This window comes from Ferrimicrobium sp. (assembly GCA_022690815.1).
Classification (GTDB): Bacteria; Actinomycetota; Acidimicrobiia; order Acidimicrobiales; family Acidimicrobiaceae; genus Ferrimicrobium.
Window position 1 is genome coordinate 57672 of the sequence record JALCZJ010000005.1, and the last position, 57671, is coordinate 115342.

The window sequence follows — 57671 nt, forward strand, 5'->3', positions numbered from 1 at the left end:
CCCAACAGTTGCGGGCGCGTACACGTGCTCAAGTGCCCGTCCTGCTGCGACAGCGGCGCATCCCACCAGCACGGCGAGTGATCGGAACCGGTATCTCCCTCGGTGTCGCCCTCCTCGGTTGGCGCCTGCTTGACCGTCGGCGTGGCAAAAGCGAGTCTCGTCGCGGCCTCTCACGTCGTCTGCGCCGTTCATTCGAGCACTTGGGTCCCACCTATATCAAGTTGGGTCAAATCATCTCATCAGGCGAAGGAATCTTTCCTGTAGAACTGGTGGACGAGTTCCGGCTCTTGCGCGATAGCGTTCCAGCCGAAGATTTTACCGTGGTACAAAACACCATCGAGGAAGACCTCGGCGGACCGCTCGAAAACTTCTTTGCGACATTCGACAAAAAGCCAGTTGCCGCCGCCTCAATCGCTCAGGTCTATTTTGCGACCCTTCTGACCGGAGAGCCCGTCGCTGTCAAGGTCCAACGGTCCCAAGTCAGTGATCTTGTTCGCCGTGATCTGGCGGCGATGAGCTGGATTACTCCCCACCTCATCGGTCGCATTCCGGTCGCTGCGCTCGCAAACCCACCCGCCCTTGTTGAGCTCTTTGCCGAGACCATCGTCGAAGAACTTGACTTCCGTCTTGAGGCTGCCAACATGCTTGACATCGCCGGCGTCCTAGCGGCCACCGATCAGCGCAGCATCATCGTCCCTCGGCCCCACCCAAACCTGGTGACCAGACGGGTACTCGTAATGGAACGACTACGTGGCTTTAAATGGGACGACGCTATCGGCATGCGCAAAGCAGGGATCGATACAACCGCCGTCGTGCGGGCCGCACTCGTCTCATTCCTCGAAGGGGCGATGCTCCACGGAGTGTTCCATGGTGATCTCCATGGCGGTAATCTCCTAGTTGGTGACGATGGCAAGGTCGTACTGCTCGATTACGGCATCACCGGAAGACTCTCCGAAGCCAAGCGCCTTGGATTCCTGCGACTACTCATGGGGGGCTCGATGAATGATCTTCAGTCCCAAATTCAGGCCTTGATCGATCTCGGGGCGCTACCCACCGACACTGACATTCAAGCGGTCATCGACGATCTTGGACTCGAAGAGCCGGCCAAGGATCCCACCCAAATGCGACCCGAGGAGATGATTGCCGAAATCCAAGAGCTGACCAAAGCCTTGCTGGGATACGGTGCCCGCTTGCCGAAGGAGTTGATGTTGTTTGTCAAGAACATGATCTTCGTCGACTCGTCACTCGCAACGCTCGCGCCAGAGATCGACCTCTTCGCTGAGATCACCTATCTCGCTTCGTACTTCATGACCCGCTACGGCGCCCAGATCTCGGCCGACATTGGAATGCAAGTCTCCCCCACTGCCATCGATCTCGGTGGACTCAAAGCGAGTCTAGGCGTCGATGCCGAACTCGAACATCTGAGCTATCGGGAGCTCAAGGAGCGGCGCGAGCTGATCCGCCGACGTATGGAACAGAGCCAGGGCCGTCGGGGCTAGCCCTGCGAGCCCCCCGGCAGCTCGTCATGGCCGCCGAACTCCTTGCGTAGAGCAGAAAGGACCCGATCCCCGTAGGCGCCAGAGCCTTGCGAGGCAAAGCGCGAAAACAGCGATGCCGCGATCGTCGGCGCAGGAATACCTTCATCGATTGCGGCATTAACCGTCCAGCGCCCCTCCCCTGAGTCCGACACCCGGCCCTTGAAAGCCTCAAGGGATGCGTCCCGGTGGAGCGCATCGGCAGCAAGGTCGAGCAACCATGAGGCCACCACACTGCCGCGCCTCCAGAGTTCAGCAACCTCCGCAACCGGGATTTCGTATTGATAGGCGCTTGGATCATGCAACGGTGCGACCTCAGCACTCGCGTCCTGGACCCGACTGCCGATATCTGCGGCCTCAAGGATTGCCAGGCCTTCGGCCAGAGAAGCCATCATGCCGTACTCGATACCGTTGTGTACCATTTTGACAAAATGTCCCGCACCGTGATTACCACAGTAGAGATAGCCTTGCTCGGACGGTCGGAGTGCAACCGAGTCGTCCGTCCTCGGAGTGGTACCGACACCCGGTGCGAGGACCGCAAAGATAGGCTCAAGGCGATCAAACACCTCGCGCTCGCCTCCCACCATCAGACAGTAGCCGCGCTCGCGGCCCCAAACACCTCCGCTGGTACCAGCATCCATGTGATGGATACCTTGGTCTTTGAGTTTGGCAGCATGCACCTGGTCATCGCGATAAAAACCGTTCCCACCATCGATGACGACATCATCTGGTTCTAGCACGGCTGCGAGCTCATCCAGAACCTGCTCAGTGACGCCTGCCGGGACCATGAGCCAGACGGCGCGGGGTGCCGAGAGCCTCTCGACAAATTCCTTGAGGGTCTCGGCACAGACGAGTCCCTCGTCGGTCGCCGTCTTTCTTGCCTTAGCTGAGGCATCAAATCCAATCACGTCGACATCCCCAGCACGCAGGCGCAAACCCATATTCAAGCCCATCCGACCAAGCCCTACGATTCCAAGCTGCACACCGTCCTCCTTCAACGTTTGGTGTCTAGCCTACTCCAAGATCGCTCAGGCATCACAACGGCTGCCGTCAGGTCTTAGGCCGCCACTCGGTCCACCCCGCGACACGTCCGGGCCGCCAAAAACTGACCGAGCCCGTAACAGACACAAACCATAAACCTTACGGTGGTTAACGCCCGCCGAGAATCCAAGCGCGAATAGCATCGCCGTCCGCATCGAGGTCTGGAGGGAGATGGCGATAGGTCGGCGGCGTCTGAGACAAGGTGATGGGATTGCGGATCATCTCAAGCTCGTCTGCACCCCCGCCCAGTCGGACGGTGGGCTCAAGACCAACCTTTCGGGCGAGTTCGATCCCTTCGGCGACGGTTGCGATTGGAGCACATGGGACACGGGCAGCCATTAACAACTCGAACCACTCGTCGGATGTCTTCGTCAAGAGCCGTTGGCTCAAGAGTGGACCAAGGATCATTCGGTTGGCCGTGCGCAAGTCATTATGGCGAAATCTCTCGTCATCAGCCAGCTCTGGAACCCCAAGGACTTCGGTCAGCTTACGAAACTGGCCATCGTTCGCGGCGATCACGATCAGCTCTCCATCCTGCGTTGGGAAGGGATCGTACGGGTAAAGGCTTGGGTGTGCATTGCCCATCCGGAACGGCACAACGCCCCCCATCGTCACCGCCGCGGTGTGATTGACCAATCCCGACAAGGCCGAAGCCAGCAAGCTCACCTCAACTTTTTGACCCTCACCGGATAGGGTGCGTTGATGCAGCGCCGCCAAGATCCCCATTGATAGATGCAAGCCAGCAATGATATCCATGACCGAAATGCCTGCCCGATACGCGGGCCCATCTGGCTCGCCGGTCAAGCTCATCAAACCGGACATGGCTTGGATCATGAGATCGTAACCCACCATCTCGGCACCAGGGGATCGCGTCCCAAAGCCTGAGATAGAAGCGTAGATCAGTCCCCGATTCTGGACACGCAGTTCATCGTAACCAAGCCCAAAGCCGGCGATTTGCCCAGGTTTGAAGTTCTCGACCATGATATCGGCCGCAAGCGCGAGCCTCTTGGCTACCTCCAGGTCAGCAGGGTTACGGAGGTCCAAAACGATCGAGCGCTTGTTGCGATTGATCCCCAAGTAGTACGTTGAGACTCCATCACGAACTGGGGGCTTCCAAGTGCGGGTATCATCACCAGCTGGGCCTTCTACCTTAATCACGGTGGCACCAAGATCACCAAGCAACATCGTCGCGTATGGACCAGCCAAAATCCGCGAGAAGTCAGCCACCAACAAACCCGACAACGGGCCCTGGGAAGCGGCACGCTCATCGGCTATCGAGTCGTTCGCTGGGTCATTCACGACCAGTATCCTATACCGCCTCGCATCGACGCCACAAGGCCACCACACACCAACTGGTAGCTACTCGCCACCAAGGCCTTTGCGATAGCAGTACTATCCTTCAATGCGGCCGCGATTACCTAACGGCTGCGAGAAAACTGAGGCCTTCACGATCTAGCTCCCTCCGGGACTCGGCATGCAAACCGTGCAAAATACGCGACGCCCCAACGTTCACAGGCCAAGCTTGCCAAGGGGTATCGACAACGTCACGTTTCGTTGCGCGCGTCAGTCACCGGCTGGCGGTCCATCTGCAATCGCACCATGATCAGGGTTCCACCCCATGGCGCAACGGCTCACGCCGTCGTTCGAATGCCGGTACGACCTGGCACTTGTATCAGGACGCTGCCGTGTCTTCTCCACCACGGTGGAGACCGCTGGCGGCCAGACGATAAGCCCCTGGTCGTGGCGACTCTTCCCGTACACGCCCGTCCGCCAGCGCACAGTACAACGTACTGGCCCCCAACGGTGTGGCAATCGAACGATATGAGACACGAACGGAGTGACCCATCGCGCAAGCCACGTCAGCTGCTCACCACAAGGCCACAACATGGACCTCGGAATGATCACTTGACAACGAGGTGCGAACTAAGAACCCGAACTATGTTCTGCACGCCGTATTCGACTCATACCTCGTCGCAGTTGCAACACGCGAGCCAAACTCAAAACGAACACCAGTAACCCACCAAGAATGACGCCAAAGAGAATCGCAATCCCCACAGGCATGTGCGTCGTAGCGCCAGGAAAATGAATAGTTACCGTCGCCAGATTCTGAAGAATGAAAACCAGAATTGCAATCAACACAATAAGTCCAACAACAGAACCAATCCAAACCCTCGATGTACGGGTTGACCGTGGATCGTGCCCATGCCGGACCAAATTATCCAACTCTCCGGACGGTGCTACCTCACTCTCGCGACGCTCTTCGCTCACTGGATCGGGTTCCCCAATACCTTGCGGATAGTCTTCGCTACTGTGCTCCATGGACTTCAGCCTAACCAGTTCCGACCAACAAAACGCCCACACAGCCAGGCCGTGAGAAATGCGGCGGCTCTGCCCTGCTGGCCGGTGCACGAACCCCAAATGACACTTAGCAACACGAGCAACGACCTATCGGCTTCTCTTTCTGGTCAATAGCAACACGACGTTGCGAGTCAGTACCGTCGCCTCGAGAAACTCATTTGGTATCAGTATCGATACCCTAGTGTGCAAGCACTGGCATCACAACCCTCCTAGTGTGACGCTGCTAAGGTGACTCTCTTGGCCACACTCAGGGTCTGCGATCTCGTGCAGATACACCGCAGAGATATGAAGTCAGTACGAACATAAGCGAGCAACGAGCTAAGAATTGCGAACCAAGTCATGGGTGCGGCGCTCCTCCCAAGGAGTGCCAAGTTCACCAAGGGATGGTAACTCCAAGATCGAACACCTCCGACGGGCCGGGTTCTCGCCATTACCACGAGGGTTACTGCGCACCATTGCCTGCGCTAGCTCATGCGAACCTGTCGCCCTAGTACCCTTATCCAAAGCGCGGTGCCTACAGTGTGCAACAGCACGAACCCTCACTGCATCATGCTTAACCGAAGCCCATAGTCTTGATCACCCGGCTCCTGTATAGCCCAAGGGGTCAAGGCACCGACTCATCTGCATCGACGCGTGTGCAAGAATCGTTCGCCCAAGGGCATGCCCGTCCGATGGACTCTTAACCCCCGCAAGCAACAGGTACCCCAAGAGCGAACGATGGTATCCGTTCACCGGCTACGCCACGACGATAGTGTGTTTTAGGGCCAATACGGTGGAGTACGCTGGGACAGAACCCCCAGAAACAGAGATGTCGAGGCGTCCAGCAGCCCTGAGCTCCATGGCAACCAAGCTGGCCAACTATATCTGGCGCACCAGCTCGATACCCCGCCGTGCGAAGACCTCACCTGAGTGCCTGATCTTTGGCAATACAACCATCTGCTGGGGTGCCCATGCAATGGGGGAACGACAATTCAGGGCACGACGGCGGGTGGCCCCAGCACCCGCCGTCAGCATGAGCGACCTAGTTCAAAGGCACAATCCGCCACCCACCACGCCAGTTGCCTATCGCATCTCAACCGGCCGATGCCGTAACGGCTAGAACTCGCAATATACAAACAACACGTAGCCAATGCTCAAGGGAGTGTCCTCCTACGCATGAAGCGCTGCAGCGAGAAGCCGAGCTGTGAAACGTGCCCTCTTGGTGACCTTGTTTAGGCGAGACTATCTTTGCTATCAACTGATCTCACTGTTCCGGCAGGAGTGTTGTGCACCTGCTCTTTGGTCACATCATGACGGCGGCCACTGCTCAAGGCCACCACGATGCGAAGAAGCAGCGTTACGATTCCAACGATCAGCAAAATGAGACCAACCTCTGGGATTGAAAACCCAGTTATGCTCGCCGTGACGGCATATTTCAGTATCGCACCGATGGCAGCCAGCACGATCCCAAAAACGATAATTCCAGTGCCAAATGAACGGTTCCAAATTCTGCACCTCTGCTGGTAACCTATGCCTGTTTATTGTTGATAAGCCGAAGAGCAAATATTCTTTATCAAGTTCTTCCTGCCGTCACACAAGAACAATCCCAAGAAGCCCGGCGTAACGCACAACGAGCACCCGGACACAGGAGATCATCCACCTACCTGCTGATCTGTGATAACGTTAACCACTCCCTTTGCCACTGAGGATACCTTGGTCGCAGCACCCTAGCACCTTTCGAATAGCTAGCACCACACAACAATTTCCATTCGTTGCAGCTATATCCTTGCTTCAATATCTCTGCTAAAGAGGCTCCGTTCGTCGCAGCTTACACATGCGGATAACAGTCACTGTAACGTTGACGTCTCAGGGCGACATTGCGGAACGACGCGAGCGCATTATGTCCTGGGTTGGAGCGTGTTGGACACCCTTATTCGTCACCAACCCTGTCGCAGGGCTATCCGGGGCCCACCAGTTGGGCTACGATGTCCAAACTCGGCGGGTACATCACTGCTCTATCAGATGTAGCCTGCGACCCAAGACTTCTCAATCGCCGTTGTACCACGGTCGTTGTAGTCCATCGCAGACTAATGCATCGAAAGCTGCACCACTGTGTCGCTACTTGGTCGAGCTCGAGCCATACTCACCAGGGCTACCCAATGCCACAGGTTATGCTGGCACACAACCCATGATCACAACAATGTCCCGAAACTATCCCCTGGCATTAGGCGTCATCGAGAGCGGATCGCAGCTCATCAAGGAAGGCTGCCAGCGCATCAGGTGACTCACCATCGAGCAGGCGGCGCATCAGCGCGGAGCCAACCACAACGCCATCAGCACCAGCTCCAACCACCGAGCGAGCTTGTGCACCATTGGAGATGCCGATACCGATGAGCACCGGCAGGGAGGTTCGCGGGCGGATCCTCGCTGCGATCGCCGTGGCGGTTGCAGCCAACTCCACTTGCTCGCCGGTAACCGCCATGCGTCCAACTCCATAGACAAACCCCTCTGCCACCGATAGGATCTCGTCGATCCGTTCGTCAGAAGTTGCAGGCGATATGAGCTGGACGGTTTCAAGATTCTCTCTGGCCGCCAACTCTCGCCAGCGGGCTCCCTCCTCGAACGGCAGATCAGGGATAATGACCCCATCGACACCAGAGCGTCGTAGTTCCCCTATTGCACGATCGTCACCCATATGATGAAAGATGTTGTAGTAGGTCATTACGACGATAGGGACACCAAAGCTCTGCTGGCGCAGCTCGGACAAGACCGAAAGGGGCGTCGCGCCACGGGCAAGCGCAGTCTCGCCTGCACGTTGAATCACCGGACCATCCATACTTGGGTCTGAAAACGGAATCCCAATCTCGACGGCGTCAGCCCCCCGTTCGACAACCAGCTCCACAAGCGACAACCAGTCAGCCTCCACTCCGGCCATGATATAGGGGACCAACAGCCGGCGACCCCGAGTTCGAAGATCTTGGAGCGTCCTCTCAAGCATACGACTCTCCTTCCAGGAAGCCCAGACGTTCGGCGATGGTCTCGGCGTCCTTATCGCCACGGCCTGATAGAGTGAGAACGACGGAAGTTCCGGCGATCTCCTCACGATGCTGAACGAGCCAAGCGACGGCGTGCGCGGATTCGAGCGCGCAGATAATCCCTTCCAGCCTCGCCAGTAAACGCACGGCATCGAGCACTTGGTCATCGTTGACCTGATCATAACGAGCGCGCCCAATGGTATGGAGATAGGCGTGCTCTGGTCCGACCCCCGGGTAGTCGAGTCCTGCCGAGATCGAACTCGCCTCATTCACCTGGCCAAACTCGTCTTGAAGGAAATAGGACTCCATGCCATGGACAATGCCTCCAACCCCTCGTCCAATGGCCGCACCCCCTTCGGGTTCGACCCCAACCAGACGTGCCGAGGTGTCGACAAAGCCCGCGAACGTCCCCGCTGCATTCGAGCCTCCACCGACACAGGCTACGACCCAATCGGGAGTAGAACCAGTGGCAACAAGATATTGGCTACGGGCCTCGTCTCCAATGACACGCTGAAACTCGCGCACCATCCACGGATACGGATGGGGCCCCATGACGCTGCCGATGCAATAGTGGGTGTCCTCCAACGCGGCCACCCAACTACGCATCGCCTCGTTGACCGCATCCTTTAACGTGCGAGAACCCGACTTCACCGGCTCCACCTCGGCACCAAGCAGCCGCATCCGAAAGACATTCAACGACTGACGCTTCACGTCAACTTCCCCCATGTAGACCTTGGCATCCAGCCCAAGCAGGGCAGCCGCGGTCGCCGTCGCTACACCGTGCTGGCCAGCACCGGTCTCGGCGATGAGGCGAGTTTTCCCCATCCGACGTGCCAACAACGCTTGGCCAATCACGTTGTTGATCTTGTGGGAACCTGTGTGGGCAAGATCTTCACGCTTCAGCCAAATCTGAGCACCAAGGTGCTCCGAGAGACGCTCCGCGAGGTAAAGACGTGTGGGGCGCCCAGCGTAACTCTCCAAGGTGGAGGTGTACTGGGCACGAAACAACGGGTCTGTCCAAGCCTCGCGGAACGCTACTTCGAGTTCAAGGACCGCAGGCATGAGCGACTCGGGTACGTATCGCCCGCCGAACCCACCGAATCTCCCCGTCGCATCCGGGCTTCCCATCACACTCGTCACTGCTTGACTCCTCTACTCATTTCAACTAATCAACTTGATCAGTACCACTTCCAGTGTGACCATCGCAGGGTGCGCCTCATGCCCGCTGTCACCACCAAAGCGTAACGCCTCAGCGGTATCCTCCGTTGGCAACCTCCAAAGCCTCGCCTTTATTGCCAACTCCGCACCGCGTCGATGAACGCACGCATCTTCCTTGGGTCCTTGCGTCCTGGTGCCTGCTCAACCCCACTGGATACGTCTACCCCATCGGGTCGAACCTCTTGCATGGCGAGCCTAACGTTGTCGACCCGCAGACCTCCCGCCAGAATCAACCGTGGCCCCTCAGCATGCACGACCAAATCAGGGTCCCGAGCACCAACACCTATCGCCGGGCGTGCTATTGCAGCTGGCGGCGTTGTAGTCACCGTCAGCGCTCGGTCCCTTAAACTTACAGCCCGACTCAGGTCGCCGCAAGCATCGCTGCCCGGCGTTGATGCTGGCTTCGCCTGCTCGAACCGATGTCGCAACACACCCCAGTCTGGAGGCACCCCTGACCCGGGTTGTGGCCCATCACCAAGGATTGCCCAGACGTCCGGGTAGCGAGCAACGAGGTCGACAAATGTTTCACCGATCGGTATCGCTTTGATCACCAGGGGTATCTTTTGGCACAAAGAGTCGACCTCGGCCGGGGATTCATTGCCGTGCAGCTGCGCGCCGCTCAAACCCAGAGAGGTAACGATCCTCGCTACCCGATCAACGGTTTCGTCGACAAAGACGCCGAAGGTTTGGATCGATTCCGGTAACCCATCGAGGATCTGCGCCACCTGTTCGACACTCACCTGCCGTCGCGATTGTGCAAACACAAACCCGATAGCATCGGCGCCGAGGGACAAAGCGCTGCGTGCATCTTCGACGTTGGTGATACCGCAGATCTTGATGAAAACCTCGTTCGGCATTAAAAACCTAATCCATGACTTGCGTAATGCCTCATGGAGCCACAAGCGTCACCCACCACGGAGTGCTCGCAACATAGCAACACGATCCCTGGCACGCATGAGGGTTTCTCCGACCAAGATCGCGTCGTATCCTCCAGCTGCCAACGCACGCGCATCCGCTGGACCTTGCACCCCAGATTCAGCAACCACCGGAAACTCGTTGCCAAGCTCCTTGCGATATGCGAGTGCTCGCGCAGGATCAACCTCAAAGGTGACGAGATCTCGCTGGTTAATGCCGATGGCCCCGCGAAAACCGAGTCCGGCAAGATCTACCTCGACGATTTCGTGAGGATCATGCACCTCAAGCAAGATCTCAAGTCCAATCGTTGCGCTAAAGACAATCAGACGCTCGAGAGCGTCACGCGACATGGCAGATGCTATCAACAGTGCCGCTGAAGCACCATGCAACCGAGCGTCGCACAGATCACGCTCACTGAGTAAAAAGTCCTTACGGAGCACCGGCACATCGACCGCGGTGGCAACGCTCATGAGATCGTCAAGACTGCCGCCAAAATGGGGGGTATCGGTCAACACCGAGATCGCTGCTGCTCCACCTTGTTCGTACTCGTACGCGATATCCGCCGGAACCACCTCTGCCTCGATCATGGATCCTCGAACGGGGGAACGCCGCTTGACCTCAGCGATAACCCCCAGGCCGGTAGCACACAACGCCGCCGAAAAGCTCGCGACCTCGGGCACCGAATCACAGGCCGACCGTAGTTGGTCAAGGGAACGGTGATCGTCCATGCAGCGCTGTCGGTGCAGGGCAAGGATCGAATCAAGATAGGTGGCCATAGTCCCAGGCTACCCGCCACCGTACCGAGATTTTCGGTCTAAGAGCGAAGTTTCTTTGCAATACTTGTACTATGCAAGCGAATCTCCGATACAATGGACGTATGGCAATACTCGAGAGTTGTGTCGACAGGCTCAGCCTCAGCGACAAATTCAGCCTCAGCGACAAATTCAGCCTCAGCCAAATGAAGCCGTCCGAGATGAAGTTCAGCCAAACGAAGAGGAGCCAACACAAACTGGGCCTGTCGGAGCTGGAGGGATGCCAATGGGTGACGCAGCGTACCTCGGTATCTGACGGTAACGCCGTCCAATTGTCTAGCCACAATGGTGGGCCGCTACCGGCCATCTTGGCAAAGAGACAGATTAGGGAGCAACGAAGGCAAGATACAGACTTGGATTGGAGCGAGTGCACGTGTTAGGAGACCAGCAGACTCAGGTTAAGCAGTCCTTACGGGAGCGGTCGTTCAGGATCACCGAACACCCTCGCTATAAGTGGATCGTACTCTCAAACACCACCCTCGGAATCCTGATGGCAACCATCAACTCGTCCATTGTGTTGATCTCGCTACCGGAGATCTTTAACGGTATCAAGCTGAACCCACTCGCTCCCGCAAACACCTCGTATTTCCTCTGGGTGCTCATGGGGTACTTGGTCGTCACCGCCGTTATGGTCGTGAGCTTCGGTCGCCTCGGAGATATGTACGGCCGAGCACGCATGTACAACATGGGTTTTGCCACGTTCACAATTTTTTCGATCCTCCTCTCAATCACCTGGATGCACGGCGGTGGTGGTGCGCTCTGGCTCATCGGCATGCGGCTTGGTCAGGGTCTTGGTGGCGCCTTATTGATGGCGAACTCGGCAGCGCTGTTAACTGATGCCTTCCCCTCCAATCAACGTGGGCTTGCACTCGGAATCAACAACGTCGCCGCTATCGCCGGCTCGTTTCTGGGACTCATCATGGGCGGACTGCTAGCTCCAATATCGTGGCGCGCCGTCTTCTTGGTCTCGGTACCCTTTGGCATGATTGGCACCGTGTGGGCCTACATCATGCTTCACGATCTCGGCAAGAAGGTCAAGGCTCACATCGATGTTCTTGGAAACCTCGTCTTCGCAGTCGGTCTCATATCGATTCTGGTCGGGATCACCTATGGTCTGCAACCGTATGGTGGGTCAACCATGGGCTGGACCAACCCAGGGGTGCTCGCGGCGTTGATTGGCGGCGTCCTCACGCTCATCAGCTTCGTCGCCATCGAGCTAAAGCGAGCTGAACCGATGATGAATGTTCGTCTCTTTAAAATCCGTCCCTATACCGCCGGAAACCTCGCGAGCCTCCTGGCATCGCTCGGTCGAGGTGGCATGATGTTCATCCTCATCATCTGGCTTCAGGGTATCTGGTTGCCCGAGCATGGCTATTCGTACTCCTCAACGCCCCTTTGGGCTGGTATCTATCTTGTCCCACTCACCATCGGCTTTCTCGCCGCTGGTCCGGTCTCTGGCTATCTCTCCGATCGCTTCGGCGCACGTCCCTTCGCAACCGGTGGCATGGTCGTAGCAGCCCTCTCGTTCATCCTCTTGATCTACCTCCCCGTGGACTTCTCCTACCCACTCTTTGCCGCCCTTCTGTTGCTTAATGGGCTTGCCATGGGTCTGTTTGCCTCGCCGAACCGAGCAGGCATCATGAACAGCCTGCCGGTCAACGAACGTGGCGTTGGCGCAGGCATGGCAGCCACCTTCCAGAACTCGGCGATGGTGCTTTCGATCGGCGTCTTCTTTACCCTGATGATCTTTGGGCTCCAGGCGTACCTCCCGCACGCACTTTTGACCGGCTTGACGCACCAGCACGTACCGTTCAACGTCGCCAAGGGTATCTCCGTGCTACCTCCGGTCAGCCTCCTATTCGCAGCGTTCCTCGGCTACAACCCAGTCTCCAAGCTCATCGGATCGTCGGTGCTCTCGAAGCTACCGACCTCCAACGCCCGCTACCTCACTGGCCGCTACTATTTCCCGCACCTGATCTCGCATCCGTTCGGCCATGGATTGGCTGAGGCCTTCGTCTTCGCCGCCCTGGCCTGCCTGGTTGCCGCCGTCGCATCCTGGTTGCGAGGTGGCAAATACACCGCTAGTGACATCGACCCAACGTCGCCAAGTGACGAGGAGTTCGAGCGCGAACTCGGTGAGTTGCGTGATGGACCAGCATCGATCGCGGCCAGACCTGGAACCAACCCTACGGTGCCAACCTCAAGTCGCGCCCAAGGTTTGCCTCCGACCGACCCACCGATACCTTCCGATTGATGTTCTCGCGAAGAGATACCCGGTCGGCGTTGCCTGTGACCCTGTTGACGCTGTCATCATGTTGAACGCCACCTCCTTGAACACAGGGACAGCACGCGACAACCCGAACCGCGAGATTAGGTAACTGGCTATGCTCGGTTCCGTGCGAGAGAACGCGACGGCCCCAGCTCCTGCCATGCCCCTTAACACAACCCTTGGGCATCCAACAACGCCTGTAGATCCGTTACGTGCCGTAGTGCTCGTGGTCGAAGACGATCCCTCGATCGCTGAACTCCTCTGCGCCTACCTTAAAGGGGCCTCCTTTGACCCTGTGGTTGCAACCTCGGGAGAAACGGCGCTTGCTCGCTATGGTGAGACTCAACCTATCGCCGTCATCTTGGATCTCAACCTCCCTGGGGACCTCGACGGCCTCGATGTCTGCCGCGCGCTACGGACGCGCTCCGATGTTCCGATTGTGATGCTGTCCGCGCGCGACCAGGAGCTCGATCGGATCTTCGGCCTCGAAATCGGAGCCGATGACTACGTCACGAAACCGTTCTCTCCGCGTGAACTCATCGCCAGGCTGAATGCGATTCTACGTCGTACAACGACACTTACGCCCGGCACCGCCAGAGTCGAAACCCTCGGCCCGATCACCTGGGATCAACGCCGTCGCAGCGCAACGCTCGACGATACGATCATCGCGTTAACAAATCGGGAGTTTGACCTCCTAGGGTTCCTCTTGATGCATCGTGGGGTCGCGCTGTCGCGACGAGAACTTCTCGATGGTGTCTGGGGTCCCGAATGGTACGGAGATGATCGCACCGTCGATGTTCACATCCGCCAACTGCGCCGCAAGTTCGCTGAGGCGCTCCCGATCTCAACGGTTTGGGGGGTCGGCTATCGCTTGGCGTAAACAACCTAGCATCCGCCGAACGGTCCGAACCGGCCTACTGGCTACCGCCATCGTTACCGTTCTCATCGGCGGTGCAGGAACGATTGCGATCAGCAGAGAGGTTGCTGTCCACCAGACGCAAGCTTTTCTGCTCCGCTCTGCGACGGCCCTCGCCATTCTCTTTGCGCGCGCAAATGACCGGTTTGTTCATCCCTTCCTCGCCTCGGCTGGCGTCGGGCGGTTGCGGCTGATCCCACTCTCGCGGCGGGGCACAACCCTTGTCCACCTTCCCGAGCCATTGACTGCAAGCTCAATCGATCGAGGGCTCCTGCTCTCAGGCCATTATCAGTCCGGGGTCATTCACAACGAGGTCTTCGTGGCCTATCCCGTCCAGGCGCAGCTTGGCTTCCATGGGTCTGTGGCTAGTGTGCATCCCTCGCTCTTCGCTCTGGTGATCACTCGCCCACTCCCTTCCATTGAGGGTCCGGTGATCTTTGTCATCACCGCCGTCTTCATCACCGCCTTCGTTGCCCTACTGCTCTCAGACCGTTACACCGCCCACATCGCTCGCACCTTGGATCGCCTTGTCGATCGATCCAAGCGGGTTGCAGCTGGCCATCTCGACGATGTTGTATCCGATACACCACCGGTGGAGGAAGAGCTTGCCAATCTTGATGACGCCATCTCGTCCATGATCACATCATTGCGTGCCGCCAACGAGGTGGAGTCGACCTACATCCTGGCCATCTCCCACGACCTGCGCACCCCACTCACGTCAATTCGCGGCTTCGCTGAAGCCATCATCGACGAGGCCGTCACCTCGCCGGTGGAGGCGGCGGGGACGATCCAGCGCGAAGCCCAACGCGTTGAGCGCCTCATCAACGATCTCATCGCTCTGGCACGCTTGCGGGCGAGCGACTATACGCTAACCAACCAACGCATCGACCTCAACGAGCTCATCAGCCATCTCGTCGAAGCCGTCTCTCCCACCGCCGAACGTCATGGACTTGCGCTCACGAGTTCCTTGCCCTCTACCCCCACAACTATCGAAATCGACCCGGAACGACTCTTGCAACTCCTCGGCAATCTCCTCGACAACGCCCTCAAATACGCACAACGGACGGTCGCCGTACGCCTGATTACAACCACGAGCGAGGCCACGATCATCGTCACCGATGACGGAGACGGCATACCCCCCTCCCATCAAGCACAGCTCTTCGCCCAACAGCTGAACCCAACGCCAGGCCGTGACGGCACCGTCGGCAGTGGCCTAGGACTCCTGATCGTCGGTCGGCTTGCAGCCCTCATGGGATTGACTATCAAGGTTGAGTCAGCCATCGCTCCCATGAATGGAACCACTTTTCGCATCATGATTCCACGGACCAATGACCGAACACAGCCACCACGCACTCAATCGACACCGGCCATCGTCCCGCGTGCTCCTTCGTAGCCGGTGTCGGCGGCGCTGACGAGTGCTCGCTGGCACCGGTCAAGCTCGCTCATCAAGAGTTCAAAGGCTTCAGAGACGACCAGTCCCTCATGATGGAGTCTCCGGTGCAGAGCCACCAGTGACGAGGCCGCGCCAAACATTCGCTTTAAGTAATCATCGACAGGACAATCGGCCGCCTCGACCCAGGCTCTTCCATGTTGGCGGACCTCATGCCACGCGTAGGTGAGCGCGCCCAGGAGCGAGTGAAGGCTGTCAGTAGTCAACAGCTCAGTGGAGATCGTGCCAAAATCCCTCGAAAACTGGTTAAGCCACGGCTGCACCTCCTCGACAGGCATCGGCCTCGCAATGGCAAAACCCTGCGCATAATCCGCCTCTAAAATCCGGGCAGCCTCCAGCAGTTCGAGACGCTCCACTCCCTCAAAGACGACGCTACGCCGGGCGTCATGCGCGGCTTGAACCAACCCACCAACAACTCCGAGGGCGGTAAGTGGATGGCTCCAGAGGCCCTGCACCAAGGAACGGTCGAGCTTGATCTGAGCGAAGGGGAACTCCACCAAACGGCCGAGATTCGAATATCCGGAGCCAAGATCATCGATCGCGAACAGCACACCCGTGCGCCCAAAGTCATAGACCACCGCGAGCTCCTTGTCACCCAGGTGCTCGCTCTCGAGCAACTCAAGCATCAACCACGAGAGATCTCCCTCGCAACGCTGGCGCGCCGTATCCAAGAGATCACGCAGGTGGGCATCGAGCAAGACCGAACCAGGCAGATTGATCGAACAGCCAAAGCTCAACTCATGGTCATGGCTCTGCTGGCGCAACTCCAACACGCGCGCCAACGAATCGCTAAAGAGTTGCCTCAGTTCTCGTTCACCGAAGGCAGGCAGGAACTGGCCAGGTTGGGCGAGCCGATCATCACCAACCTCCAGTCTGGCGAGCACCTCAAAGCGGGTGGGCCGACCAACCTTGAGGTCCAGGAGTGGCTGATAGTGCTCGCGCAATCCTCCTTCTGCCAGCGCACGGCGATAGCGTTGGGCCAATGGTCCAGCCATAGAACCAACATTCGTTCGATAATGCCGCCAACCATCCTGCAAACGCTCCTGTAGCGCGGAGATAAACTCTTGAGAGGTTCTCCCTTGAAACTGATGGGTGTAGGCACCGAGAATGGTACACAGTCCAATCGCCTCCGCACCGACCATCACGGGAATAATCGCCAACGATCGAAAGCCAAGCCGGCGGATGACGGCTGACCATGGCTCATAACGCGGCGAGCTCAACACATCGTCAACCATTATCGTTGTATAGGATTCCCACGCGAGGACACCATCGCCCGGACCTTGGTCGACCCCAGGGTTTACAATTGCACGCGCCTCAGCGCTTGCACGAAACCACTCGGAAAACTGCGGGGCTACCTTGCCACCAAGGTAACGGAGCCCATCGTCGCCACCTTGGTCAGCCTCCGTGAAGAGCACGCCACAGATTCCTGGCAACGCTGCGACCCGATCCAAGCTCTCACCAAGATAGTCAAGCCAACAGTCATTGGTGGCAAGTGGTGCTCCCACCGCAGCTGCCAAGTAGTTTTCCCGAACGCCGGCCATCGCCTCTCGCTCTCGCTCGAGGACCCAGGCGAAGCGCTTGCGGACCAACTCCACAAGCAACCGCCGATCGTGTGCCGGTACGCTTGGCCCGATGGCATCATTGAGAAAGGCAGTCATCACCAGCGATGTCGTCAGCTCCAGAACTTCGCGCTGAGCACTCGCCACCGTGAGCTCGGCCCCGATGCTCGTGACTTGCTCGCCGAGCGCGGAGGCGGTTGCCTGGCCGTCAAGCACCGCAACAAGTAACCCATGATGAAGCTGTACCCAATCAGCGCCGTCGCCATTGACCGGGACGACGGCCTCGGAATCGAACTTTGCCCTCAATTGGATAGCAATGATGTCGGCCAACGTCGGCCAGAGTGCTCGATATCGACTCAAAAGGGTGGCATTGGGCACCGACCAAGGATCATCGTCGATCGGCTCTGTCACCTCGACATCTTTGCGGCGTAGCCACCAGCGCGATCGTGTCAACTTCATCGACTTGACGTGATAGAGGGCCCGGTCAGCCTCTCGTAGCAGACTCTCGAGTGTGGTCGCATCATCCGGGAACAGAGCCACCCCCATGCTGGCACCGACGAGAATAGTCTGCCCCTCCGCAACGTTAAGTGGTGTGCTGAGACTCTGGTCAACCAACTGGATACAGGCATCAAGGTCGACATTCTCAAGGGAGAACATGAGAATAAACTCATCTCCTCCAACTCGTGCAACGGCATGAGCGTCTCCAAGGCGCTCTTGCAGTCGGGATCCCAGCCCAATCAGGAGTTCATCCCCAACCCCATGACCCCAGGTATCGTTCACCAGTTTGAAATTGTCCAAATCAAGAATTGCGACGGCAAATTCTCTTGGCCGCTCCCCACCACGGGCTAACGCCGCCTCTGCTCGGCTCTCAAGTGCCTGGCGCGACAGGGTACCGGTCAGTGAGTCATGATCGACCTGATAGGCGAGGCGCTCTGTCACCTCGTGATTCGCGCTCACGTCGCGAACGAGCGCGACGATGTGTGAGACATAGCCTTGTGCGTTCTCACTTACCGGCGAAAGGAGCAATGCACCCCAGAACGCATCCCCAACCGTGAACCGAAGCTCGCTCTCGAACCGATCCTGAGCTCCAAGCCGACACGCCCCTAAGAACGCGGTGATCTGGGCAGCATCGTTTGGGCTGTCAGCGAGTGCTTCAAGGTTTATATCGACGGGATGTCCGGCTGTATCCATGCCTAGGAGTCGATACCACGAGCCGTTTGCCCACTGCAGCATCCCGTCGATCCCGAAGAGCGCAATCCCCGCATCAGTGGTCTCAACCGCCGCCTCGATGAGACGACGTCGCGCCACCATCGCGGAACGATCCACGGCCAAGTCGAGAACGCTCAAGTCAAGGTGTTCCAGTACCGCCACGCCGAGCGAATGAGGGCGTTCGACCATGAGTCGGCCGAGACCAGCATCGACACTTCCGAACCGAGCCATCAGCACGCTTGAATCGACGTTCTCGCCGTTGGCCCGGTACCAACGACCATCTGGGTCGCTTAGGTCACCGACGGTTGCCTCGCCACAATCCAGTACGGCTTCTCCCCGATCGTCGATTGACCAGGAGACGCCATCAGGTCCGACAAAACTGGCGGTGACATTGTTGGCGCCTGTGACCGTCTTGAGCAACGAAGCGACGTCGATCATCAGCGCGGCGAGGTCACTGTGGTGCAAAACCAACTCCGTCAATGCCCTGCCATTCTCCGCCACCATCGCAACCATGCGATTGGACGCCTGTCGTTGCTCCGAGAGGGCGAGAAGTTGAATGCCGATCAGTCCGAGCCCCACTCCGAACAGCCAAATCAATGTCAACACCCACAAAGGAGCCGTCGAACCTCGGGCGATTGCGGCATCGAGGGCTTTGGAGGTCACGCCAGCGATCACGGAGACCCGAGGAATCGTGGACCCAACAACCGAGAGTGGAATATAGGATCGCGGCAGATCGGCGATCTGAGCACCATGAGCATTGATCGCGATCGTTGGGCCGCCGACTTGAGTCATAAAAACCGTGGAACTATCGCGAACGGCGACTGGATCACTCACTTGGGCCATGCCAAGTACATTGCCGATAACAACATGGTTGGTCCCCGCTACCTGCACCTGGATCGCCTCATCGAGTTTGCCATGGTGCACACGCAGGTTGCCCATCACGACTCCAGAGTGATCGACAGCGCCCTTCGCCTCGTAAAGACCGCTGCCGATAGCAGCACCGTAGTGCCAGAACACTCGTTGGCTTGGCGTCGTGAGCTCGAGGCCCATCAACCCTGACGTCGAATGGGCGAACGCAACGAAGATCTTCCCAAGATCCGCTTGATCCAGCGATCCCGGCGGTGATCGAAAGGCGAGATAGCCGACGAAGCGAAGCTGAGCAATCACCTGATTGAGATCACGGGACAGGTGTACTGTCACGTTGGTAGTCCTGGCTGTAGCCGCAACCGAATCCTCGTTACGCACCGATTGCCCTACCCGCGCCTCAATCCATAGGCCAGCACAAATCGACCCCAGGGTCCAGAGCCCGACGAGCATGATACGTGCCCAACGCCACTTGCGCCCAACGACGGCTGTCTTGGCTCTCACTTGTAGGACGCTCACGAGCTCACCACCTACGTGGGTCCAACACGCTCATGAGGACCCTTCCCGGCTTTGCACCACCGTGAGTGCGTAGGCCACAAATTCAACAAGTGGTGCAACAGCGTGCATCCTCGACCACACTCTCACACGGGTGGTATCGGCATCATCACCATCGACTTGACCCCATACCAGTCCCAATACGTTGCTCCAAGCACACAGGCTAGACTGACCTCGGATGCAACCACACGATCACCAGCGCATAGACAGCGATAATGAGCGCATGATCGCGCAGGCCGAGAGCCCCATACGTGACCAAGACATCGTCCAGGGCTCTCGTGTCGTCGTACCATTGGCCTCACTGATCGTATCCGGGGCCGATACCATCAAGTTTCTCCAAGGGCAACTCACCAACGATCTCAATCAGGTCGATGTCCATAATCCGTTGATCGCCGCAATTTGCACCCCAGAGGGCAAGCTGGTCACGATCGTACGCTTTGAGATCCTTGATCCTGAACGAGTGCGTCTCATCACCTACCGTGAGCATCTCACAGCACTGCTCGAGCGCCTCACTCGCTTCAAACTGCGAGTCAAGATTAGCTTCGAAGTCGAAGAGCAAGCCTGGGCAGTCATCGACGACGACAGCACCTCTCCTCTCTGGCCCCTCGATGCCCCACTGATCACCACTTTAGAACTCTCAGCGACACAAAATCTCCCATCATCGGAGAGCTTCACCCAGCGACGCCTCGCCCATGTTGCCATCCACCTCCCAACCGACGCGCCCGGCGAGCTGCTCGTCGCGAGCGTGCCAACGCTAGTTGCTCGCGGGGTCAGCTTTACCAAGGGCTGTTACGTTGGTCAAGAGCTGGTTGCCCGAACCGACTCAAGGGGGGCCAAACCGCCCATCAGCCTCTTTGTTGCTCGCTTCCGTACAAAAGACGCGAGCCCCTGGGCCACTCTATCGACACCAGCACAGCTTACGACAGACTCCGGTGCCGAGGCTGGTGAGATCCGGGCCCTCCTAGTCCAAGAAGGCGCCGTGGTTCTTGGTGGCTGGGTCAAACGCCGCTGGTACGAGACCACCGGTCTCAGGGCTGGCTCGCTGACACTGCCGGCACCGCTGCTGACGTAAACCCGCGAGCAACCAGCACTGCTTTGGCGACCGCAGCGGCCTTGGCGACCGTCTCGGCTGCCTCTGTAGACCCGACTGAGTCGGCGACGATACCCGCACCAGCCTGCAGGTGAGCGACGCCCTTTGGGTCGACGACGACCGTTCGAATCGCAATCGCGAAGTCGAGACTGCCATGGGCGCTGAAGTACCCGACAACCCCACCGTACACACCCCGACGGGTCGTCTCAAGTTCATCGATGATCTGCATGGCTCGAACCTTGGGTGCACCGCTCAAGGTTCCCGCCGGCAGCGTCGCCTTTAACAGGGCGACATGACTTACCTCGGGACGCAGTCTCCCGACGACCTCGCTGGTGAGGTGGATCACCTTCGCGAACAGTTCAGGCATCATAAGCGTGGCCACTGAAACCGATCCAAATTCGCTAACCTTGCCCACGTCATTGCGCGCCAGATCGACCAGCATGATGTGTTCAGCCTGCTCCTTGGCATCGTGCTGTAGCTCGGTGATGAACTCTTGATCCTGGTCGTCATCTCGTCCCCTCGGTCGGGTACCGGCGATTGGGCGCACCATCACCGAGCCCGCTCGATCGGCGGTCACCAACGCCTCGGGAGAGCTCCCAATCACCGCGATGTCACGAGACTGCAGTAGGTACATGTAGGGACTGGGGTTGGTAACTCTTAGGGCCCGGTAGAGCGAGAGGGTGTCGGTCCCAAGTTCAAAGTCGAAGCGGCGCGAGAGAACGACTTGGAAAATGTCACCTGCCAGGATGTATTCCTTGGCTCGCTCTACCATCGCCACGTAGCGGCTGGTTTGGGTATCATCGAGCAACTGACGCTCATCGCCATCGGTCATTACGATGGGCGTTGGCTTAAGCCGCAAGTGAATAGAGGAAAAATCGGCGACGAGTTGCGCAAGGGAGCGCCGAGCCTCAGCGTACTGGTCGTGGAGATCGACCGTGTGATCAACTAGCGTGTTGACAATCAGCGTCACGGTCTGGGACCAGTGGTCGAAGACCACGAGTTCACCGACCAGTGACAACATCACGTCCGGCAGCCCAAGATCATCCGTGACCGTCGCCGGGATTGAGGGTTCGATATCGCGAACCACATCATAACCAAGGTAACCGAGCAGGCCGCCGGCGAATGGAATCGGATCCGCTGGTTCCATCGAGAGCGCAGGGTGCAAGCGCTCCAAGTAGTCAAAGATACCCTCGCCAGCGAGCGGTAGCAGCGGCAAGGTGCCCTGGACCTCGATCGCGTTATCGTACACGACGATGCGACCGATCGGTGCCCGACCAACGAGTGAGAACCGTGACCATCTCCCGATCTGATCGACCGACTCGAAGATGAAGCCATCACCATCGACGCCGACAAGTTCGCAAAAGGCTGCTATGGGCGTGACGGCATCGGCAAGCAGGGTCTCCGTCATTGCCACCAAGCTATGACCCACCGCGCGCCGTGCGAACTCCTCAAAGGTCATGATTACTCCTCCGATTGTGCGAGGGAATGGGTAAAACAGCTATAGGTACCGGTGTGGCAGGCTCCCCCACCTCGCTGGTTGACCCGAATCAGCAGCGTGTCCTGATCGCAGTCGGTGACGATCGAGACAACCTTCTGGGTGTTGCCAGAGGTGGCCCCTTTGTGCCAGTACTCTTGGCGCGAGCGTGAATAAAACCACGTCTCGCCGTCTCGTATCATCCGAGACAGCGCCTCAGCATCGACATAGGCCAACATCAAGACCTGGTCTGCCTCATCGACCACGATGGCCGGCATGAGGCCCCGATCGTCGTAGTGCAACGCCTGAACAAGCGACTGATTGATGTCGTTCATCGACCTTTTCCACCCCTCGCATCGTCAGCTATGAGACTGTTCGTTCGTTGCAAACTACCAACATTGCTTTGCCCCATAGCGAGTCGAATCCACTGCTCGTAGCCACAGTCTGTGCGGCTTGACTTCACCTTCACTGCTTGAGCCTCTTTCGTCGCAACTATAAGTACAGACCGGTACCCGAATCGATCCGATCCGATGCCACAGCGTGAATGTCACGCTCGCGCAAGATCAGATACGTCTCCCCCTGGATCTCTGCCTCGAAGCGGTCCTCGGGTGAGAACAACACCAGGTCACCCTGTTTGATACTACGCACCGCGGGCCCAATGGCCACGACCTCCGTCCAGGCGAGCCGCTTCGCAACCTGCGCTGTCGCCGGGATCAAGATACCAGAGCGTGCGGTGCGTTCGCCCTCCATGGTAGGAACCTGCACCAACAGTCGATCGGCAAGCATCGTGATCGCTTGCTTCTTTAGTCCAAGTTCGCTCATTGCGACCACTCCTCATTCATAACTTCACGGAACACATTGTCCGCAATCCAAGCCTCATCGTTGGCCTCTTGACGAACCACGACGCCTTCACGAGCCAGATACGACTTTACCTGGCCGATCGTGAGCGTCTGGAAATGAAACACACTGGCTGCGAGCAACCCCTGCACCCCAAGTTGCGCTCCAGCGAGAAAATCCTCCAGTTTTCCCACACCACCAGAGGCGATGATGGGCACATCGGTTTGGGCCAATACCTGCGCATAGAGCAACGGATCATAACCGCCAAGGCTTCCATCACGATCCATCGAGGTTACGAGCAGCTCGCCTGCGCCCTCAACCTGCACCCGCTCAAGCCACTGAGCAAGAGCGATCCCAGTGGGTCGAGTTCCACCATGGGTGACCACCTCATAATCGCCATCATGTCGGCGCACGTCGATAGCGACCACGACACATTGATTACCATAAACATCAGAAATTTCTCGAATGAGGCGTGGGTTCTTGACAGCTGCCGAGTTGAGGGAGACCTTATCAGCTCCGACACGAAGCAGGCGGCTGGCCCCATCGAGTGAGTCGACACCACCACCGACGGTAAACGGGATCATGATATTGCTCGCAACCTGTGCCGCAAGCTCAACCAGTGGATCACGCTGGTCCGTGGTTGCGCTGATATCGAGAAAGACCAACTCGTCAGCGCCAGCATTGCTGTAGAACTCACCAAGAGCCACCGGATCGCCGGCGTCGCGCAGTTGTGCAAACGACACCCCTTTGACCACTCGGCCCCCGCTTACATCGAGACAGGGAATCACCCTTACTTGCTGCATGCCGCGAGCCCTTCATCGACGGTCAGTGAGCCCCGATAGAGAGCGGTACCAACGATCGCACCATCGACATATCCTGGTCCAGCCTCAATGGCGGTAAGCGCCGCGAGATCGTCGACATTTCGAATGCCACCCGAGGCGATGAGGGCAATGGGGTAGGTGGCGATGAGTCGTTGATAGAGCACGAGGTCGGGTCCACCCGCCATTCCATCACGAGCGACTGGCGTGATCAGCTGGGTTACAAAGCCCTCCCCAGCAAAGTGTTTGACCGCCTCGTCAAGAAGGTACGGACTGGCTTGGCGCCACGCATCACTTACTACCCTTGGTTCGTCGTCGATAATCCGAAAATCCAAGGAGATGACGAGGCGAGCGCGCTCCTGCTCCTCCATCTCATCAATCCAGCTATGTGCACCAAGTGCCCCGGTTCCAACGATCACACGGGTCGCGCCACGGGCGAACAGTTCAAGCGCTCTCCCACGATCACGGATTCCGCCACCCACCTGAACCATCACGCCTCGTTTGGTTGCACGGCCGACACAGCTGGCGATCAGTGCGCGATTCGCGAGATCATTCGGGTCCCGTGCAGCGTTGAGATCGACGAGGTGGAGCGCACTGATGCCCTGATCGAGTAGACGATCGATCACCTCTTCGGCCGGACCGAATTGGGTCGCGTGCGCATAGTCGCCTTGGGTGAGTCGAACGGCTTGGCCATCGAGCAGATCGATTGCGGGGAGAAACTTCATCGTGAGTGCTCCTCGCTCCCTGGAGACCAACGAAGAGCGCCTGCCAAGAGCTTTAACCCACTGACCCCGGACTTCTCTGGATGAAATTGAACGCCCAACAGGGCACCCTTGGCAACCGCCGCTACGTACCGCCCACCGTAGTCCTCCCATGCGATCGCGTCAGCGGACTCCATCGCTGCGTAGGAGTGAACGAAGTAACTCCAGGTTCCATCCTCGATCAGTGCAAAGGCTGGGTGAGCATCACCCGCAACGTGCAGCCGATTCCACTGCATTTCGGGCAGTCGTTGTCCCGGGCGCATCCGTGAAACACGGCCAGCGAGCACGCCAAGTCCGCTCTGATCGGACTCCTCAGATCCTTCAAACAACAACTGCATGCCCACACAGATGCCAAGCAACCACCGATCAGCGCGTATCCTCTCAAGAATTGGCTCCTCGAAGCCGGTACTTCGCAGTCGGGTCACACAGGCACCGAAGTGTCCGACACCTGGCAAGATCGCGTGCTCATAGTCACCCAGGCGCTTTGGATCGGTGATCAAGTCGGGTCGATAACCGAGGCGCTTGATCGCGTTGGATAGCGACCCCAAATTGCCGATACCGTAGTCGATAATCGCCACCGCTTGCGAGGCCTCACGTTGGTTATGACTCGTCGACACACAAACACCCTGTCAACGCACGGACCACGTGTGGCCCCCTACCGAATTCGCCCACCAAGAGTACTCCGTAAGGATCCAACCAAGGCGTAGCACCGCCTCGTGAGTGTCCCATGGGCACCACACCGATGGCCGACGTGTTGCCATAGCAGGTCAGCATCCTGGCCGACCAGTCGACGTGGTTGGCCGAGGTTTGACAGTATCGGCGAACGACTCGTTGCCGGCGTCTATCGGAGTCGTTGATATCACCAACCGATCGAAGACCTTAACCATCGAGAAGCCCCTTGGAGCTGACCACCGAATGCGAGACGATCCGGGTAGCATCGTTGAGCCCGCGAGCCAGGCCTTTAAAAGCCGCCTCGATCTGGTGGTGCGTATTGCCTTCGGTAAGTGATCGAATATGGAGCGTCAGCCCTCCAAGGCGTGCGAAAGCGGTGAAAAACTCCTCAACATGCTCGATGTACACGGGAGGAGATCCCAAGGCAACACTACGGTTGCCTTTCAATCCAACCCACGCCATCCCCCGGCCGGAGATATCGAGAACCACCTGAACGAGCGATTCGTCAAGAGGAATCACCCGATCGGCGAAACGTTCTACGCCCACACGGTCTCCAAGTGCCATGCGCAGTGCCGTCCCTAACGCAATGCCGGTATCCTCCACGAGATGATGAGCATCCACCATCCAATCCCCCGTCGCCTCGACGTTAAGGCCAAACCGCCCATGAACGCCGATTTGTTCAAGCATGTGTGACAAGAACGGTACCGGCGTCGAGATCTCAACGGGCCCTCCGTCAAGATCGATCGCCACTTGGAGCTGACTCTCCTTGGTCATACGTTCGTAGGTACCCACTCGAACCATCAGATCTCACTCTCTAAAACTTCACGAAACGCAGCCATCGCTCGAGCATTCTCTGTTGGCGTTCCAATAGTGATCCGCAATGCGTTGTCAACCCCTGGCCAACTGCTGGCATCGCGTACAAGGACTGAATGCTCCAAGAGTCGCCCCCATACGGTGTGTGCATCATGGGGCCCCATATCCACCAAGATGAAATTGGTAGCCGACGGATAGGGCCTGAGGCCGAGCTCCAAGAACTGTGTGGTCATCGCCTCACGCTCGCTTATCACCAGCGCGACGACGTCGGTCAACTCCCGGTACCAGTCAAGAGCGGTCAGCGCCACGAGCTGCGAGAGCGCAGAGAGGTGGTAGGGCAATGCCGTCTTATAGAGTGCCTCAATGATCTCGGGGTCACCGACGCAGTAGCCAAGGCGCAGACCAGCCAGGGACAACGCCTTCGAAAACGTTCGCACGACGACCACGTTTGGCCCGCTCCATTCAGGAATTTGGCGGGCATCAAAGTCGTGGTAGGCCCGGTCCACGATGAAGAGTTGTTCGGGTCGATCCACAGGGAGGCTCCGCAACTGTGCTGGTTCTACCAGTCCAGTCGGGTTATTCGGGTCACAGATCACGACAATCGGGACATCCACATCGATCGCTTCGGCCTCGATCTGACCGTCGGCTCCACGCCGACCGAGTTGGTGCTCGGTTCGTGTCGTCGCCGCGATCTGGGCGTACATTCCATAGGTCGGGGGTGCCAGCCAGACACGTCGATTCGGCCCACCATAGGCCAGGAAGAGCGACTGCAGCACCTCATTGGAGCCATTTCCGACAAAGACACTGTCAAAACCGACCCCGTGGAGTGCACCTAAGCGTCTCCTAAGCTCCACCGCTTGGCGATCAGGATATCGATTGAGTGATGAGGATGCAAGACGATCTCTGACCGCTTGGAGAAATCCAGCCGGAGGAGCGATCGGTGACTCGTTGGTGTTGAGCCGGACCTCGACGTCGAGTTGGGGTGAGTGGTAGCCTTGCGCGAGCACGCCGGCGAGCGAGGGTGTCAACACGATGGCCGTCGCCGCATCGTCACTGACTCTCCATGTGCAACCAAGCCCTCGACCTTTGCGAACTCCTCGACCGCCCAACCGAGGTCTTCAATTGCAGTGGGTCCCACGATGACGGTGTGCTGACGCCGGAGAAAGTCCTCAAGGCCAAGCCCGCTGGCAAATCGGGCGGTGCCATAGGTCGGTAACACATGAGAAGGGCCGGCGACGTAGTCACCGAATGCCGCCGTCGCATCGGAGCCGACGAAGACGACGCCAGCATTGCGAACGTGGTGAGCATCGGCCTCCCCATCGCGATACAATAGCTCGAGATGCTCTGGGGCGATGAGGTTGGCGAGCTCGATGGCCTGATCTCGATTCGCAACTAAGGCGGCGTATCCGTTGTTGACCAGCGTTGACCTAATGGCATCCAAGCGCGGTGCCGACGCGACATACTCGAAAAGCGCGGTATCTACCTTAGAAAGATAGTCTTCATCCCACGTTACAAGCCACGCAAGTCCGTTGGGGCCATGCTCTGCCTGTACCGCCAAGTCGATGGCAACATGGCGCGGGTCGACGGATGCATCGGCTACCACCAGCACCTCAGATGGACCGGCAAAGGAGGATCCGATGCCGGCATCGAGTGCAACTTGGGCCTTGGCAAGAGCCACATAGAGATTGCCCGGCCCAACAATCGTATCGACGGCGGCAATAGTCTCAGTGCCATAGGCCAGCGCTGCGATCGCCTGGGCACCACCAACCGGATAGACCGACGCCACCCCGGCCACGAAGCTCGCCGCCAACGTCGCGTCATCTACCCCACCCCCGGATGACGGTGGCGTCGCAACCACGATGCGCCCAACGCCTGCCACACTGGCTAGCGTCGCGGTGTGCAGGACCGTCGAAGGGTAGCGGGCCACGCCTCCGGGAACATAGCAGCCTGCCGAAGCGACGGGAACGTTTCGTCGGATAACGGTGATTCCATCACTGCTCACCTTCGATGACGTAGGCAACTCAGCCTCGTAGACCTCATGGATGCGCCGATGCGCGACATTGAGAGCCTGGGCTAGGCGAGGGTCAATCGCATGGTAGGCAGCCTCCATCGCATCACGATCGAAGGCCAAGGAGGTAAGGTCGGCCCCGTCATAGCGCTTGGTGAGCGATCGAAGCGCCGCATCTCCGTGCGTGCGAACCTCGTCGATGATCGAACGAACACGATCAATCGTCTCACCAGTCGGGGCGGCTGGTCGTGGGATATCACTGAGTCTGAGCCCATGATGACCCCGAAGGTCTAGCATACGCAAGGCCTTCATCTGTCGTAGTAGCGTCTGCTTCGTCAATGTTTCACGTTCCCCTGGTCTTTGGTTACCGACTCCCAAAAAAGAGCGCCTCGCTCACGAGCTTGCCACCTAGGGGCACCATCATGTATTCGACATGATGGCCCCGCAGGGTCATGCAAGGAGGTTAACTCTCTAGAGAAGGAATATCTAAAAAAGGTCATCGCACAACCTACGGCGAGGCGTTGGCCAGCGCGGATGACATCATACTGGTTCGTTGCGTCACTTGTATTGGCCTCTCTTGGCTAGCGCGCGGACCGAGTCCGGGACCCCAATCTCAGGGCGCAAGCTAGGAGCACCCAAAATAAGTCCTTGTGTTTGCCGTGCAAGCACTACGCCTGCCCACGCATCACCATCGAGATCCTCGGGTGCATCGTCTGGCCACCCGTCGGAGATCTTGAGGGACCACTCTTCGATTGGCAACGAGAGCACCATCGTCTGGGCTAGCTCCCGATCAGTCGGCACGCGAATCTCCGTGCTCCTGCCGGGAATGAGCTTGTCGGTGATGACCGTCAGCGCCCACCGCTTGTGTTCGTCATCAACCAACGCTGGCACCCCAAACAGGACTCCAGATCGGTACCGGATACTCGATGAGAAGCTCGAGCGAGCGACGATGACACCATCGAACCCGGTGACAGCGACCGAGATGCCAGCTCCCTTCTTGGCCCTTCGCATCCACCCAGATGCCACCGAGCCATGCAAAAGAAGTTGATCTTGCGCGCGTGCTATCAGCGTCGGAAGGACGAGTGGGCCGTGATCGGTTGTGATCCCGACGTGTCCAATCATCTCACTATCAAGGAGAAGATCGAGAGCGCTCCGATCGTCGGAGCCACGCTGGGCTTCTCTCGTGAGTCGCGTTCGCTCCATCCGTCGAGTCTACCAGCCCACTCCTGGTTTCTTTACGCCAGATAACCGGTTGGTACGCACTTGGATAATCCGCATGGCCAACGCACAACTTTTTGATGATGTCGGCGAGAGCCGATGGCGCAGGCGACGCCAACTGTTCATCGACGTCGCGGTTGCGTCGCCGAGTTCGAAGTTCGTACCATGGGGTGCAAGCCCCATGAGCCGGTTGTTGGCGAACACGATGGTTCGCTCATTTCGGGAACGATCGCCAATCTGGACAACGCTGGTAGGGTCATGACCGCTAGCTCTGATCGTGTTATTACAGATGGCAATAGCCTGGTAACGACCCCCAACGACAACGACGCTGGCCTGAGCTGTCCCACCACGGGCAAAATGCTCTGAAAGATTGGTGAAGTCATTTTTGGCTATCAGGACGTGAGTAATCATCGAGTGCGGGCCAAAGGCATCGATATAGAGTGCATCAAAGGCATGACCAGCGTCGGGTGATGGTCCAAGCCAGCGAAACGGTGATGGGCCGTAACTCGGAGCACCATTTGAGGTGCCGGGACTATCAAAAACTGTGTTGTCGGTTACCCAAAGCTGTGAGGTGCGCTTCCCCGCATTCTCCACATCAAGGCTGATACCCTGGTTGGTGTCGATGATCCGGTTGTCCCGAATCCAAAGCTCCTGCGCCCCATCGTCGTAGATCCCACCAGCGTTCATACTGCTCTCACACCTCCCCTTCACCCAGGTACCTGCCGCAGTGTTGGTGGTAGTATCGCTGTTCGCCACTTCGTTATCTTGAACAAGACCCAACAAAGGAGGTGTTGTGCGGTTATACCAGCCCTCGAGGTCGATGCCTATGTTATCCCCATTGACCACCCGGTTACCGGCCACGACATACCTGCGTATATCGCCGTTGACCACAAGGTTTTCGCTATCGCCCGTACGGGTGTCTTCGATGGTGTTCCCTGCGATAACGACGCGCTCCAACGCATCCGGTACGCCACGCCCAAAATCATCGACCACAATGCCGAGGGCATCAACAGCTGGATTCCCACAAAACTGACGACGATCTAAGGCTTCGTCCGCACGGTTTTGCACGAAGGTGACCGTGTTATCCGCGAGCACGATCCCGTGGCAGCCTCGACGCAAGCATGGAGAGGCAGTACCTGTATAGCGCTTCGCGTTCACCTCCACGTCGATACCTGTCGGGGTCAACCTGTTCGACGAGGCAATCACGTCCTCGACCCGAAGGCCCAGGATCCCGACATCACTCGACCCCAGAATGACCACCGCAGGGTTGAGGGCGTCATAGCCCACACTTGGTGCCGTTTGGCCGGTAATCGAACCGAGCCTGACAATTGCTACAGAGCCTGGAGCCGACTCGACGGTAAGCCAAGCTGGGTCAACCTTCCCCACAATCCGAATCTGGTGACGAAAGACCCCAGCAAGGCAGATAGCCGTCGGGCGTGTTATCGTGTTGGCGAGACGCGCGATCAGAGTGTTCACCCGCCCACTTGAGTTTGCAACCCTGAAGCTACAGGGCCGACGTTGGGTTGCTGGCTTCACCCAAACGGCCTGCTTGTTGATGATTGCCGCCCAACGATTGGCGACGCCAGCCACCTTGCGCCGATCTGCAAGCGTGCCCACCCTACCCTTGTGTAGCTCACCAATCCGCACCAAAGATGGCCCTCGCCATTGACCAGTTATCCGCGACTCAACGATGCCTGGTCTTCCAAGATTGACGCTGCTCAACCAAGAGCCGCCCAAGCCAACTCCCGCCAGGAGCACAAGCATGCCAATCCCAAGTACGCGCCGCAGCCACCGCTCGCTACGGATCACAGAGATACAACGCGTAACCACGGCTACATGATAGAGCACCCCAAGCTCACAACCCTCCCAAGACACCGTGTGTGCACAGCAAGCCCGATTGACGACGTGAGCCGACTACGAACCATCGTCCACGCCGCGAGCTGTAGATCCCCGCAATCAGTTGGCAATCGTCACGTATTTGCACGCGTCAACAGTGATGGGTGATCGCCGGCAACAGATTGGTTGCTACGCCACCGAAAGCTTAACACAGAGCACCGTGCAACCTGGTTCCCACTCGTTGTTGGTAGTCTCAAACGATCACCGAAGCATTTGCTTTCCTGTCTGCAGTCATAGTCTTACGGCCGAGTTGGTGCCTACCGAGCCTGTGCCACGGGCCCTCGGGGGGCAGTCTTGTTGCGTATGACCGTCACGGCCTGACTATGGGCGAGACTCTTAGCAATCGGTGCCTCGCCTGGTGTAAGCTGCTTTGCAATGGCCAGCAGCTGAGGCACAGACGGTCTACTCGCCGTAGAGTTCGTCGGCACCGACGAAGAACATTACGTCACAGCGAGGCACCGAACCCGAGGACTGCGAGCCCTCGTCTCGCTGGGGTCGACTTCAGTGCCTTTACCGCCATCGACGCACTATCTTTTGTTCTGTCGTCCACTGTACTTGGTTGGACCCGTGAACATGGTTTTAAACAGCCAACCCACGCAGTCCCTTGCGGGGTCGTCTACCGACACCAGCGCTGGCTTCGTAGGGTCCCAGCGATGTGGCGCGAGTAGTTTGAGAGCAATAGGGAGACTGAGTCATACCGTGCATTCATCATCAAACCACGACGCCTCCTGCAAAGTCCCGGTAACCGCCAAAGAACGCCGACCCCTTCTATCTATAACGGCAGCGGCCTATCGATAACGGGAGCGGCCTAAGCCACCGTTAGTTACGCTCTACATGCAGTAGCCTCGCATAGTCGCTGGGCGCCTCCAGATACCGCATGGCCAACACAACAGTGTCATCGCCAAAGCGGCCGCGGTCCAGTCCGGTCACGTTCGCGTGCGGATGACTGCCAAGCCAGGCAACGAGCAACAAACGACGGTAAACGATCAGTGAGGCAAGGAGGTCAAGCTCTCCAGTTGAGACCCTTCGAACCCTTTGATAGCCGTCGAGCCATGTTTCAATGATCGGATAGGCGGTTGGGGCTGTCTCAAAGAACGACAGTGAGGTCGCCGCGTCGTAGAGAAACCAACTCAACCCACTGTCGTCGAAATCGATTAGCCCAAGCTTTTCATGGCTGCCGACAATGAGATTTGCTGCGCGCAGATCGGCGTGAATCATCCCAAAGAAATCAGGCGCCCTGGATGCCGAACCGAGTCGCTCTCTAAGGAGCTCATAGGCCGTCCCAATGACCTCACCCGCACGATCATGCACCCCGGTGTAGCAACCAAGTGCATCTTGCCATGTCCCCCATCGCGGCGGGTCCTCCGAGAACGCCCCAAGATCCCAACTCCAGCGCAACGTGACTCCGGGCCCGAACCTCGGCTGACCCTGGAACGCAAGGTGTAACATGGCTGCGAGCTCGCCCACCATGCCCGCAAGCCTTGCTAGATCGTCATGGCTTGCGGTTGCTCCTTCGAGGTACTCAAAGACGACATACAAACCGTCGCAAGCCGTGAAAAAGGGCCTGCCATCAACCGCCTCGAATGACCGTGGCACATTGACTCCCGCCACATCCCTCGCCACCTCCATCAAGGCAAGCTCTTCCACAATGAGTCGAGAATCCCGATAGCCGTCTCGGTAACGACGTAGGACGTACGATCCTCCTGGGCCCCGAAGCATCCAAGTCATGTTCTCGGAACGCTCTGCACCCACGATGCGTGCCCCCTCCAGGAAGGGCCAGGCGGTTACTATCTCGCTCAAGATCACGTCGTCACACTACTGGAATGTGTCAAGATCGACTGTCGACGCGATACAACCCACCCAAGCATCCAAACAATTACCTCGATGTCGCCAAGGCAGGGTAGTCTCGCCAAAACCATCTAGGACAAAGGTCACACGCTGAGCGCATGCCTTCGTGATCCAGCTACCCTAGAGGGAATGAACCTTTGACTACAAAAAGAACTGTCCCTGAGCAAATCACTTCACCAAGCCACGAACCAGAATCTCCTGCGTAGAAAGAGCGCCTCATTGTCACGCAGGCCTCGAGTGCCAAGACGCGAGCGATCTCCAACCCAGGTAGCACGGTGGTCCAGTTTGGCCACCTCGATTTGGCTTGACAGACCGTACGGCTTTGTGACCGTACGGTGCTGTGGCTGTCGAGCGCTGTGACCTTGCAGCCTTCGGTGGGCGCGCTGGGGTTTGGCTGTGCGCAGCTGCGGCGTGGTGGCTGTGAACTCCCTCGCTTCCAAGCAACTTGCAGCCACCGTCCTCGACCAAGGAGTGTCCTCGCCAGAGCCAGCCACCACCCATCGAGTCCAGACGCAGCACCCGGACACCGGCCATCGAAGGGGCACCAAAGCCTTTACTTGGATGGCGATTCAACCCATCCACTCGATCCCCCAACATCAATGAGCAACCATCGATACGTAACACGTAGAAAGATCGAAACGCCCCATGTACTCACGCAGATCACGCATCGCCAGGGTATCGGCCGTGGTAGTCACGTCGGGCCTTCTCTCTGCCGCAGGAGGAGCGGTGTGGCCCTACTTTATCCTATACCTCCACTTCTCTCGCCATCTTGCAACACCACTTGCAGGTACGATCGTCGCTACCGAAGGCTTCGCGACACTTGGTGGAGCACTGATCGGCGGCATCCTGGTTGATCGCTTCGGTGCTCGCAACACCGCTGTCATTGGTACCGCGGTGGAAATCCTTGCCTATTTACTCATCTTCCTCGCGCGGACCCCACCCCTCTTCTTTATCGCTTCGCTCGTATTCGGCTTCTCGAACATCCGATACTCAGCAAGAAATGTGGCAACATCGAACGCCTTGCCCGCCGACCTTCCTGCCACCAAGTTCTTCTCGTACGACTTTATGGCCTCAAACGCCGGCTTTGCTATTGGCACCCTCAGTGGGGGGCTGCTGATTCACCTGGGACGACCGTCGACCTTTCTTGATCTGCTGGTGATCGGCATGGCCTGCGGAGCGCTGGCTACTTTTGCCTTTGTCCTGCTGCCAAGTGATCGCCATGCCAGCAAGCATGCGACGGAGCCAAGCTACCGAGAGGCTCTGCAAGATCGACGACTTAGGTTATTTCTGGTCTTCGCCGTCCTCCTCTCCTTCACAAGCTACGCATCCTTTGACACCGGCATACCTGCCTTGATCGGTATCGCCTTGCACAAATCTCCCCAGGTCATCGCCATCGGTTTTGTCATCAACCCGATCTTGATCGTGTTCTTTCAGCGTCCCGTCTATAGCTTGGTCAACCGGCTCGGATTTCGCCGCACGCTCACGATCACCGCCCTACTCTTTGGGGTTGCGTGGATCGTGCCGATGGCGACAATCTTTGGCCACTCTACGGAGTTCGTCCTTATTGACCTTGCTGGGTTCGCAGCCATTTTCGGCTTCGCGGAGATGTGTTACTCGCCGATCCGAACCCCAGTTCTCCTCGCCCTCGCCCCCAAACGACTCAGAGGACGTTACTTTGGCCTTAGCCAGTTTGCTCGAGCACTGTCTAACGTGATTGCACCCGTGACGGCTACCGAGGCAGTGGGGCATGGCTTAGCCTACTTCTGGCTCGCTGGGCTCTTCGCATTGGGCTCGCTCAACACGGCTATCGGCAACCGATTGGGACGCCATGTCGAGCACGCCGAGGCCGAGGTGGCCAGCACCCGCCCTTTGGCGAACACCGACGATCCCCTAGGTGACAACGAGCATCTCGGCTAACCCGATCGCCCAAGTCGAACGATCGGGCCAAGAAAACACTATCGGCGAAGAAATGGCCATTGCGGGCAGCCCTGTTAGTGCCATAACGGGGCCTAGTGCATGGTGTCGTTCCCAGCTGCATCGCACAGTTTCCCGCCCGTGCGTGGTGCCGTTGAACACGCTGGCGCTGGAGCCATGCCGTTGGTCCCATGCCATTGGTCCCATGGTGGTGCCGCTATGGCAAGGACACAAAGCTCGGATCGAGCTCTTGGATCGTTCGAACCCCAAGCAGTTGCATCGTCCGTCGCACTTGACTCGACAAGATAGCGATCGCCCGATCCACGCCGGCCTCGCCACCGGCCATGAGCCCATACAGATAAGCGCGCCCGACCAGCACACCCTTGGCACCGAGCGCCATGGCAGCAACGATGTCAGCGCCATGAGTCACACCCCCGTCGATGAGGATCTCGAGGTGTTCACCGTAGGACTGAACGGCGGCGCCTAACAGCCGCAAGGGCGTCGTAGCTCGGTCTAGTTGACGCCCACCGTGATTGGACAGCACGACCCCGTCGACGCCAATATCGGCGAGCCGTGCGATGTCCTCGAGGCGCTGAACACCTTTCACGATGAAGGTCTTGTCCCAGTGCTCGCGCAGGAAAGCGAGATCGTCAATGGTCGCCGACGGATCAAACATCATGTCGATAAGTGATCCAACGGTACCACCGTACGAATGCATGCTGGCAAACTCCAGCGTCGGGGTCGTCAGTAGGTCAAACCACCAGGCTGGATGCAGGGCTCCATCAAGGAAGGTGCGGCCAGTAATCTGGGGAGGAATCGTCAGTCCGTTATAGACATCGCGCAGGCGATTCCCGGCCACTGGGACATCGACGGTCAAAATCAGGGCGTCGTATCCGCTCGCCTTGGAGCGCTCCAAGAACGAGAGACCGGCATCTCGATCGTGCCATAAATACAGCTGGAACCAACGTCGCAATGTCGGGGCAACTTGGGCCACCTCCTCGATCGAAGTGGTTCCCATGGTCGAAAGCGCATAGGGGATGCCGGCCCGCTCGGCAGCTCGTGCGACCGCTGGCTCGCCATCAGCGCGCATCATCCGGGTAAAGCCAGTGGGCGCCAGCGCGAATGGGAGCGCCGAGGGTCTACCGAACAGAACAATCGATGGATCAACCTCGTGGACATCTCGCAAAATTTGCGGGTGTAACGTCAACGAGGCGAACAGCTCCCGGGAGCGAGCAAGCGCGATCTCTTCATCTGCTGCCCCATCGGTATAATCAAAGACCGCGCGTGGTGTCCGCCATCGGGCCAACGTGCGCAAATCCCCAATCGTTTGGGCTCGCTCCACCCGAGCCCGCCACGCATCGAGACGCGGAACTCTCGGCTGTAAGAGTGATCGCAACCCATCGATATCGGGTAGTTGCCGTTTCATCTCGTCCTCCTTTCATCAGCCTCCATCCACTGACGACCAGCTTGGCCCAACCAACGCCCTCGTCGCGTCCTTATCATCGATGGTGAACCTACGCTGTCGGTAAAGAACCCAGCACTCAAGGAGCACCGACGAGTTGCTCGGCGTGTTCGACCAAGTGATCGACCCCGAACTCCACCAAAATAGCCTCCACCGACATAGGTCCAAATTTCGGATGCATGCCGCGTCGCTCGAGCTGGTCAGGTGTCAAAATTCGACAGAGGTCGACGGTGGCGGCCGCACGCATGTTGATTTGATGACGTAGCTCTTCGACCGAGAGTTTCGCACTACGCTCGATCCGATCAATCCGCTCTGGGGACGTCTTCAATCGCCCAAAGGGCTCATCAGGCCCGTGAGCGAGCACCCGCAAGACCTCGACCAACCAAAACTCCAGCATCTCTGAGACATGACCCAACACATGGGTTAGATCCCACTGCTCGCCGGAGGACGGATCTGCCGCAGTCATTACCGACCGATCAACGACATCGACCGCTCGGTCAAATGTCTCATATGCCTTGGCAAAGCGCTCATCGAGTAGCATCAATCTCCTCCCTCCTGCGACTCAATCCATTCCCTCGGAGCCAGCAATAGTGTCACGGTTTCAGTGATACTCCGAGTTACCAAGGAGACCCACGGCGATCCGTAAGGAACCAAACTGGAACCACAAGAGCTGGGTTCACTCGCTGGATAGGCTGCCACCACGCAACTGCCCCCTAGTAGCCATCGCGCTTAGTTGCCTACGAACACCACATTAGCACCGACGCCCAAGCACCAAAAACACCACCTCCGCACAGGCCGGATCGACTCCCCTGACACCACCATGTTAGGTCAAGTAGGCAAAGGATTCAACTGTGCAAGCAACGGCACAGTCTGGCGACCCGTGCCCGTTGCCAATGGACTAGATTGCCCGTAAGGGCTTGCAATGGAAGGAATTGCGCTATGTCAACCGTTCGTGCGCTCGTTTTGCGCGAAGCCGAGAAGCAACCAACGATCGCTATCGAAGATCTCGACCGATCCTTGATGTCCGAGCGACCCCTCAGAGTGCGGGTTGCCTACTCGACACTGAACTACAAGGACGCAATGGTGATGCGTGGCCTCGGGAGGCTCGTCCGTACTTACCCACACGTCCCAGGTGTCGACCTGGTCGGAGAGGTCATCAGTGATGAATCGTTAACGTTTAAGCCTGGAGACTGGGTGATCGCCACCGGCTTTCGGATTGGAGAGCTCTACTGGGGTGGTTACGCCCAAGAAGCGCTCCTTGATCCTGGGTGGGCACTCCCCTTGCCCACTACGCTGACGCCCCGCCATGCCATGGCGATCGGTACCGCAGGGCTCACGGCGATGCTGGCGATAATGGCCCTCGAACACGTGGGCATCACCCCAACGACTAACGCACCCCTCTTAGTGACCGGTGCCGCAGGGGGCGTCGGCTCAATCGCGCTCATGCTTGCCAATCGTCTCGGTTACGATGTTGCCGCCTCGACCGGACGCATGTCGGAATCGGACTATCTCACACAACTCGGTGCCGGGACCATCATTGCCCGTAGCGACCTCGACACCGGGCCGGAGCGACCTCTCGAATCTGAACGCTGGCTCGGCTGCATCGACTCGGTAGGTGGTCCTACGCTGGCTCGGGTCCTCGCACAGACCAAGAGCAACGGAGCCATCGCCTCGGTTGGCCTCGCGGGCGGTGCCCAATTCTCGGCATCGGTCATGCCGTTTTTGCTCCGCGGAGTCTCCATCTGCGGCATCGACTCCGTCAATGCTCCGCTCGCGACCAGAACCCGAGCCTGGGAAAGGCTCAGCGAGCTCCTCGACCGCGTCTTGTTGGATGCAATGGTCACCGAGATCGAACTCGACAACCTACCTGACTACGCCGATCAGATCCTGTCCGGCCATGTCCGTGGCAGAGTCGTGGTCAACCTACACTCGAGTCTCTAACCGTCCCTCAAGCGCCGTGAGGTCGATCAACCGCTCCTGGGTCCCTTTCGCCTCTTTGCGCTGGGCCTTGTCGGCATACATCGCTTGATCAGCCTGAGATAGTAAGGCTGCAAGCGATATCTTCTCGCCACCCTCGAAGGCCGCAACCCCAATAGAGACGGGAAGCCGCCGCGTGTCAAAGAGACGGCGTAGTCGGTGTGCTAGCTCCTCGGCACTCGCTCGATCAGTCTGCGGAGCCAGGAGTGCGAACTCATCGCCACCTAGACGCCCAACGACATCCATGGCACGCAGGTTGTCGCGCAGCGTCCGAGCAAACTTGATCAGGTAGTCGTCGCCGGCCTCATGGCCGTAGAGATCATTGACGGCTTTGAGGCCATCAAGGTCAAAGAGCAAGATCGCCAGGGGAGCAGGATTGCGAGAGAGTCGACTCGCCTCTCGTTGTAGCACCTCGAGAAAGCCGCGCCGATTCAGTAGCTGCGTCAACGGATCATTCGATGCCTGTTCACCAAGGATCGCGAGCTGGTCTGCGAGAGAGCGTACCTGGCGCTCGTAATCGACCGCCATACTCATGGCGAGCTCGAGCATTCTGCACAGCGCCACCAGCGTCAGCCGATCACAACGCAGCGGACGGTTTGAGAACACAATGGTAGCGAGGTTGTCATCGCGCTTGGACTCGAACGGCACCACAAAGAGCGAGGCGAGCGGCGAGAAGCCGATGTAGTCGGAGAAGATACGCCCTGGCCCTTCGGGTATCGGTGGCGTAGCCGTCGAGAGATCTATCGCGTTCTCGAGTTCGATCACATCGCCCTCACGGAGGATCTTGGGCACAACCCGGACCCGTTCGATCATGTACTTGGATTCCAGCCGCCGTGCGATCATGACGCCCATGCCACCACTCGCGGTCATGACCTGCTCAAGTAAGCTTGCAAGTGCACCATCGCCTGTGCTTCCCAGCACACCGACATTGAGTGAATTTGATCGTTGCATTCCACCAACCCCTCGTGAACTACATCGGCTGCTTGGTTGCTAGCCTTAAAACTAATCTTGCAAAGGAGGAAGATGTCCCGCGTCGAGCTGAGTGCGGTTGCACTGGCACTCGCAGCCGCCATCGCATGGGGCGTCTGGGGCTTCCTCTCCGATAGGGCATCGATACGTGCTGCCCCACTGACTCTCTGGGTGACCGTCGTCCTTGTGGAGGCCATCGCCGTGGTCCCCGTGGCCTTTGTCATTCGGCCATCCTTCTCGTGGCTCGCAATCGCCGCTGGTCTCGCGGGGACGATCGGTTATGCCCTGTTTTTCCTTGCGCTACGCCGCGGATCAAATGCCGCCCCGCTCATCGCCATCACCGCGCTCTACCCAGCCGTTACGCTCATCCTCCAGCTGCTGGTGACGAAAACCCAAATCCATCCCCGCCAAATCATCGGCCTCGTCCTCGCCATCATCGCGATCGCCTTCATTGCCCTATGACCACTCCTCGAAACCCACTCATCGCGCTCCATGACGCCCAGCTCGTTCGCGGGGGCGTAACGATCTTTGCCCATCTCACCCTCACCCTGGAGGTGGGCCATCGACTTGCCATTCTCGGACCCAACGGCATAGGCAAGACATCGTTGGCGATGGTGTTAGCTGGCAGGCTTCGTCTCAGTCACGGTGACATCGAGCTCTTAGGGCTTGATGTGCGTCGAAGCGATATCCGCTCATTGCGTCCCAGAATCGGATATTTCTCCGATGAGCTCATCTCACGTTTGACGCCAGACATGACGACTCGTGAAGCCGTAGCCCTTGGCCGATACTCAGGGCTGCGCCGAGAATGGTTTACGTTATCTCGCGCCGATTTCGAGGCCGCAGATCACCTACTCGCTCTCGCCAACCTCAGTGACCTCGGTGACCGGACGCTGGATTCACTCTCATCGGGTCAGCGCCAGCGCGCCTTACTTGCGCGTGCTTTTAGCGGCACCCCACGCTTGACCGTTCTTGACGAACCCACCTCCCATCTCGACCTCGTTGCTCGGGAGCTCACCATCGAAGCCTTGGAACGTATTCTCGATCAGCATCACCAACATGGAGCACTGGTCATGGTCGCGCATCATCTCGAAGACCTACCATCATCGATCACTCATGTCCTGATTCTGGGAGACGGCAAGCACTGGTTCGGCCCCATCGACGAGATCCTCACTTCGAGAACCTTGACCCAGGCCTTTGGCCATCCAATCCAGGTGCACACACTGGCCGGTCGTCGAATCGCAACCGCACGTTCGCGCTAATCGTAGGGCCTGAGACCACGTCAAGACCACGCGCTGGCCCAAGCTCCCAGCCTCTCGCCTCGGTCACCCAGAAGGCGCTGACCTCGCATCATAAAATTACGACCGCTCCAGAGCTGGGCAACCCCTCGCCTATCACGAGCTGAACACTTGCGGTTGTAGATGAGCCGCGAACCGGGCGCGACTTACCTTCCCTCGAGGAGGCGCAGCTCCTGTCGATAGCGCTTGGCGTTCGCCACATACAGCGCGACCGCCTCCGCGAACGCCCCGGTCCCAACACGATCACGAACGATCGTGGCAGGAACGCCAAGAGCCATAGCGTGCGACGGTACCTCCGTGCCGTTGGTGACCATCGCGTTGGCACCAACCAGCGCGTGCTCGTGCACCATCACCCGGTGCAGCACCACCGACGACGAGCCGATCAGACAGTGGTCAGCTACCGTGCATCCCTCGAGGTGAACCAGATGTCCTACGACGCATTCAGCACCGACGATGGTAGGGAGTTCAGCGGTGGCGTGAATGACGGTGCCATCCTGGACCGAGGTTCGATCTCCAATCACAATGCGACCGTAGTCGCCTCGCAGGACCGCATTTGGCCACACCGACGCCTCCTCTCCGATGGTGACGGAGCCGATGACGACTGCGTCGGGGTGGATGAAAGCGCTCGCTGCGATCTGTGGGACCTGGTCGCCAAGACTGTAAATAGGCATACGTTTACCTTACTCACGCTCTAGGACAAAGACCCACCGGTCCCTGCCATGCAACGCGATGAGAAAACGGCGGCGCCTGCTGCTAGCGTAGGGTTATGGATCGCACCGAACGACACCAAAGCACCCTCCAGACATGGGCCCAACTCGAGACGCTTCATGATCTCACATACTTTTCAAAGGAGTCACGCCAGGCGTATAAGGATCTCGGTGTTGCCGATTCCTGGGCCCGCTACTTCGCTGGTCGTTCCGCGCCAATGGGCAGAGTCGAAGCCGGAACTGTGACGGCTGCGTTTTATAGCTTCTCACATAGCGTGGTTGAAGCAGCGATCCCATCTGTTTGGGAGATCTCGCCGCCTGCGCAGTTCATCGAAGCTCGCTTTCGAGGGTTCCAAGCCACCTGGGAGCGCATCACCACGGACTCGCCACTGGCACCGAGTTCTGATTCGATCGCTCGGGCCGCAGAGCTGGCGATGAAGGCCGCCATGAACGGTGAACGTGGGGGACATCCGCTCTATGCTGCCAATCTCGGCATAGCATGTCCAACCGACCCCGTGTCACAACTCTTTCACGCAGCGACACTCATCCGTGAATATCGCGGTGACTGCCATAACCTCCTGCTTGGGGCCAATGGCATCAGTGGCTGTCAAGCGCATATCCTGATGGTCGCGATCGGTGCAGAGGACCGTGCCTCAACCCAGGGTTCAAGGGGTTATACCGATCAAGAGTGGAGCCAAGGTGAGCAGGACTTGTGTGAACGAGGCATGCTCGACAAAGACCAGTCGATTACTCCGAGCGGGCGTTCATGTCGAGCAGCGATCGAGCGCAACACCAATCTTTTGATGCAACCAGTCTTTGACAGCCTCAGCCACGCTGAGCTCTCCGAACTTGGGGCCCTCAGCGCGCCAATCGCCCTGGCGGTCAACCTTTCGGGTGCACTCCCAAAATTCACCCGCGCGTTCGAATTGCTTGCGGAGACTGAAGGTTAGTCGATCTCTGTTCATGAGTGTTGGCAAAAGTCCAGCACTATCGATCTGCCTCGCTAACGGCATGCGCTGGCTCAATCACCAGCGAGGCGTTGTGCCCACCGAAGCCAAACGAGTTGGAAAGGATCGGACCTGGCTCCCAGTCCTTCACGGGATCAGCCAAGAGGTGCAGGTTCGCTGCCGACTCCGGTTCGCCGAGCGCGACGGTCCCTGGGATACTCCTGCGCTGCAGCGCCAGCACCGACATCACGGCTTCGATGGCCCCCGACGCCCCGAGCGAATGGCCCATAACGCCTTTAAGCGAGGTGACGTCAACCCGACCTGTTGCGTTGAAGACCCGGTCAAGCGCCCTCAATTCGGCAACATCGCCGATGCGGGTCCCCGTGGCATGAGCATTGACCCAGGCGATGTCCTTGGCGTCAAGACGTGCCTGCGAGAGAGCCATTCTCATGGCTCTCTCTGCACCGGCGCCATTGGGTTCAGGCGCCGTCACGTGATAAGCATCGTTGCCACAACCATAACCTGTGATGGTTGCCAGTATCTCCGCCCCTCGAGCCTTGGCCGTCTCATAACGTTCCAACACCACGAACCCCGCGCCCTCAGCAAGTGCCATGCCCGATCGACCCCGATCGAACGGACCGTGATACGGATGGTCTCCCCTGGCAACCGCCCCAGCCGCATAGAGGCTGCTCACAATCGCCGAGACAAAAAGTGAATCCGCTCCGCCTGCAACAACGGTATCGACTCGTCCCTCCTGAATCGCTTGCATCCCTTCTCCAACCGCCTGTGCTCCGGCGGCACAGGCACCGAGATAGGTCATGCATGGTCCGATCACACCATAATGAATCGCAAGGCGCGTGGCCAGAGCCGACGGAATGACCTGTGGGACGAATTTTGGAGACACCCTTCGCTCCTTCGCCCCCACCATGCCAACGACACCTCCAAACGACGTTCCCACACTCACCATCGTGCGCTCATTGTCTAAGGGAACGTCTCCGGCGCAGGCGATGGCCTCCTTGGCGGCCACAAGCCCAAGAACGACCCATCGTTCATTTTCTCGGACGCTGCGATCATCAAGCATCTCTTGGGCAGCGAACTGGGGGACTCGCCCCTGGAACACCGTGCCATCGAGCCCTTGTGCCAACGTCACCGCTGGCTCAGAGTGAAACAGCCCGTCGAACGAGGCAAAGGCACCAATCCCAACAGGCGTCACCGCACCGACTCCGGTGACCACCACCGCCCTCGGGCCCTCCTCAGGCATCGACGTGGGCTTCTTGCGTGCTTTCCTCCCGGATCCGCTCCTTGGCAATGTCGGACAAGAGAAACTTCTGGATCTTTCCAGTACCGGTCACCGGCCACTCCTCATGAGTCAAGAAGAAGTAGTACCGCGGGACCTTAAAGCGCGCGAGATGTTCTCGGCACCAGCTCACAATCTCCGCACGGGTAGCGCTCTGCCCTTCGCGCAGCTCGATGAACGCAGCTCCCGTCTCGTCTGTCACCGGTGAGGGAACCCCGACCACATAGGCCTGCTCGACGGCCGGATAGCGAGAGATCACCTCCTCGACCTCCTGGGGAGAAACGTTCTCGCCAGAGACCTTGTACACTTCCTTGGCTCGACCATGGAACTCCAGATAGCCATCGTTGGGATCGATGCACCCAAGGTCGCCGGTGTAGAACCAACCGTCGTAATCAAAGACTGCAGCTGTGGCAACCGGCTCGTTGTAATAGCCACGGGTGACGAAGTTTCCACGAACTGCAAACTCGCCCACCGATCCTTCAGGTAACGTTACTCTGGTGTCGGGATCGACCACCTTGTACTCGCTGTTGCAATTTCCATACTCCACAAGCCCACTCGGGCCCCCGGGCTTAATGCGCCCCACCGTCGTGCTCACCTTCTCAATGGGGTCCCCCACTTCGGTGTGGACCGTGGCCGCCGTCGCCTCAGTTCCCCCATAGCCTGAGCACATCTCGCTCAGTCCGAGAACGCGAACCGCTCGCTCCCAAAGCGGGACCGGTGCTGGCGCCGCGGCACACATGAGCGCCTGCAATGAATCGGTTTTGTACGGAGTCCGCTCCGCCTCATTGACCAGGGCCAATAGAATCGTTGGAACGCAGAGAAAATCCTCAGCCTGCCACTCGTCGATCATCGCCAGAGCCTGACTCGGCTTAAAGGTCGCCGTAGTGAGCACACATCCACCCACAAAGGACACCGCGAGCAGTCCCTCCACCCAAGCGAAAACGTGGTACAGAGGCAAGGGTGTGAAGACCTTGCGGCCATCATCAAAGGCCCTCGATAGCGCACTCGAATACGCGCAGCGCAACAGCATGTCGCTCGTAAGCATCACACCTTTGGGCAGCCCGGTTGTCCCGGAGGTGTAAATGATATTGACGATTTCGTCTGGATACTGAGACGCTCGATAGATCTGATCGAGCGCGGCATCGGAGACTGAGTCTGCTGCTTGCGCAAACGACGCAAAACTGCGGAAACCATCGAACACCGGAGCCTCTGACGTTGGCAGCACCACGACCTCTTGCAACGCAAGTGGCTCTTCGCGGGTCTCCCTGTCCGAGAGTATACTCAGCATGGCCTTCTCGTGGTCATTGCCACCCGCACTCTCGTGTACGAATAACCACTTGCTGTTAGAGTGCGACAGAATGTAATCGAGCTCATCCTCGCGCAGCATTGTGTTTAAAGGAACCACAACCCCGCCAACCATCGACACCGCTAAGGCGAGGAACAAGAACTCTGCGCCATTTGCCAACAGCAGCGCAACATGATCACGACGCTTCACACCCAGCGCGATAAGGCCCTTTGCCGCGGTACGTACTTCCGCATAGAGCTCCCGATAGGTCACCCGCGCATCAGGTGTTACGAGCACAAGGCGATCCCCAAACACGGATGCCATCTGCTCAAAGTGTTGAGCAAGATTACGTCGAGGCCACGGATCATAGGCCTCAGTAAGGGATATCCTTCGATCAATAACCGGTCTCAGCACAGCACAACCTCCTTTGATCACACGGCCGGATCAACACACACCGCTGTAATCCATTGTAGGTTCACATGCTCAATCGGATCCAATCTCGATATGGACGGTACACAAACAGGTCCCCAACGGAACAGTCAGCAACAGATAATCCAACCGTGCGTCCAAACCCACGGGCCGACGCCACAGCAGCTCCCGAACCCTGGGGCTCCTGCAAGGACGAGATGGCATCAGAGTAAACCTGCCGATGTCATGCAGTCATTTTATCGTGGTAACCTATCTTGGACCCTCCCAACAGCGCCAATCTTTAACGCCAGACTCATCGAACTCACCTGAGTAGCTGGAGGTGTCCAACGCCGACCAACTGCATTCTGGAGGCGACCCGCAAATCGCGACAACGTAGCAGCTCGACGCGGTGGGCTGACACGCCAAGGTGCCACTGGTACGGAGCATGTTCATCACTTAAAGGCACAATCGACAACCTCGAGACAAAGACCTCTAGCTCATCACCCAGCACTTACAGCTGGTCCCATCACAGGCATACATCACCTCCATCACTCTTGAAACAGAAGATGATGACCCAGGTTAGAAACGCTGAGCAACCAGTCCTGCGCTCGAGACGGCGCGCAGCAAACGACCAATGGCGGTACCTGCGACGACCCTCGATACCCTCCATGGCGGCGTCAACGTGATCCACAAATACCCTCTCAGCTCAAAATACTCCTCGAATACGTTAGTGGCCTGGCAACACAATTCTTACGAGTGCTTTAAGTCACGATTAGTACATCTCGCGTAAGTGGCCCAACCAGTATGCCAGCGAGCTTTGCGCGCTATAGCCTACAGGCGGAACGCTAGCCTACTGAATATGCTAGCAATGACATCGGGAGAACGGGCGAGAGTGCTGTCGCCGAGGGAAGGCTCGGACCCATACGGCCCGCCTATCAGGTGATGATCGAGACGGCAGTGGCTATGGTTGTTGGAGCTCTTTCTCTACTCAGGAAACTGTCTACGCTGCAGTGGTTTACTTAGACATCGATCACGCTAATTGCTGTTCCGTTGACTATGACCTTACTAGCGCAGCTGTTCCCATCGATTGCAGAGATTTTCACTACAAGAATCTGGTCAAGGCAGACACTTTTACTCAACACATCCCACCTTTTCTACTTTACCGATGGGTGCTTTGCAGGCAGTCACAACCATCTTGTTGGGGGCTTCAACAATTACCGGAGCGTTCCTCGTAGTCTTGGCCACTATGGTTAATGCATCGTTTTTGTACCGTCTACGCAACGCCCAGCGGCTCGGCGAGAAGAGTTAGCACACTCAACGTTGGTAGAATCGTTGGCCGTGAACTGATGCCGGTCCAGGGTGACTCCTGTGACGATGCCGTGCAAGCGCGCCAGCTTTGGCATCGAGATACACTGATACTATAAACGGTACTGCACCGTACGCCCAGACAGCGTCTCCACTGGACAGCCCGGATGCCACAGTATCAGAACCTTTGACCGCGACGGTACAAACACATGGGCCATCGCTCAACCGCTCGGCAACTGTGTACTCGTCACCAAGATGAATCCGTTGAGGTCATGCTGACCGCACAATGACGCTGACCACCGTGATTGAAGCCTCAATAAACGCAAACAACGTCCTTTACCACGTCGAGGCGAGCGTCAACCTCCGCAAACTGACTCGCTGGTAATAACGCGGACTATGGTGTCACCGGTACTGAGACAGTCAGAATCAGGGAACCCGGTTGACCATTGGACGCTGCCGATGCAATCAGGGCGACAGCCCAGGACGTTGACGTCCAGTCTTGCGTCTCACCACCGGCGTAGGACTCCGACGACTGCCGCGAAAACCCAGCCTGTGAGGGCCGTTGATTATAAGCGCCAACAAGGGAATTGGCCGATCCCGTAAACGAATACGTCAGCAAATAACCATTCATACCGGACTTCTTCGTGGCAACGCTCGCAGAGAGCTTGATGCCCGAGGGAACAGGAACGCTGGACGGAAAACCCGATGGCAACGTTACGCCAAAACCGAACGTCGCCGTACCGTTGTTGCTCTTGACCGTGACCTTGGATCCGTTCGCACTCGACTGGACGCTGGTCGCTCCGCCCGAGGACGAGCCAGCCGAGCCGCAGGCAGCCAAGGTGAGCCCACTGAGGACAAGCCCACAAAGAACCGCTGCCCGCCTTTGGCTCGCCAACGATTGCCAGCGAATCTGATCCGCGGCCAACGGCGTAGCCGCATGGCAACGCCGAGCACTTGTTGCATGCACAATCAACCGATCTATAGCAAACTTCATTCGAAACTGGCTCACCGTTGCACCTCCAAGCAATATCGCGACAAAGAGACACGACCAAACCGACCCAGGGATAACCCTCCTATCCTCTTGACCTCCCCATAGGATCGACTCCTAAGCGATCGCAATCTCCAGCCGTCTGGCCTACAACCAGACGGCAATGTCTTCCTCATGCCAGGCGACCAGAACTGAACTATCACATCCAGGAGACAGACAAGCTATCGCGGGTGTTAACAACAACCGGGACAAAGGCCCCCTGGAAAAGACCTTATGATTGCATACGCTCCGCCTTCATTTACCCGGCGACCGCTGAACGCCAATGTCCCTCCTCTACGCCACCCTCGGGTTGTGGGCCAGTGAGCCTCGCCGTCCCGTCTCATCGGTAGCACAGATAAGAATTACTTAAGTGAAATACCATCCATCAACTCACCCGACATCGCAATGCTGACCGCCACAGGACTCATGGCGGGGTTCAACTCCTCATTCAACAAGGCATGGCTGATACTCAACCAACCACTTCGAATAGGAAGATCCGCCCTAGGATTGGCGGGCCAGGGTTTCGAACTCCGTAAGCACGGCCGGATTCGCTACCGAATCGGCAGAGGCGACCTCGTTGAGTGCGGAACCTAAAAATAGTTTACGAATTGGGACCTCGAGCTTTTTACCATTCAGGGTCCTTGGAATATCAGAGACGTGAAGAATTCGATTGGGAACATGTCGGGGTGAGAGCTGCTCACGCAACGTCGCACGGATCGCCTCGTCGATTGCGTCTGGGTCGTCGCCGCTCGACACGACAAAAAGCAACAGCTCTCCCGTCCGGTCCAAGGCCGAGGTGTCGATCACCAAAGAATCTTCAACACCCTCGACGGCATCGACCACACGGTAGAACTCCGCCGTCCCCATCCGCACGCCGCCCCGGTTGAGCGTCGAATCCGATCGGCCAAAGATCACACTGGAACCATCCTCGTAGAAGGTGATCCAATCACCATGGCGCCATACCCCGGGGTACTGAGAGAAATAGGCCTCGTGGTAGCGCGTACGATCATCATCATTCCAAAAGCCGGTGGGCATCGACGGCATCGGCTGGGTGATCACGAGCTCCCCCATCTCCCCCACGACTGGCTGGCCCTGTTCATCGAACGCGGCAACCGCGACCCCGAGTGCCGGGGTCGCAATCAGGCCTGCACGAGTGGGATGCATCGGAGAGCCCCCCAAGAAGGCCGTACAAACGTCGGTTCCCCCCGAAGCCGAAACGAGCTGAACCGGACTCGGGAGATGCCGATAGACCCAGTCGAAGCCCTCGATCGTCAGTGGCGCTCCCGTCGATCCAATCGCTCGCAGCGAAGAGCCATCCATGAACGTGTGCATGTCAACCTGGCCAACCTGGCAGCTGCGCAGGAACGGGGCAGACACACCAAAGAACGTGATCTGTGCCTCGTCGATGAGTCGCCACAGCCGTTCCAGGTTTGGATAGCCCGGGGACCCGTCGTACAGGACGATGGACGCACCGACAAGCAGGCCACCCATGAGGAAGTTCCACATCATCCAGCCCGTAGACGAGAACCAAAAGAAAGTACTATCGGTTGTCACGCCATGCTGGAGTTCGAGAACCTTCTTGTGTTCCAAGACGATACCGCCGTGGGAATGCACGATCGCCTTTGGAATGCCCGTGGTCCCAGAGGAGTAAAGAACCCACAGTGGATGATTAAAGACCACAGGCGTAAAACTCAGAGCATGGTCCCCCTGGGTCGCCTCTTCAAACGAGATGCTACGCCACGCCCCCTCTGGGGGTTCATCGGGTGGCCCTACGACGATCAACGTATCGACACTCGGCAACGAGGTCAAAATTTGGGTCAACGGTGCCCGCCGATCGATCCTTCGCCCGCCGTAGCGGTATTCACTGACCGCGAGAACGGCCTTGGGCTCGATTTGGCGGAAGCGATCGACGACGGCGCCAGCGCCGAAATCGGGCGAGGTGCACGACCAAACCGCACCAATGCTCGCCGAAGCGAATAGCCCAACGACCGCTTCGTAGACGTTTGGAAGATACCCTGCCACTCGGTCACCCGGTTGGACACCCGCCACCTTGAGCGTGGCTGCCAGCTGGGCAACGGTGTGCCAAAACTCGGAGGCCAGCACCTTGCGCTGTGCCCCGCTCTCATCGGCTACGACAATACCTGCCGGGTCACAAAACCGCGCGTGGGCCTCAGCGGCATAGTTGAGCACTCCATCCGGAAAAAAGATGGCGTCTGGTAACGTTCCGACGAGGTCGCGCTCACCGAGATCTCCCGCCAGCTGACAAAAGCGGCCAACCGCGCGCCAGAAAGGACCAATCTCGGTAATACTCGCTCGGTAGAGATCAGCATAGGACGCCGTGTGAATACCAAGCCCTGGGCCTTCGGTCGTGAGAAAACGGCCGAGAGGACTCTCCATCCCATCGTCAATCGGCCGCCACAGCACATCGCCAACATCGGTCATGATTCGTTCTCCTCCTGCACCCCAACGTCAAGGTCCAAGTGACTCAAAACCTGTTGAGCTTTGAGTAGTGCCCGTCGTACCTTCGCGAGCTCCTGTTGGGTCTTTTTCACCCTGATCGGATCGAGATCGCGCAGGTGAATGAGCTGGGAAAAAGTCAGGTCGTCAAGCTGGGCAAGCAACTCTGCGACCCCAGCGAGCAACCGATCTTGGGATTCGTCACCAGCCACTATGACTGACCGCCTCCGACTCGATCAATCATCTGGATGTCGTAGTTGCCCGCCTGAACACCCTCTCGCAAAACCTTCTTGTGAAACTTGCCAACTGAGGTTCGTGGAATGGCATCAACGAACGAGTAACGCTCAGGAAGCCACCACTTTGCCACCCGACTCGCCAGGAAATCTCGCAACTCCATAACATCAAGCGAAGCACCTGGCTTGACCACCACAAAGGCAAGAGGACGTTCGAACCACCGGTCATCCGGGACGGCGATCACGGCCGCCTCAGCGACAGCCGGATGGGCCATGATGGCATTTTCCAATCCGATCGAGGAGATCCACTCGCCACCCGACTTGATCACATCCTTCGTGCGATCGACAATACGCATGTAACCCTCATGATCAACCGTCGCGATATCCCCAGTACGAAGCCATCCATCGTCAAAATTCTCGCCACCTTGGCCCCCGAGATAACCAGCTGTAATCCAAGGACCCCGCACCTGTACCTCGCCAATTGCTTGACCGTCCCATGGGAGGACATGATGTTCGTCGTCGACGATGCGTAACTCCACGCCCGGGACCACTTTGCCCGCGGTCTCAAGGTAATTGACTAAGCACTCGCGAGGTGTTCCAGAGGGCGGAATCGCCAGCGTACAGACCGGGGACGTCTCCGTCATACCCCATCCTGAGACCACCGGAATGTTGTGACGCTCAAGATACGCCTCGATCAACGATCGCGGAGTTGCCGACCCACCGGATGTGAGCATCCGCAAGCTCGAGACATCGGTTGGATGAGACTCAAGATAGTGCAGGAGATCGTTCCAGATCGTGGGGACACCCGAGGACACCGTTGGCTTGAACCTGTCGATCATGATTGCGAGGGGCTCCGCCTGCAAGAATCTACCAGGCATGATCATGGTGGACCCGGTTAACCAACAGGCATAAGGCGCACCCCAAGCCGCGGCGTGAAACATCGGAACCACGATCAGTGCACGATCGCCCTTGGATTCAAGGATGTTCCAGCTCCGCTGGCCATAGAGCGGCAACGCGCTCACCGCATGGAGATAGCTCGAGCGATGCGAATAGATAACACCTTTGGGATTGCCGGTCGTCCCCGAGCTATAGCAAACCATAGCGGCATCCGTCTCGGTGACTCGCGGCCAATCAAATACCGTCGGTTGACCCTCGAGAAAATCGTCGTAGTCGACCACCCGGAGACGCTGGGCCAACTGGTCACGCACGCCCGTGTCCAAAGTGGGACCAACCACAACAATCGTCTCCACGCTGGGACAGCCCCCAAGAACCTGCGCCAACATCGGTAGCACGACACCATCAACGATGATGGCACGGTCTTGGGCATCGTTGATGACAAAGCTGAGCTGATCGGGAGCAAGTCGAATGTTGAGCGTGTGGATCACCGAGCCCATCGCCGGGATCCCAAGGTAGGCCTCAAGATGGGCCGCGTGATTGAAACAGAAGGTACCCACACGATCAGAGGGGTGAATGCCCACGTCAACAAGCGCATTGGCGAGCTGAGCAGCCCGAGCAGCAACCCGTGCGAAAGTGGTTGTCGTCGTGTGCTCTTGATCGAACGAGACCACCTCGGAGTCGGGGAAAGCCTGCGCACCATAACGCAATATCGCAGCCACCGTCAATTCGCCGTGTTGCATCGTTGATTCCACGATCACCTCATCTTTCACAATGTCCGCCCGTTACGGCGAGTACCTGGACAGTATCCTACCAAAGTTGACCGAGCGCTACCAGGCACGCAGATACCTGGGTCAAATGCTTGGAGCTCACGAAGCCCAGCCAGCGCCTGGTGGACACACGGGATCAGTCCGTAGCATGATCGTTGTAATTTTGATCCCCACACGACCGTCGAGCCAGTACTCTTGGTCTTGTCAAATAGGGGTGAGCCAGCACGCAACAAAATGACTCTCGCACAAGGCTTCACCTATCGATAGTGCGGTTGGTGGTTGGTTGACAACTCGTATACTGGCTCTGCCCAAGGAGTTTGCGTACGGCGGCAGCATTGTATCGATCGGATGTACAACGGAAGGATCGGGCGACCTGTGAACAATCTGCAACATGGAACGCCCTGGTTCGAGATAGCCGATTTCCAAGACAGCGTCAAAAAAACGATGGTACGCCTCGGGCAACAAGCTGACGAAGAATGGTCGGTCTCAACCGAGACGATAGGGCCGCTCATCGCAGCGCTCGCCCCATCGCTGGTCGACCCCGAAGCCAGTCTCAAAGGGGCAGAGCTAGCAGGACTGACCCTGCAGCGACATGGACTGCCCCTCTCTGCCTGCTCGATGCTCATCGAGACGTTAGCGTCGTTAACGATCGTGGCTCGCCAAGATGTACCCGCCTCCCTGATCGAACGCCAACGTCAGCGTCTCGTTGGCCGCGCCATCGACACTTTGGACCGACGGTACCGGCACGAGCTGCGATCTGCACTGACCTTTGGCCATCATGATCCACTGACCGGGCTCTTGAATCGCCGCGGCCTCGTCGAAGCGCTCACCGCCGCTCTCCAGCGAGCCCAACGCAACCATTCACATATCGCCGTATCGATCATCGACGTGGATGCGCTCGTGGCCCAAACCGAGACACATGACCCGCGTGACCGGGAGCGGGCGCTCGTCGGCTATGCCCACCGGCTTGACTCCCTAACTCGGTCCACCGACGCTGTCGCCCGCCTTGGAGACACGAGCTTTGCACTCCTCATCGAGGGTGCGAAGGATCGCGTTGAGGTAATGGCCATCATGGAGCGAGAACTCGCAAGTCTCGACGAAATGAGTGCCTCCATACCTCGCGACAACACAGTGAGCTGGCACGCTGGCATGGCCATCTCTCCAGACGACGGTGATGACGCGCTCGATCTGCTCGACGCCGCCGAGGCTGCACTCGAGCAGGCGTTAGCCTTAGGACCGACCGAGGGTCTCCAGTTAGTCGCATCACCGCCTCGGTCCACCACACCGCCATCGAAAATGCGGGCTATTCATTCCCTCATCGCCCGTGGAACGGACCATCTCGAGGTGCGCTACCAGCCCATCGTCAACCTTCACACGGGTGCCATCGCACGGCTTGAGGCCCTGGTTCGCCTCCGCTCGCCAGCAGGGATCATCGGCCCTGAGGACTTCATCACAGCGCTGTCGAGGGATGAACGCCATCGCGTCTTTGAGTCAGTGCTCGAACAAGTGGCTGACCACGCCGCCTCGCGAGGCCTATCACTACCGATCTCCATCAATATCGAGCCGGATCTCATCTCAAGTGACACCTGCGCTCAGTCGATCATCGACCGCTGGCGCGAACGTGGACTCGACCCAAAACAACTTGGCGTCGAGGTCATCGAGACACAAGATCTCGTATCGTTGGCCTATGGCCCACTTTCTTTGCTCAAGGAAGCGGGCCACCACATCGCCCTGGACGACTTCGGAAGCGGATACGCTTCACTGTCGCGTATCATGAGTTTCCCCTTCGATGAGGTAAAACTCGATCGCGCCTTCTCGGAACCAATCGACCTCCTCAACGTCGGACTTCCACTCATGACCGTCGCCATCGATGCAAGCAAACTCCTCGGGATCGAGCTCGTCATCGAGGGAATCGAAGATCCTCGAATGGTGCCCGTTCTAGACGCACTCGGGGCTCAACTCGGGCAAGGCTATGCGCTTGCACGACCGCTGACCATCGACGCGCTTCTCGAACTCGCTGATCCCCTCCCGCTCCCGCCATCGACCGGGGGCTCTCACGAGTTGCTCGTCGCGGGAGTAAAGACTTTTCGATGGGAGCGAGCCATCATCGCCTTCGCCGCAAGCGAAGGGGGCGATGAACTGGCGAGGCAGCCCTGCAGCATCGAAGGTCAACTTAAGCACGTTGATTTGATCGCATTACATCGCGCCCAACACGCCTTGATCGGCCGCATCATGAAAAACCATGACCTACCGGCGATTGACGAACTCGTAAGTCTTGGAGCCGAACTACGTCTCAGAGTCTCGACTCGACTCATAGCCAACTGAGTCCACTCGCAGCTGAGGGGCTTGCCAGTCTAGGCCTACAACAAGGCGGTGAGCACTCGCCAAGCGTCCGAGTTCGTCGCCGAGCGCTTCGAGCGCCACATACTTGTGTGTCACCTCGCCGACCTCTCGCGCAAGGGCACTCGCATTGAGATGAGCCTGACCCATCCAGTCGGATAACCATACCACGTCATCGAGATGATCACGGCAGGCGAGCAGCTCGTCGATCAGGGCATCGATAGCCAAGCGCAGTGCGCTGCGGTTTGGGTAGACCATCTCAACGATCCGACGAGGATCGGTACGCGCCACACGCACACCGTCGCGAATGGAACCTGCGGCCAACAAGGAGAGGAGATCGCGATCTTCGCTCGTACCGACGGCACGGGCGAGGGCAGCCGCGCTCACATGCGGCAAGGTCGACACACTAGCGATTGCCTCATCGTGTTGGGCCAGCCACATCGGCACAACGCCGTTGCCAAGGGCCAAAGGAATACTGATCGCCATGAGCAGCGCCTCAGGCTCTTCACACCCGGAGAGAACCACCACCCAGTTCGCCCGAGCAAAGATCGTCGGGTCTGCACTCATGGCCCCATTGCCTTCGCGCCCAGCCATCGGGTGCAGACTCACGAACCGTAGCGCCAAATCTCGTTGGCTCCCTAGTCCAAGATCAGCCTTTACGGAGGCGATATCACACACGACCGGCCGAGTACCCACCAGCTCGGCCAGCGCATCCAGCTCGGCTCTTAGCACCGGAACCTTCGGCGTCGGCGCGGCGATCATGATCACTGAACATTGGGTCACAAGCTCTTGCAATGATTGGGCGCCCCGAATACCGAACACACCCGTGACATAGGCAATGGCTCGGGCGTCCGGGTCAAAACCGAGGACCGATACCCGGGTTGCGAGCGCACCAGCCAGTGACGCCCCCATGTGGCCAAGCCCGAGAATCCCGACACAGCCAAGTCGGTACCGAGCATCCGTGACAGCCTCTGGCATGCCAGGAACCACCGTCACTGCGCCTTACAAACGAGGTGTATCAGCACTGTCTTCATAGGCCAGCACCCCTCTGGGGAGTTGCGTCGACGGGGTCACCACCTCTTTGGCCGTCCATCGAGGATAGCAACCCATCAGTTTGACCTGATGGCCAGCCCGCAAGAGCGAGCGCAAGAGTGAGCGCACAGGCTCCGCATGAGCGTGACCATCAGCAACAACAACAAAACAGTGGACGTCACGCTCTCCAGCCAGAGGACGCGACAGGATCGAGGTCATGTTGACGTCGTGGCTCTTGAACTGACCAGCGATCTCACTCAAGGCGCCAACGGCGTCGTAACGAGGGACAATCGCAAGCATGGTTCGGTCGGCACCGGTTGGCGCTGGCAGGCTATTGGCAATCAGCGCGTACCGGGTACGTAACTCACTCACCCGGGCGACTTGGGTCTCAACCGCATTGAGTCCAGCTTGAGCTCCGACGCTCGGGGGTGCGAGCGCCATGAGTCCAACATCGAGCGCGTTGATCACCTCATCGCACGCCGCCTTCGTCGAGACGGCATGCTTCACGCTGAGTCCCCGATGACGGATGAAGTCGGCGCAAAGATCCAGAATCATCGAATGCGAGATGGCGGTATGCACCGAGGCCTCGCCGTTGAGTGAAAACCCCCAAATCTCCTCGGCGAGGACCGCTTCACCCACGATAAGGGCATCGTCAGCATCAAATATCAACCGATCCAGCGTCAGGGTGAGCTCGCCTTCGGTGGAGTTCTCGATCGGCAGCACGCCGAGAAGGCCAGGGGTCGTCGAGACAGTGAAAATGACTTCCTCCACCGAGGGCATCGGAAGTGGATCAAACTCCGTGAAGCCAAAAAGTTCAATAACTCTATGGTCGGAGCTGCCAAGAGGTCCAGCAAAACAGATCATGGCCCGCTCTCGGCTCGCTACCACGTTGTGCCTCCATCCTTGATCGATTGCTACTGACCAGTTTGTCTTGATAGTTGTGCTATCGCTTGCTGCATCGCCATCCATCGACTGGTCGGCCATTTGGGCCACCAACCACTACAAACATTGGGCTCAGCATAGAAGCTCAGGACGCGCATGGCCCACACCGAGAATCGAACGCATTCTTGGTCACCAACGCCGCCGATACCCACGGTCCATTGGCACCGGTGGTAACCGGAGCCACCGCCAGCATCCTAACGGCTTATGTCGTGGCAGCTCATGACTCAACACCAATGGCGCCTTCGAATGGGAAAGGATGCGAGCCCCGTTAGGCCGTCAAGCGACGATCCGACACCTCTAACTGATACAACCGGGCGACTAACGCCTTGGCGAGCTCCACCCCAACCTCATCGGTAAGGTTCCCCTGCAGATCGAACTTCGCGGAAGCATCATTAACAAAGATCTCTGGACGCGTCACGACATCAGCATCAACCCCGTGCAAAACTTGGCGCAGATGCGACTGCGCTCGAATGGTCCCGTACAGACTCGGCGACGCACCGACCAGTGCCACCGGCTTGCGCGTGATTGACCCGGCACCATAGGGACGTGATAGCCAATCGATCGCGTTCTTGATAACCGGCGTATAGGAGTGGTTATACTCCGGGGAAGCGATGATCAGCGCATCAGCGTCAGCTACGAGCGCGCGAAGTCGTTCGGCATAGGCTGGAAGCGCTGACTCCCAGGACTCTGCGTAGAACGGCAGCTGATCAAGATCGCTGACGACGACATACTCGGCATCCGCATCAAAGAGCGTTCCGATGAAGCGCAGCAACCTGGTGTTGTACGAACCCTGTCGAAAGCTACCTGATAATCCGACAATCTGCATCTGTGCACCTTTCTGGCAATTGACTTTCTCAGATAGTAAAACGGCGACCATGACCACCTATTCCGCGTACCACCCAAGGTTCCCGCGCTCCCAGGCCGCATGGGCAACAGAGCATACGCCCACCCGCTGAACGCATCACGCGAGATGGAGCCGCGAGTCTATCGGGTGCACTGCGTCATCTCGAATTGCGCGACGCTCGTTAACCCATGGCTAGAGTCAACTACATGACCATGCGCACAGAACTCACGAAGGATGACATCGACTTCATCCATGCCCAGGAGGTGTTTTTCGTTGCCACGGCGCCCCTGTCTGACCATGGCCACATCAACTGCTCACCAAAAGGATTACGCGACACCCTCTACCTCCCCGATAGCCACCATTTGGCCTACTTGGACCTCACCGGATCAGGGGCGGAGACCATCGCCCATCTCAGG

Annotated in this window: 45 protein-coding genes (2 of these 45 cut by a window edge); 12 read left to right on the forward strand and 33 right to left on the reverse strand. The window is 58.2% G+C overall.

Annotated elements, in window-relative coordinates:
- On the forward strand, positions 1–1499 hold the 3' portion of the coding sequence (locus tag MP439_02620) for an AarF/UbiB family protein (protein MCI2974952.1). It extends 121 nt beyond the left edge of the window; 1499 of the gene's 1620 nt are visible here — the last part of the coding sequence; its start codon lies beyond the left edge, outside the window; its stop codon occupies positions 1497–1499.
- Here the strand turns inward: MP439_02620 and gnd are convergent.
- From gnd to MP439_02655, 7 genes are all read right to left on the reverse strand, one after another.
- Entirely contained in the window at positions 1496–2518 is a 1023-nt protein-coding gene (gnd, locus tag MP439_02625) for a decarboxylating 6-phosphogluconate dehydrogenase (GenBank protein ID MCI2974953.1), read from the reverse strand. The two genes, MP439_02620 and gnd, sit on opposite strands and share 4 nt — an antisense overlap.
- A 166-nt stretch (positions 2519–2684) precedes the next feature.
- Entirely contained in the window at positions 2685–3875 is a 1191-nt protein-coding gene (locus MP439_02630) for a CoA transferase (GenBank protein MCI2974954.1), read from the reverse strand.
- Positions 3876–4499: 624 nt separating this feature from the next.
- A complete protein-coding gene (locus MP439_02635; GenBank protein MCI2974955.1) occupies positions 4500–4895 on the reverse strand; it encodes a lipopolysaccharide assembly protein LapA domain-containing protein in 396 nt (131 codons plus the stop codon).
- Between the two features lie 2242 nt (positions 4896–7137).
- Complete coding sequence (trpA, locus tag MP439_02640) at positions 7138–7911, reverse strand: tryptophan synthase subunit alpha (protein MCI2974956.1); 774 nt, start codon at positions 7909–7911, stop codon at positions 7138–7140.
- On the reverse strand, positions 7904–9088 hold the full coding sequence (gene trpB, locus MP439_02645) for a tryptophan synthase subunit beta (GenBank protein MCI2974957.1): 1185 nt from the start codon (positions 9086–9088) through the stop codon (positions 7904–7906). The genes trpA and trpB overlap by 8 nt, the downstream gene beginning before the upstream one ends.
- 149 nt (positions 9089–9237) lie before the next feature.
- The gene (locus MP439_02650) at positions 9238–10023 is read right to left on the reverse strand and encodes a phosphoribosylanthranilate isomerase (GenBank protein MCI2974958.1); all 786 of its coding nucleotides are present in this window, start codon (positions 10021–10023) and stop codon (positions 9238–9240) included.
- A 48-nt stretch (positions 10024–10071) separates the two neighbouring features.
- Entirely contained in the window at positions 10072–10857 is a 786-nt protein-coding gene (locus MP439_02655) for an indole-3-glycerol phosphate synthase TrpC (GenBank protein MCI2974959.1), read from the reverse strand.
- A gap of 409 nt (positions 10858–11266) precedes the next feature.
- Here MP439_02655 and MP439_02660 point away from each other — a divergent pair, with 409 nt between their 5' ends.
- The 3 genes from MP439_02660 to MP439_02670 all read left to right on the forward strand — a co-directional run bounded on the left by MP439_02660 (position 11267) and on the right by MP439_02670 (position 15471).
- Positions 11267–13147: an MFS transporter gene (locus tag MP439_02660; protein ID MCI2974960.1), complete on the forward strand. Its 1881-nt coding sequence runs from the start codon at positions 11267–11269 to the stop codon at positions 13145–13147.
- A 130-nt stretch (positions 13148–13277) separates the two neighbouring features.
- Entirely contained in the window at positions 13278–14042 is a 765-nt protein-coding gene (locus tag MP439_02665) for a response regulator transcription factor (protein MCI2974961.1), read from the forward strand.
- Entirely contained in the window at positions 13942–15471 is a 1530-nt protein-coding gene (locus MP439_02670; protein MCI2974962.1) for a HAMP domain-containing histidine kinase, read from the forward strand. Before MP439_02665 ends, MP439_02670 begins: the two co-directional genes overlap by 101 nt.
- Here MP439_02670 and MP439_02675 read toward each other — a convergent pair.
- Positions 15432–19679, reverse strand: a complete 4248-nt coding sequence (locus MP439_02675; GenBank protein ID MCI2974963.1) for an EAL domain-containing protein — start codon at positions 19677–19679, stop codon at positions 15432–15434. The two genes, MP439_02670 and MP439_02675, sit on opposite strands and share 40 nt — an antisense overlap.
- Positions 19680–19893: 214 nt before the next feature.
- Between MP439_02675 and MP439_02680 the strand changes: the two genes are divergently transcribed.
- Positions 19894–20787 (forward strand): hypothetical protein, encoded by an 894-nt coding sequence (locus MP439_02680; protein MCI2974964.1) that lies wholly within the window; start codon positions 19894–19896, stop codon positions 20785–20787.
- On the opposite strand, the gene MP439_02685 is transcribed toward MP439_02680, so the two are convergent.
- The 12 genes from MP439_02685 to MP439_02740 all read right to left on the reverse strand — a co-directional run bounded on the left by MP439_02685 (position 20744) and on the right by MP439_02740 (position 33102).
- The gene (locus MP439_02685; GenBank protein MCI2974965.1) at positions 20744–22264 is read right to left on the reverse strand and encodes a chorismate-binding protein; all 1521 of its coding nucleotides are present in this window, start codon (positions 22262–22264) and stop codon (positions 20744–20746) included. The two genes, MP439_02680 and MP439_02685, sit on opposite strands and share 44 nt — an antisense overlap.
- 2 nt (positions 22265–22266) lie before the next feature.
- Entirely contained in the window at positions 22267–22614 is a 348-nt protein-coding gene (hisI, locus tag MP439_02690; GenBank protein MCI2974966.1) for a phosphoribosyl-AMP cyclohydrolase, read from the reverse strand.
- Positions 22615–22771: 157 nt separating this feature from the next.
- Positions 22772–23101, reverse strand: coding sequence for a co-chaperone GroES (locus tag MP439_02695; protein MCI2974967.1), 330 nt, complete (start codon positions 23099–23101; stop codon positions 22772–22774).
- On the reverse strand, positions 23098–23919 hold the full coding sequence (hisF, locus tag MP439_02700) for an imidazole glycerol phosphate synthase subunit HisF (protein ID MCI2974968.1): 822 nt from the start codon (positions 23917–23919) through the stop codon (positions 23098–23100). The genes MP439_02695 and hisF overlap by 4 nt, the downstream gene beginning before the upstream one ends.
- Positions 23907–24659: a HisA/HisF-related TIM barrel protein gene (locus MP439_02705; GenBank protein MCI2974969.1), complete on the reverse strand. Its 753-nt coding sequence runs from the start codon at positions 24657–24659 to the stop codon at positions 23907–23909. Before MP439_02705 ends, hisF begins: the two co-directional genes overlap by 13 nt.
- Complete coding sequence (hisH, locus tag MP439_02710; protein ID MCI2974970.1) at positions 24656–25312, reverse strand: imidazole glycerol phosphate synthase subunit HisH; 657 nt, start codon at positions 25310–25312, stop codon at positions 24656–24658. Before hisH ends, MP439_02705 begins: the two co-directional genes overlap by 4 nt.
- 262 nt (positions 25313–25574) lie before the next feature.
- Positions 25575–26168: an imidazoleglycerol-phosphate dehydratase gene (locus MP439_02715; protein ID MCI2974971.1), complete on the reverse strand. Its 594-nt coding sequence runs from the start codon at positions 26166–26168 to the stop codon at positions 25575–25577.
- Positions 26168–27211, reverse strand: coding sequence for an aminotransferase class I/II-fold pyridoxal phosphate-dependent enzyme (locus MP439_02720; protein ID MCI2974972.1), 1044 nt, complete (start codon positions 27209–27211; stop codon positions 26168–26170). The genes MP439_02715 and MP439_02720 overlap by 1 nt, the downstream gene beginning before the upstream one ends.
- Positions 27205–28527 carry a histidinol dehydrogenase gene (gene hisD / locus MP439_02725; protein MCI2974973.1) on the reverse strand — a complete coding sequence of 441 codons (1323 nt, stop codon included), beginning with the start codon at positions 28525–28527 and terminating at the stop codon, positions 27205–27207. Before hisD ends, MP439_02720 begins: the two co-directional genes overlap by 7 nt.
- A gap of 219 nt (positions 28528–28746) precedes the next feature.
- Positions 28747–29391, reverse strand: a complete 645-nt coding sequence (locus MP439_02730) for a pyridoxamine 5'-phosphate oxidase family protein (GenBank protein ID MCI2974974.1) — start codon at positions 29389–29391, stop codon at positions 28747–28749.
- 9 nt (positions 29392–29400) lie between these two features.
- A complete protein-coding gene (locus MP439_02735) occupies positions 29401–31170 on the reverse strand; it encodes a hypothetical protein (GenBank protein ID MCI2974975.1) in 1770 nt (589 codons plus the stop codon).
- Between the two features lie 951 nt (positions 31171–32121).
- On the reverse strand, positions 32122–33102 hold the full coding sequence (locus MP439_02740) for a phosphotransferase (GenBank protein ID MCI2974976.1): 981 nt from the start codon (positions 33100–33102) through the stop codon (positions 32122–32124).
- A 732-nt stretch (positions 33103–33834) separates the two neighbouring features.
- Here MP439_02740 and MP439_02745 point away from each other — a divergent pair.
- Positions 33835–35067 carry an MFS transporter gene (locus tag MP439_02745; GenBank protein MCI2974977.1) on the forward strand — a complete coding sequence of 411 codons (1233 nt, stop codon included), beginning with the start codon at positions 33835–33837 and terminating at the stop codon, positions 35065–35067.
- Between the two features lie 214 nt (positions 35068–35281).
- Here MP439_02745 and MP439_02750 read toward each other — a convergent pair whose 3' ends face one another.
- Together MP439_02750 and MP439_02755 are read right to left on the reverse strand one after the other, a co-directional pair.
- On the reverse strand, positions 35282–36490 hold the full coding sequence (locus MP439_02750; protein MCI2974978.1) for an alpha-hydroxy-acid oxidizing protein: 1209 nt from the start codon (positions 36488–36490) through the stop codon (positions 35282–35284).
- 115 nt (positions 36491–36605) lie between these two features.
- Positions 36606–37067, reverse strand: coding sequence for a DinB family protein (locus tag MP439_02755; GenBank protein ID MCI2974979.1), 462 nt, complete (start codon positions 37065–37067; stop codon positions 36606–36608).
- A 398-nt stretch (positions 37068–37465) separates the two neighbouring features.
- Here MP439_02755 and MP439_02760 point away from each other — a divergent pair, with 398 nt between their 5' ends.
- Positions 37466–38467, forward strand: coding sequence for an oxidoreductase (locus tag MP439_02760; GenBank protein MCI2974980.1), 1002 nt, complete (start codon positions 37466–37468; stop codon positions 38465–38467).
- On the opposite strand, the gene MP439_02765 is transcribed toward MP439_02760, so the two are convergent.
- Positions 38450–39454, reverse strand: coding sequence for a GGDEF domain-containing protein (locus tag MP439_02765; protein MCI2974981.1), 1005 nt, complete (start codon positions 39452–39454; stop codon positions 38450–38452). The genes MP439_02760 and MP439_02765 overlap by 18 nt on opposite strands.
- 72 nt (positions 39455–39526) lie before the next feature.
- Between MP439_02765 and MP439_02770 the strand changes: the two genes are divergently transcribed.
- Positions 39527–39934: an EamA family transporter gene (locus MP439_02770; protein ID MCI2974982.1), complete on the forward strand. Its 408-nt coding sequence runs from the start codon at positions 39527–39529 to the stop codon at positions 39932–39934.
- On the forward strand, positions 39931–40731 hold the full coding sequence (locus MP439_02775) for an ABC transporter ATP-binding protein (GenBank protein ID MCI2974983.1): 801 nt from the start codon (positions 39931–39933) through the stop codon (positions 40729–40731). The genes MP439_02770 and MP439_02775 overlap by 4 nt, the downstream gene beginning before the upstream one ends.
- 182 nt (positions 40732–40913) lie before the next feature.
- Here the strand turns inward: MP439_02775 and MP439_02780 are convergent, their stop codons facing one another.
- A complete protein-coding gene (locus tag MP439_02780) occupies positions 40914–41438 on the reverse strand; it encodes a gamma carbonic anhydrase family protein (protein MCI2974984.1) in 525 nt (174 codons plus the stop codon).
- Positions 41439–41533: 95 nt separating this feature from the next.
- Between MP439_02780 and MP439_02785 the strand changes: the two genes are divergently transcribed.
- Complete coding sequence (locus MP439_02785; protein MCI2974985.1) at positions 41534–42424, forward strand: hypothetical protein; 891 nt, start codon at positions 41534–41536, stop codon at positions 42422–42424.
- Positions 42425–42461: 37 nt separating this feature from the next.
- Here the strand turns inward: MP439_02785 and MP439_02790 are convergent, their stop codons facing one another.
- The 6 genes from MP439_02790 to MP439_02815 form a co-directional block, all read right to left on the reverse strand.
- Positions 42462–43682, reverse strand: a complete 1221-nt coding sequence (locus MP439_02790) for a beta-ketoacyl-[acyl-carrier-protein] synthase family protein (GenBank protein MCI2974986.1) — start codon at positions 43680–43682, stop codon at positions 42462–42464.
- Positions 43675–45417 (reverse strand): acyl--CoA ligase, encoded by a 1743-nt coding sequence (locus tag MP439_02795; GenBank protein MCI2974987.1) that lies wholly within the window; start codon positions 45415–45417, stop codon positions 43675–43677. Before MP439_02795 ends, MP439_02790 begins: the two co-directional genes overlap by 8 nt.
- Positions 45418–47110: 1693 nt before the next feature.
- Entirely contained in the window at positions 47111–47725 is a 615-nt protein-coding gene (locus MP439_02800; protein MCI2974988.1) for a hypothetical protein, read from the reverse strand.
- 519 nt (positions 47726–48244) lie between these two features.
- Positions 48245–50185 carry an acetoacetate--CoA ligase gene (locus MP439_02805; GenBank protein ID MCI2974989.1) on the reverse strand — a complete coding sequence of 647 codons (1941 nt, stop codon included), beginning with the start codon at positions 50183–50185 and terminating at the stop codon, positions 48245–48247.
- Positions 50182–50412: a hypothetical protein gene (locus tag MP439_02810; protein MCI2974990.1), complete on the reverse strand. Its 231-nt coding sequence runs from the start codon at positions 50410–50412 to the stop codon at positions 50182–50184. Before MP439_02810 ends, MP439_02805 begins: the two co-directional genes overlap by 4 nt.
- Positions 50412–52070 (reverse strand): long-chain fatty acid--CoA ligase, encoded by a 1659-nt coding sequence (locus MP439_02815; protein MCI2974991.1) that lies wholly within the window; start codon positions 52068–52070, stop codon positions 50412–50414. Before MP439_02815 ends, MP439_02810 begins: the two co-directional genes overlap by 1 nt.
- A gap of 402 nt (positions 52071–52472) precedes the next feature.
- On the opposite strand from MP439_02815, the gene MP439_02820 reads away from it, so the two are divergent.
- Positions 52473–54422 carry a GGDEF domain-containing phosphodiesterase gene (locus tag MP439_02820; protein ID MCI2974992.1) on the forward strand — a complete coding sequence of 650 codons (1950 nt, stop codon included), beginning with the start codon at positions 52473–52475 and terminating at the stop codon, positions 54420–54422.
- Here MP439_02820 and MP439_02825 read toward each other — a convergent pair.
- From MP439_02825 to MP439_02835, 3 genes are all read right to left on the reverse strand, one after another.
- Positions 54384–55415 (reverse strand): prephenate dehydrogenase/arogenate dehydrogenase family protein, encoded by a 1032-nt coding sequence (locus MP439_02825; GenBank protein ID MCI2974993.1) that lies wholly within the window; start codon positions 55413–55415, stop codon positions 54384–54386. The two genes, MP439_02820 and MP439_02825, sit on opposite strands and share 39 nt — an antisense overlap.
- A 24-nt stretch (positions 55416–55439) precedes the next feature.
- Positions 55440–56453: a hypothetical protein gene (locus MP439_02830; GenBank protein MCI2974994.1), complete on the reverse strand. Its 1014-nt coding sequence runs from the start codon at positions 56451–56453 to the stop codon at positions 55440–55442.
- A gap of 226 nt (positions 56454–56679) precedes the next feature.
- Positions 56680–57237, reverse strand: a complete 558-nt coding sequence (locus MP439_02835; protein ID MCI2974995.1) for an NAD(P)H-dependent oxidoreductase — start codon at positions 57235–57237, stop codon at positions 56680–56682.
- A gap of 224 nt (positions 57238–57461) precedes the next feature.
- Between MP439_02835 and MP439_02840 the strand changes: the two genes are divergently transcribed.
- Positions 57462–57671: the start of a pyridoxamine 5'-phosphate oxidase family protein gene (locus MP439_02840; GenBank protein ID MCI2974996.1), read on the forward strand. 333 nt of this gene lie beyond the right edge of the window; the window shows 210 of its 543 coding nt (coding positions 1–210); it begins with the start codon at positions 57462–57464; its stop codon lies off the right edge, out of view.

Excerpts from the sequence above, each read along its gene's own strand:
- MP439_02635 (MCI2974955.1), bottom strand. The coding sequence starts at position 4,895 with ATGGAGCACAGTAGCGAAGACTATCCGCAAGGTATTGGGGAACCCGAT.
- trpA (MCI2974956.1), bottom strand. The coding sequence starts at position 7,911 with ATGCTTGAGAGGACGCTCCAAGATCTTCGAACTCGGGGTCGCCGGCTG.
- MP439_02650 (MCI2974958.1), bottom strand. The coding sequence starts at position 10,023 with ATGCCGAACGAGGTTTTCATCAAGATCTGCGGTATCACCAACGTCGAA.
- MP439_02655 (MCI2974959.1), bottom strand. The coding sequence starts at position 10,857 with ATGGCCACCTATCTTGATTCGATCCTTGCCCTGCACCGACAGCGCTGC.
- MP439_02665 (MCI2974961.1), top strand. The coding sequence starts at position 13,278 with ATGCTCGGTTCCGTGCGAGAGAACGCGACGGCCCCAGCTCCTGCCATG.
- MP439_02670 (MCI2974962.1), top strand. The coding sequence starts at position 13,942 with ATGATCGCACCGTCGATGTTCACATCCGCCAACTGCGCCGCAAGTTCG.
- MP439_02680 (MCI2974964.1), top strand. The coding sequence starts at position 19,894 with ATGCAACCACACGATCACCAGCGCATAGACAGCGATAATGAGCGCATG.
- MP439_02685 (MCI2974965.1), bottom strand. The coding sequence starts at position 22,264 with ATGACCTTTGAGGAGTTCGCACGGCGCGCGGTGGGTCATAGCTTGGTG.
- hisI (MCI2974966.1), bottom strand. The coding sequence starts at position 22,614 with ATGAACGACATCAATCAGTCGCTTGTTCAGGCGTTGCACTACGACGAT.
- MP439_02695 (MCI2974967.1), bottom strand. The coding sequence starts at position 23,101 with ATGAGCGAACTTGGACTAAAGAAGCAAGCGATCACGATGCTTGCCGAT.
- hisF (MCI2974968.1), bottom strand. The coding sequence starts at position 23,919 with ATGCAGCAAGTAAGGGTGATTCCCTGTCTCGATGTAAGCGGGGGCCGA.
- MP439_02705 (MCI2974969.1), bottom strand. The coding sequence starts at position 24,659 with ATGAAGTTTCTCCCCGCAATCGATCTGCTCGATGGCCAAGCCGTTCGA.
- MP439_02715 (MCI2974971.1), bottom strand. The coding sequence starts at position 26,168 with ATGGTTCGAGTGGGTACCTACGAACGTATGACCAAGGAGAGTCAGCTC.
- MP439_02730 (MCI2974974.1), bottom strand. The coding sequence starts at position 29,391 with ATGGAGCGAACGCGACTCACGAGAGAAGCCCAGCGTGGCTCCGACGAT.
- MP439_02735 (MCI2974975.1), bottom strand. The coding sequence starts at position 31,170 with ATGCTTGTGCTCCTGGCGGGAGTTGGCTTGGGCGGCTCTTGGTTGAGC.
- MP439_02750 (MCI2974978.1), bottom strand. The coding sequence starts at position 36,490 with ATGAAACGGCAACTACCCGATATCGATGGGTTGCGATCACTCTTACAG.
- MP439_02755 (MCI2974979.1), bottom strand. The coding sequence starts at position 37,067 with ATGCTACTCGATGAGCGCTTTGCCAAGGCATATGAGACATTTGACCGA.
- MP439_02760 (MCI2974980.1), top strand. The coding sequence starts at position 37,466 with ATGTCAACCGTTCGTGCGCTCGTTTTGCGCGAAGCCGAGAAGCAACCA.
- MP439_02765 (MCI2974981.1), bottom strand. The coding sequence starts at position 39,454 with ATGCAACGATCAAATTCACTCAATGTCGGTGTGCTGGGAAGCACAGGC.
- MP439_02770 (MCI2974982.1), top strand. The coding sequence starts at position 39,527 with ATGTCCCGCGTCGAGCTGAGTGCGGTTGCACTGGCACTCGCAGCCGCC.
- MP439_02775 (MCI2974983.1), top strand. The coding sequence starts at position 39,931 with ATGACCACTCCTCGAAACCCACTCATCGCGCTCCATGACGCCCAGCTC.
- MP439_02780 (MCI2974984.1), bottom strand. The coding sequence starts at position 41,438 with ATGCCTATTTACAGTCTTGGCGACCAGGTCCCACAGATCGCAGCGAGC.
- MP439_02785 (MCI2974985.1), top strand. The coding sequence starts at position 41,534 with ATGGATCGCACCGAACGACACCAAAGCACCCTCCAGACATGGGCCCAA.
- MP439_02790 (MCI2974986.1), bottom strand. The coding sequence starts at position 43,682 with ATGCCTGAGGAGGGCCCGAGGGCGGTGGTGGTCACCGGAGTCGGTGCG.
- MP439_02805 (MCI2974989.1), bottom strand. The coding sequence starts at position 50,185 with ATGACCGATGTTGGCGATGTGCTGTGGCGGCCGATTGACGATGGGATG.
- MP439_02815 (MCI2974991.1), bottom strand. The coding sequence starts at position 52,070 with ATGCAACACGGCGAATTGACGGTGGCTGCGATATTGCGTTATGGTGCG.
- MP439_02825 (MCI2974993.1), bottom strand. The coding sequence starts at position 55,415 with ATGCCAGAGGCTGTCACGGATGCTCGGTACCGACTTGGCTGTGTCGGG.
- MP439_02830 (MCI2974994.1), bottom strand. The coding sequence starts at position 56,453 with ATGGCCGACCAGTCGATGGATGGCGATGCAGCAAGCGATAGCACAACT.
- MP439_02835 (MCI2974995.1), bottom strand. The coding sequence starts at position 57,237 with ATGCAGATTGTCGGATTATCAGGTAGCTTTCGACAGGGTTCGTACAAC.